A 57671-nucleotide genomic window follows, 5' to 3' on the forward strand; every position below is an offset into this window, starting at 1 on the left:
CGGGCTTTCCAGCCCGTCGCCTCCACCGCTTCGCCGCTTGCGCTGCGTCGCCGTCGTTGCGAGAGACGGAATATTAGACAGGTTCAGCGAACCGCGCAAGCCCTTTGTGAAACTTTTTTGAAAATGGTGTCATTGCCCGTGTTTTCACGCCCCTGCCTCACCGCGTGCGCGCCCTATCCATATCCAGACGCTATAGAGAAGAGAACCGGCGCCCGTCGCACCGCCTTTGGCACAATAGCGCCCATGAACACCGATTTTTCCCAAGACGCCTCCGGGCCCGCGCATCCCTTTTCCACCCTCCTGCCCGACACCGTCATTGCCGCCGTCGAGCAGCTTGGCTATTTCAGCGACGGGCGCCTGCTCGCCCTCAACAGTTATGAGAATCGCGTTTATCAAGTAGGGATCGAAGACGGCCCACCGCTCATCGCGAAGTTTTATCGCCCGCAACGATGGACCGACGACGCCATCCTGGAAGAGCACGCCTTCACGCAAGCGCTCGCCAACCAGGAAATCCCGGTCGTTGCCCCCCTCGAGACGCACGGCACGACCCTGCACCATTTCAACGGCTTCCGCTTCGCCATCTTCCCCCGGCGCGGCGGCCGTGCCCCCGAACTCCAGGATCCCGATACGCTCAACTGGCTCGGTCGCTTCCTCGGCCGCATCCACGCGGTCGGTGCCATCCAACCGTTCCGGCACCGCATTACCCTGGACGTCGACACCTACGGGCGCACCCCAGTCGACTATCTGTGGGCGAGCAACTTCATTCCGAACGACCTGCGCGACGCATGGCGCCGCATCGCCGATCTGGCGCTCGCGGGCGTCGGCCGCGCTTACGAGCGCGCCGGCGACGTGAAACTGCTGCGCGTACACGGCGACTGCCACGGCGGCAACGTCTTGTGGACCGACGCCGGCCCCCATTTTGTCGATTTCGACGATACGTGCATGGCCCCGGCGATGCAGGACCTGTGGATGCTGCTCTCGGGCACGCGCGCGGAGATGACGCTCCAGCTCGATGAAGTCCTCTCCGGCTACCAGGACTTTGCCGACTTCAACCCTCGCGAGCTGCATCTGACAGAAGCCTTGCGAACGCTGCGCTTGCTGCACTACAGCGCCTGGCTGGCCCGGCGCTGGGACGACCCCGCATTCCCCGCCGCCTTCCCTTGGTTCAACACACAACGCTACTGGCAGGACCGAATCCTCGAGCTTCGCGAACAGGTTGCCCTTATGGACGAGCCCCCGTTGCTCTGGCGCTGACCCACATCCCCCTCGGCCTGCCCGCGCTCACCACCATCGCCACATGGCAAAGGCGAGCGCGGCGGCCACGCACCACTCCGCCGCCGACCCGGTCGTCACGTAAAGCGGTGAACGGAAGCGCGTTCGCAACGGCCAACACAGCGGCACGCCGGACGGCGTGAGCCAATCGGCCAGCAGATGCGACAAGTACCCGGCGCTCAGCGCCAACATCCACACAGGCAAATGCCCCCAGTGGTAAACGCAGCCGACAACCGCCAGGATCGGCAGCAGCAGCGAATGCGTCACACCGCGATGACCAAAAAAACGGGAAATCAGGAGCGACACCGGTGCGACTCGGCGTCCCAACATGCTCTTCGGATGATCGATGTCGGGCAGCAATGCGCCGACGAGTGTCAAGGGCCAGGCATGGGCGCTGGCGGCCCACCCGGTGCGATGCATCAGCCACGTTGCGCCGATGCCGAATATGAGATGACTTCTGGCTTGCATGAAGGACCGGTCGCGATGCGCCGGGACGCCCCGCACCGCTAGAAAGGGGGGCGAAGTCTATCACCCAGTACGCGACGTGGGCAGCCCTGGTCCGCCCAGCGCCACCGGCTTTCGCCTCGAAACCCCATCAACGAGCAATATTCCCGGGACACGAATCTCGAATACGCCACATTCGGCCAGTTTCGGTTGACCGTGTCATATGTCCCCCGTACGATCCGCGCGACGGATTTCCTTCCAGACTTTCGCACCGGGACACACGAATCGCCCGCAGGAGTTTTCGATGAAGAAGTTTCTGACGCTTGCGGCAGCACTCGCGCCGCTTGCCGCCCACGCCGCCAACCCGCTTGTGACGGACGACACCGGAACACAGGACACCGGCAACTGGCAACTCGAGCTGAACAGCGAGTGGATGACGATGCCGACCGCGCGCCAGCAACAATGGAATAGCACGCTGACGTATGGCGTGATGCCCAATCTCGACGTCGCGATCCAGGCGCCCTACCAACGTACGCGACCGGATGGCGACGGCTGGACCAGCGGCGTCACCGACCTTCAGTTGCAAGCCAAATGGCGCTTTCTCGAAACCGAGCAATGGAGCCTCGGCCTGAAGCCCTTCGTCTCGCTGCCGACGGCCAGTCAGGATCGCGGTCTCGGCAACGGTCGCGCGACCACCGGCGCAAATCTCTTGATGCAATACACCCTCAATCGCTGGACGTTTCTCGCGAATGCGGGCTACACCTGGAACAACAACAGCATCGGCAACCGGCAGAGCCTGTGGAACGCATCCACGGCCTTGCTCTTCAGCGCGACGGACACGCTGCGCCTGGTCGCCGACATCGGTCTCGCGACCAACCCTGACGCCACGACCACGACAAAGCCCGCATACGCACTGGTCGGCGCGATCTACAGCCCGACGAAGGACCTCGATCTGGACGTCGGTTACAAACGCGGCCTGAACCCGGCTTCGCTCTCTCACTCGGTACAGGCGGGCGCCACGATCCGCTGGTGAGCCCCGCCTCGACGTTGGCTCCCGAACGAGGAGGCGTGCGCGCAAGCGGCAGCGAAAATGCACGCGTCGCGCATGTTTTTCGGGGGTCCACAAATTTAATGTCATAAATACTTGACATGATGCGCGGAATTCTCGTACTATTCTTCTTCTCAGACGCGGGGTGGAGCAGTCTGGCAGCTCGTCGGGCTCATAACCCGAAGGTCACAGGTTCAAATCCTGTCCCCGCAACCAAATTCAAAAGCCCGTCGGCCGCAAGGTCGACGGGCTTTTGTCATCTCTCGCGAGACGCCTCGCCGACGAGTACCATCGCGCCCTGGCTGCGGTCCGCCTAGAATGAAATGCTGGCGGGGCAACCCGGGCCCCGCGTCAATGCATTCAAGGGGCATCATGGCCGAGCCCGACAAGGTGTTTGCAGGGTCGATTCCGAAGTGTTACGACACGTTGATGGTCCCGTTGATTTTCGAGACCTACGCGGTCGATACGGCGACACTCGTTGCGGCCACCTCGCCCCAGTCGGTACTGGAGACGGCGGCCGGCAGCGGCGCGGTAACGCGAGCGCTCGCCCCGAAACTCGACGCTGGCGCGCGCTACGTGGTGACCGACCTCAACCAGCCGATGCTTGACTATGCCGCCAGCCGGCAACCCGCCGACGACCGGATCGAATGGAAGCAGGCCGACGCGCTTGCCCTGCCGTTCAACGATGCGTCATTCGATGTCGTCTTCTGCCAGTTTGGTGCGATGTTTTTCCCCGACCGGGCCGCTGGCTATGCCGAGGCGCGTCGCATGTTGAAGCCGGGCGGGCGCTTCGTCTTCAGCGTCTGGGATCGCATCGAAGAGAACGCCTTCGCCGACGACGTCACCGAGGCCGTCGGCGCATTGTTTCCGCATGATCCACCGAGATTCCTCGCTCGCACACCGCACGGCTATTACGACGTCGCGCGGATCCGGGACGATCTAAGCCGCGCCGGGTTCATCCACATTGAGATCGAGACTCGCGAGAAGATCAGTTATGCGGCATCGGCCCGCGACGCCGCCACCGCCTATTGCCTCGGAACGCCGCTGCGCAACGAAATCGAAGCGCGCGACGCCAGCTTGCTTCAACTCGCCACAGACCGGGCGACGCAGGCGATAGCCCAGCGCCACGGCGAAGGCCCGGTGGCAGGCAAGATTCAGGCGCACGTGATCGTGGCAGAGGGATAAAGGCGGCGGGATGGCCCCGGTATTCGATTGTGCGACGCCAGCCTAGGGAAGCGAGCGCTACGACGACGAAGCGCTACCCGCGCGACGGCAGAACCGTTGCTCGACGACTCGACTCCCCCATTGCTCGCCTTCGGACTCGTCGGTCAATGCAAAGCCGAACGACTCGTATAAATGCCGCGCCGCATCGAGTCCCTTGAACGTCCATAGGTACGTCTCGCGAAAGCGCGCATCGACATACGCCACGGCCTGCGCCATCAGGCGCCGCCCGACCCCGGACCCGCGCAACGAATCGTCGACGATGAACCATCGCAAATGCGCGACGCCGGTGTCATGGTCGCCGTCGATCGCGAGAGAGGCCAGCGTGCGCCCGTTCTCCACATGGCGCCACAGCGCTTTGCCGTCGACGGGCAACGCACTGGCGAATGCAGCGAGTTCCGTTGCCACCTTCTTCTCGAAGAACACGCCAAACCCCCAGTGTTCCGAGTAAAAACGAGCGTGCAGGCTGGCAATGTCGCCAATGCATCCGGGCTGATAGCCCTCGATCACCGGCGCGGATATATCTGCCTCGACGGCGCCCTGGGCAGCGTTGCCCTGCGCGAGCGCATCCGCGTACAGGGCAAGCGCCCGGACCAGGGCCGCCTGATCCGCAGGCACGATGCGTCGGAGCGCGCTGGACACCTGATCCGTCGCAAAGCGGTCGATCTTGCTTCGAAGCCGCTGCCCCGCGTCGGTCAGAAAAAGTTCGGATGCGCGCGCGTCACCACGCGCCGTCGTGCGCCTCACGAGCCCGCTGACCTCGAGCTTTGCCACTTGCCGGCTCGTGTTCGATTTATCCAGACGCAGGCGGTTGCCAAGGTCTTTGGCACTGATCCCGGGCGTCGCCCCAATTTCGATGATGGCGTGAACCGCCGACGGCGCGAGGTCGCTGCCGGCCAGCGTCGTTCGCATGAATCCGAGTTCCCGAACCAGTCTGCGGGAGAAGTCGCGGAGTTCCAGAATCTCCGCTTCGCGAGGCTTGCCAGGAAGGTCGACGATATCCATATCCCACCCCTATCAGTTGCGCATCGCAACCAATATAGTTGCGACGCGCAACCGATGCAAGCCCGTTATTGTGCGGGGCCGTGCTCGGTAAGGGAGAAAGACCGTCCTGCGTGACAGAACCCCGCCGTCATTGTCCGTCGCCCAGCAAATCGTGCGAATCCAGGATGGCGTAAGCGATGCTCGGACGACTATCGAGACATCGGCGAACCGCAGCCGGGATCGACGCCTGGATCTTCCGGCAAAGCCCCGGTCTTGCCGCCAAGCGAATACTGATGCCTCGGACCGTCCGGACTTCGTTCACACTCGGCGCGATCTGCAGTGAGATGCCGAGTTGCGCCTGCATCAGATCGGCGAGGCGCTGCAAATCAGCGTAACTGTTCACGGCTTCGATTCGCGCGATCAGCCGTTTCTCCTCCGCCTGCGTCAACCGCAGGATGCGGCGATCACCGTCGGGGTCTTGCATGAGGCTTTCCCGATCACAGGTGCAAGCCCCCGGGGGGCACTCCTTGCGGATAGGGAAGTGGGTCGCTTCGACCATAGCGTACGGACAGGGGGCGTTGGCGTGACTGACGTCGACATTGCATTATCGATCATTCAAGTGTCTGTCATCCGATGGCTTGCATCAATTAGGGATGACATTAAAGCCCGAGCGCGACCCGTGCGCCGGCCAACGGGCCATCGCTGCCCAGGCCAATCGTCCGACAGCGATATAATTTCGTGCTTTTAACGCCTTCATCGGCCTTACCGGATCCATCGACATGAGTACCTTGCCCGCTTGCCCGAAATGCAACTCCGAATTCACATACGAAGATGGGGGGGTCTACATTTGCCCCGAGTGCGCACATGAATGGTCGGCGCAGGCCGCCGCAGCGTCGGAACCCACCGAACGCGTTTACCGCGACGCCACGGGAACCCTTTTGCAGAATGGCGATACGGTGACCGTCATCAAGGACTTGAAGCCGAAGGGGTCGGGTGGCGTGATCAAGATGGGAACCAAGGTGAAGAACATTCGGCTGGTGGACAGCGACCACGATATCGATTGCAAGATCGATGGCTTTGGCGCCATGAGCCTGAAATCCGAATTCGTCAAGAAGGTCTGATCCGGTTCCAACGCCCGTCGACGTCGCGCTGGGCGGGCTGATACCGCACACCGGCCCAGCGGCGCGGCGTTCATTGCCTGGGCGTCGATGTGCCCCCGGTTCAGCACCTCGTCGGCGAACGCGCGTACGACGTCACGGCTATCGCTCATGCGAATGATGGCCGCCGGCCGATCGGGAGCGTCAGCGCCATCATCGCACCCGCCACCGCTGGGACGCCGCCATTCATTCCAGTCACGGCGAATCGAAATTACCGCGCCCGAATATCGAACCCGTCGACATAAGCGCGCAAATCGCCGATGCTGGCGCCATCCCACACCTTACCGTCGCAAAGCACCTCGCGCGCCGGCGAGGCCACTACCGGCACGGCCTCGGCACGTGCTGCCGCCTCGAACAACGCCGTCTGGCTCACCGCTGCCGCCGTCTGCGCGGCGCCGGCCACCGCCGCATCGCCCACCATCCCCCAGCGACGATACTGCGCGATGAACCACATGCCATCCGAAGGATGCGGGTAATTCACCACGCCCTTGTCGAAGAAGCTCACGCGTAGCAAGGCGTGCCGTCCCTGCAGGCGGCCGAAGTCGCCCAGCAGACGCGCCGCGATCAGATCGCGGGGCGCCCCGACCCACGCGGGCTCCGCCAGCCATCCTGCCGCTTCCGCCCGATGCCCCGGCATATCCAGCCAGCGGCACGCACTGAGCAGCGTGCGCACCAGCGCCTGCGCCGTTCTTGGATAGCGCGCGACGAAATCGCGACGGCAGGCCAGCACCTTCTCCGGATGATTGGGCCAGATGTCGCTCGACACCGTGACCGTGCGTCCCAGCCCGCGCGCCTGCGCGACCGCGTGCCAAGGCTCGCCACAGCAAAAGCCGTCGAGTCCGCCCTCTTCCATCGCGGCGACCATATGCGCCGGGGGAATCACGATGCTGGAAATCTCGGTGAGCGGATCGATACCCTGCGCGGCGAACCAGTAATTGAGAAACATCGCGTGCGTGCCCGTCGGGAACGTCTGCGCGAAAACCGGCTTGCGCCCGAGCGACGTCAGCGCCTCGCGCAAGTCGCCCGTGTGTGCCATCGCCTCGGCCAGCGATGGCGACACCGTGATCGCCTGCCCGTTGCGATTGAGCACCATGAGCACGGCCATGTCTTCACGCGGGCCGCCAATGCCCAACTGCACCCCGTACACGAGGCCGTACAGCGAATGCGCGGCATCCAGTTCGCCCGTGAGCAGCTTGTCGCGAACGGCCGCCCACGACGACTCGCGACTCAGCTCCAGGGTCAGCCCATGCTCGTGCCCCAGTTCCAGGCGTTTCGCGACGACCAGCGGCGCTGCATCGGACAGCGCGATGAACCCTACGCGCAGATGACGTTTTTCTGGCGCACCGTCCGGCGATTGCGCGTCAGAAACCAACCATGATGACGTCGACATGAGCAGTGTCTACCCTAGTAATTCGGCAATCGAGACGAGTTGGCGCGCCACTTCGACGAGCTTCTCACCCTGATCCATCGCCCGTTTGCGCAGGATGGCATAAGCCTCCTGCTCGGAAATCTTGCGTCGGTCCATGAGCAGCCGCTTGGCGCGGTCGATCAGCTTGCGGTCGGCCAGTTCGGTCTCGGCCTTCGCCAGTCGCGCGCGCAGCTTTTCCTCATGGGCGAAGCGCGCAAGCGCGACTTCGAGAATGGGTGCGAGCCGGTCCGCCGCCAGTCCTTCGACGGAGTATGCCGTCACGCCGGCATCAACGGCCGCGCGAATCAGCGCTTGATTGCCGTCGGCCGAGAACATCAGCACCGGACGCGGCGCCGCCGCATTCATCACCGCGAGTTGTTCGAGCGTGTCGCGCGACGGCGATTCGGTATCGATGATGACCACATCAGGGCGCTCGCTCTCCACCACCCGCGGCAACGCCTGCGGCTTGGCGACTTCCACCAGCATCTCGCACCCCAGACGCGCCAGCGCCGCCCGCAACTCGCCAATCGGCTTGTCGGTATCCGTGACGAGCAGTACGCGCAGCATGCCGTGTGCCCCTGGCGCCGCAACGGGGGCGCCAAGCGCAACAGCGGCACCCGCGACGGCGGGCTTGCGGGGCGTATCGGCCTGAGGATCGACGTCCCCGGCATCCGGTGTTTTCGGCAAGTTCGTGGGGGCCAACCTGGTTGGCCTGTCAGTGAAGATCCATCCACGACGCCGTCGCGCGGCGGCATCGGCAGCGCCCCGTCGACAACGTCTCGTGCGCTAATCGAACGCGCGCTGTTCAGTATAGATAGTGAAGATACAACGCATCAGGCCGCTCTGGCGATGACGTCGTGCACAACGTCCGCGGCGGCTTCCCCGACATCGACACCCACCGCCGCGCTCGGCTCGACTGCCGCGAGCGCGGCTTCACCGACCGCGCCGCCCACGAGCAGAATGGTCGGACTGGCAAACCCTGCCGCGCGCACGTCTGCCGCCAGCCGGCCCAGCGACGTGACCATACGCCGCTCTTGCGGCGAGCCGGCCCACTGGACCGCCCCTGCCGGCGTCGCCGCATCGAGATGCGCCAGCAGCGTCTCGCTCAGTTCTTCGACACGATGCAAGCCCATGTAGATCGCGAGCGTGGTGCCGGTCGCCGCGAGCGCCGCCCAATTGGGCGCACTGCCGTCCTGCCGGTGCGCGGTGACGAATGTCACGCCGGCACAGTGCTCGCGATGCGTGAGCGACATGCCCAGGCCGGCCGCCGCCGCGAACGCCGACGACACGCCGTTGATAATGTCCACCGGCACCCCCGCACGACGCAGCGCCGAGATTTCCTCGCCCGCTCGCCCGAACATCAGCGCGTCGCCGCCCTTCACCCGCACCACATGCGCGCCGCGGCGCGCGAAGCGGCACATCAGCCGTTCGATGAAAGCCTGCGGCGTCGAGCGACAGCCGCCACGCTTGCCCACGGCAATCACGCGGGCCTGCGGCGCGAGCGTGGCGATCTCCGGATTGGCCAGATCGTCGACGAGCAGCACATCGGCCTCGCCGAGCACGCGCGCCGCGCGCAACGTCAGCAGATCGAGCGCGCCGGGACCTGCGCTCAGCAGAGTGACTTTGCCGTTCTTCATAATCGTTCTCCCTCAATTCCTCGATGTTCTGCATGTCACCCAATCCATATCCTGTCGGAACGTTCGCGAGGCAACGCCTGCCCCCTGGGCTCAGGCAGCGTTCGTCGCGAACGGCTGCGTCGCCGCCTTGCCCGGCGCGGCGCACATGCGCTGCAACTCCGGCACGCACGAGCCACAGACCGTACCGCAGCCGAGCTTCGCCTTGAGCTGCGCCACGTCCGCCCCCGCGCCAATGGCCGCGTCGATGCTCGACGCCCTCACCGACTTGCACTGGCACACCGTGCGATCGCGCGGCGCGGCCGGCCCGCTGTCGGCCACGAAGACGGCGTGACGCGCGCGCGTCCATGGCGCCGTTTCGCGAACGCGCGCGAGGAGCGACGTCGACGCGGCGACGTCGGCCTCGCTGCCGGCCACCAGGACACCGTCGATCAGGGTGTCGCGCCATGCCACGCGCTTGGTCATCGAGCGGCGCGCATCGCGATACTCCAGCAGCGACTCGTCGCGCGGCAGGGCCAGCGCCGTGTGCAGGCGCTCCAGCCAATCGGCGTCAGGCTCGTCGTCGGCGGCCATGACCACGATCCGGTCATCGCCCTCCAGACGCACGGTCGCGAAGCGACGCTCAGCCAGCAGCGGCTGCACGGCCGCATGCAATTGCAGCGCATCGCCGCGCCGCACCGCCGCCACACGCCACGGCAGCGTGAGCGGGTCGACGCGCACGGCGGCGTGCTTCAGTTCCGGCTGCTTCGAGTACTTGTCGACGGCGCCGAGCGTTATGTCGTTCACGCCACCGCCGCCGAGAAATTGTCCGCTCCAGTGCATCGGCACGAACACCGAGCCCGAGACGACGTCATCGCTCACGGCCAGCGTCAACACCCGCTCGCCGCGACGGCTCGACAGCCGCACGAAATCGCCCGCGCGCAGGCCGCGGCGCGCAGCGTCTGACGCATGCATGGTGAGCGCCGGTTCCGGCGCGTGCTCGAACAACTGTCCCACACGCCCGGTGCGGCTCATGCCGTGCCACTGATCGCGCAAGCGTCCGGTAATCAGGCGTAGCGGATGACGGGCATTGATCGGCTCGGCCACCGGCCGATATTCGAAGGCGTGAAAACGTGCGCGGCCGTCGTCGGTGGCGAACACGCCATCCTCGTAGCGGCGCGCGGCCCCTTGCGCCGCGCCTGACGGGAACGGCCACTGTTGCGGACCGCGCTGCTCGAGCAACGCGTAATCGATGCCGCCAATATCGAGGTCGCGTCCCACGGTGAGGGCGCGATGCTCGTCGAAGATGGTCTCGATGGACGAGAACGCGAACGGCTCGGGCGGCACGTCGAGCCTGGGCGCAAGACGTCGGGCGACCTCGCTGGCAATCCACCAGTCGGCACGGGTCTCTCCGGGCGCCGCGACGGCCGCGCGCACGCGCGAAATGCGCCGCTCCGAGTTCGTGACGGTGCCCGCCTTCTCGCCCCAGCTCGTCGCGGGCAGCAGCACGTCGGCGTAGGGCACCGTGTCGGTCTGGTGAAACGCCTCCTGCACCACGACGAATTCCGCGGCGGCGAGCGCTTCACGCACGCGCTCACTGTCCGGCATCGAATGCACGGGGTTCGTGCACGCGATCCAGATCGCCTTGATACGGCCGTCGCGCACGGCGTCGAACATCTCCACGGCAGGCAGGCCCGGCTTGTCGGACAGGCGCTGCACGCCCCAAAGCCGCTCGACCTCGGCGCGATGGGCCGCGTTGCCGATATCGCGATGCGCCGCAAGCATGGTCGCCAGCCCACCGACTTCACGGCCGCCCATTGCATTGGGCTGGCCAGTGAGCGAGAACGGCCCGGCGCCCGGGCGTCCGATCTGCGCGGTGGCCAGATGCAGATGGATGAGGGCGAGATTCTTCTCGGTGCCGTGGCTCGACTGATTCAGTCCCATGCAATAAAGCGACAGCGCCGCGGGGCTTTCGCCAAACCAGTCAGCCGCCTGACGCAACGCCGACTCGTCGATGCCGCAGATGTCGGCCACGAGTTGCGGTGTGTAGCCGCGCAGCATCTGCTTGAGGGCGTCGAAGCCTTCGGTATGCGCGTCGATGTAGCGCCGGTCGATGCGTCCTTCCCAGATCAGGTGATGCAGCATGCCGTGAAAGAGCGCGACGTCGGTACCCGGCACGATGGCCAGATGCAGGTCGGCCATCGCCGCGGTGTCGGTGCGGCGCGGATCGACGACGATCCAGCGAATCGACGGATCGGCGGCCTTGGCCGCTTCGAGTCGACGGAACAGCACCGGGTGTGCGTAGGCCATATTGCTGCCGGCGAACAGCACGGTGCGGGCCGCTTCGAGATCGTCGTAGCAAGTGGGTGGGCCGTCCGCGCCGAGCGCCATCTTGTAGGCACTCACGGCGCTCGACATGCACAGCCGCGAATTCGTGTCGATGTTGTTGGTGCGCACCAGCCCCTTGGCGAGCTTGTTGAAGACGTAGTAGTCCTCGGTCAACAACTGCCCCGACACGTAGAACGCGACGGCGTCCGGGCCATGCCGACGGATGACGTCGGCAAAGCGCGACGCCACCGTCTCCAGCGCGTCGTCCCAACTGACAGGCGCGCGTGCGGCGTCGCGCGTGGTGCGCAGCTCGGGCGTCAGCACGCGTCCGGCAAGTGACTGCGCGGTGAGCGGCAACGTCATGCCTTTGCTGCACAGACGCCCGAAGTTCGCCGGATGCGCCGGGTCGCCCTGCACACCGACGATGCGCTCGCCGTCGCTCTCGACGAGCATGCCGCAACCGACGCCACAGTAGCAGCAGGTGGTTTGCGTGAGGGTTGTCATGGGGGGCTCCGGCAATCGCGAGGGGTCAGGGGGGCGGGAGACGCGGGTCAAGCGGCAGCCGTCGCTGCGCTCGCCGCGGTACCGATCGCCTCATCGAGCGACACATACACCTCGCCCGCGTCGATCCGCACGGCGAAACGCTCTGCGCAGCCCACATCGGGGGCACAGGCTTCGCCGGTCGTCAGGTCGATGTTCCAGGCGTGCAGCGGGCAGGTCACCTTCTCACCATGCACGATGCCCTGCGAGAGCGCGCCGCCCTTGTGCGGGCACTTGTCGCGCAACGCGAAGACCGTGTCGCTCTCGGAGCGAAAGAGCGCGATGTCGCCGCTCGGGTGGGCCAGCACGCGCGTGCCCAGGCGCGGAATCGCGCCCACATCGCAGACATGCAGCCAGATCGGTTTGGATTGCGTCATGGTGTTCTCCTCAGGCGGTCGCCGGCTCGGCGCTCGCCGGCACGATCGAGGTCAGCGGACGGTATTCATTGGCTTGTGCCCCGTTGATGCGCGCTTGCCACGGATCGGGCAGGCCATCGAGCGAAAAGAGCAGCCGCTCGTACAGCGCACGACGATTGGCGGCGTCGTTCACTACGCGTTGCTTCACGTAGTCGAGGCCAACCCGATCGAGGTAATGCACCGTGCGGTCCAGGTAATAGGCTTCCTCGCGATAGAGCTGGAGGAACGCGCCCGTGTACTCCTTGACCTCGTCGGCCGTCTTCACCTTCACGAGGAACTGCGCGACTTCGGTCTTGATGCCGCCGTTGCCGCCGACATACAGCTCCCAGCCCGAATCGACGGCGATCACGCCCACATCCTTGATCCCGGCCTCGGCGCAATTGCGCGGGCAGCCGGACACGGCCAGCTTGACCTTGTGGGGCGACCACATGTTCGCGAGCATGGTCTCGAGATCGATGCCCATCTGCGTGCTGTTCTGCGTGCCGAAGCGGCAGAATTCGCTGCCCACGCAAGTCTTCACCGTGCGGATCGACTTGCCGTAGGCGTGCCCCGACGGCATGCCGAGGTCGCGCCAGACGCTCACGAGATCTTCCTTCTTCACCCCAAGCAAATCGATACGCTGACCTCCCGTAACCTTGACCATCGGAATCTGGTACTTGTCCGCCACGTCGGCGATGCGGCGCAGCTCGCTCGGGTTGGTCACGCCGCCCTTCATCTGCGGGATGACGGAGAAGGTGTTGTCCTTCTGGATGTTGGCGTGCACTCGCTCGTTGACGAAACGACTTTGCGGATCGTCGACGGCTTCCTTCGGCCACGTGCTGAGCATGTAGTAGTTCAGCGCGGGACGGCACGTGGCGCACCCGTTGGGCGTGCGCCATTCGAGGAAGTCGAAGGCGGCACGATGGGTCGTGAGGCGATGCTCACGTACCGCGCGGCGCACGTCGGCATGCGACAGATCCGTGCAGCCGCACACGGCCTTCTCCTTCGGTGCCGCGTCGTAGGTCGAGCCCAGCGTGCTCATCAGGATCTGTTCGCACAGCCCGGCGCACGAGCCGCAAGAGCTGGCGGCCTTCGTATGCTTCTTGACTTCGTCGAGCGTGAACAGGCCCTTCTCGGTGATCGCCTTGACGATGGTGCCCTTGCACACGCCGTTGCATCCACACACCTCGTCGGTATCGGACATGGCCGATGCGCGGTTCTGCCCTTGCGTGCCCACATCGCCCACGCTCGATTCGCCGAACATGATGCGCTCGCGCAATTCACCCAGCGTGCGGCCTTCGCGCAGCAGCTTGAAGTACCAGGCACCGTCGGCCGTGTCGCCATACAGGCACGCGCCGACGAGTTTGTCGTCGCGAATCACCAGCTTCTTGTACACACCGCTCGCGGGGTCGGACAACACGATCTCCTCGGTGTCTTCGCCGCCGAGAAAATCGCCCGCCGAGAACAGGTCGATGCCGGTGACCTTGAGCTTTGTCGACAGCACCGAGCCGCGATAGCTGCCGATGCCCATGAGCGCGAGATGGTTGGCGCAGACCTTGGCCTGCTCGAACAGCGGTGCCACAAGACCATAGGCCACGCCACGATGGCTCACGCATTCGCCGACGGCGTAAATACGCGGATCGTAGGTTTGCAGCGTGTCGGACACGACAATGCCGCGTGCGCAATACAGGCCGGCCGCTTCGGCCAGCGTCGTGTTCGGCCGGATCCCCGCGGCCATCACGACGAGGTCGGCGGCAATCTCTTCGCCGTTGCTGAACTTCACGGCCCGCACGCTGCCGTTGCCATCGTCGAGAATCGCCGCCGTTTGATGCGACAGACGGAACGTCAAACCGCGCGCTTCGAGCGATTGTTGCAACAGCTTGCCCGCCGTGCTGTCGAGCTGGCGCTCGAGCAGCGTGTCGGCCAGGTGCACGACGGTGACGTCCATGCCACGCAGCTTGAGGCCGTTGGCCGCCTCCAGTCCGAGCAGGCCGCCGCCGATCACGACCGCATGGCGCTTCATGCCTGCCGTCTCGATCATGATCTCGGTGTCGCGAATGTCGCGGTAGCTGATCACGCCATCGAGATCCTTGCCAGGCACCGGCAGGATGAACGGGCTGGAGCCAGTGGCGATCAGCAGGCGGTCGTACGGCGCCTCGGTGCCGTCGGCGCAACGCACGACGCGGCGCGGTCGATCGATCTGCGTGACTTCCTTGCCCAGATGCAACGTGATGCCCTTCTCCGCGTACCAGTCCAGCGGATTGAGCACGATATCGGCAAACGACTGCTCGCCGGCGAGCACCGGCGAGAGCAGGATCCGGTTGTAGTTCGGATGCGGCTCGGCGCCGAACACGGTGATGTCGTACTGATGCGGCGCGATTTCCAGCAGCTCTTCGAGCGTGCGGATGCCGGCCATGCCGTTGCCGATGACGACCAGACGAGGTTTGCGCATGCTGTCTTCTCCTGTTGCAGCGCTTGCAGCGCCCGAAAAACAAAACGGCGTCCAACCATGCCGAAGCATGGAGGGACGCCGTTGTCCTGTGGGTACGTCGCAGGCGATCTCGCCTGACGCCGCACCGGAATTCATGGCCGGCGACGTCTTTGCCGCTGGCCCACACAGTTATGCAACAAGCGTGCCAGGTAGTGCGCGAGGATCAGCAAAGCGTTGTCAGGCAATGCAGAACGGGAGATTTGTCTATGGGAAACGCCCGAAAGCCAGACTGAATCTGCTGCACCGCAGCAGTGCAAGGCGGTGCAGCACCCGTGTCGCGCGCACCAGCATGATGCGCTGCGCGAGCGCCTCAGCGCACCGCCGAGGGTCGGCGCCGCCTCAATCGTCCTGCATCAGGGCACGCCCGATGATCAGTTGCTGAATTTGCGTGGTGCCTTCATAGAGACGCAGCAGACGCACATCGCGATAGAAGCGCTCGACCTTGTATTCGTTGATGTAGCCGGCGCCGCCATGCACCTGCACGCCGCGATCCGCCACGCGCCCAACCATCTCGGTACAGAACAGCTTGGCGCACGAGGCCCGCGTGCTGACATCGGCATCGCGCTTGCCCTCGGGCTTCGCGTCGTAACGTTGCGCGCAGTCCTGCACCATCGACCATCCGGCATACAGTTCCGCCTGGCTGTCCGCAAGCATCGCCTGCACGAGCTGGAAATCGCCGATGCGTTGCCCGAATTGCTTGCGTTCGCGCGCGTAGGCCACTGACTCGTCGAGAATGCGCTGCGCCATGCCGCACGCGAGCGCCGCCACATGCAAGCGCCCACGATCGAGGACCTTCATCGCCGTCTTGAACCCCCTGCCCGCCTCGCCGCCGATGATGTTCGCCGCCGGCACACGCGCGCCTTGCAGCACGACGTCGCAGGTCTTCGTTCCACGCTGCCCCATCTTCTTGTCGGGCTTGCCCAGCGACAGGCCCGGCGTGTCCGCCGGCACGATGAAGGCCGAGATGCCGCTCGCGCCCTCGCCGCCCGTGCGCGCCATCAGCGTGAACGCCCCGGCGCGCGGCGCGTTGGTGATGAAGCGCTTCACGCCATCGAGCACGTAGGTGTCGCCGTCGAGCACGGCGCGCGTCTTTAGGGCGGCCGGGTCCGATCCCACGTCCGGCTCCGTGAGTGCAAACGACATGATCAGGTCCCCACTCGCCACGCGCGGCAACAGGTCACGCTTTTGCGCCTCGGTGCCATCCATCAGGATGCCCTGCGAGCCGATACCCACGTTGGTGCCGAATACCGAGCGGAATGCCAGCGACGTCTGCCCGAACTCGTAGGCAACGCGCACTTCCTGCACCATCGACAAGCCGATGCCGCCGAACGCCTCGGGAATCGACAGGCCGAACAGGCCCATGTCCTTCATCTCGTTGACGAGCGTGGCCGGCACGTCATCGTTCGCTTCCACGTCATTCTCGGCAGGCACCAGCCGCTCGCGAATGAAACGTTGCACCGCCGCGAGCAACAGCTCGAACGATTCGCTATCCAGTCCCTTCGATGTCATCGACCTATCATCCTTGAAGAATGCCGCGCCGCATGCAGGCGTTCACTCGCCCGTCTGCAGCATCTCGCGCAATTTGAATTTCTGTATCTTACCCGTCGGGGTGGTCGGCAGCGCCGCGCGCACTTCGAGGCGTTCCGGCCAATACTGCCGGGCGACCTTGTGCGACGCCAGAAAGCCGGTGAGCGCCGGCAGATCGACCGAATGCCCCGGTCGTGGCACCACGACCGCACACGCACGCTCGCCGAGCCGCTCGTCCGGATACGCGACGATGGCCACCGTCGCGATCGCCGGATGCCGGTACAGCAGCGCCTCGATCTCGACGACGGGGATATTCTCTCCGCCCCGAATGATCACATCCTTGCTGCGCCCGGCGATGCGCACGTAGCCGGTGGCGTCGAGCCAGGCCATGTCGCCAGTGTCGAACCATCCCGCCTCGTCCGTCCCGTTCCATTGCGCGCGCTTGAGATAGCCGCCAAAATTCGAACACGAGCGCACGAGCAAGCGGCCGGTCTCCCCCGTCGGCAGGTCGCGATTGTCCGCATCGACCACCCGTAGCTCGACGCCCGGCAACGGGCAGCCGTCCGTTGTCGACGCGCGCGCATCGTCGTCCTCCAGACGCGTGAGCGTCACGGCGCCGTTCTCGGTCATGCCCCACGCCGACACGATCTTCGCACCGAGCACCTTGCGCGCCTGCTCCACCACCGGCCCCGGAATCGGCGCGCCCGCACACAGGAACGCACGCAAGCTCGGAACGGTCTCGCCGCTGGCGGCCACCGCCTTGGTCAGATCCGCGAGAAAGGGTGTGGACGCCATCGTAAACGTCACCCCATGCGCCTGAATCAGACGCACAGCGTTCGCCGGGTCCCAGACATCGAGCATGACTGCGCTCGCCCCGAGCAGGATCGGCATCATCAGGCCGTACATGAAGCCGGTCTGGTGCGCGAGCGGCGAGCCCATCAGAATCACGTCGTCGCGGCCGAGGCGCATGCGCTGCGCGTAGGCCTCGATGTTCGAGAACGTGGTGTTCGCGCTGTGCATCACGCCCTTCGGCTCGCCCGTGGTGCCGGACGTGTACATCAACTGCATCACGTCGTCCGGCCGCGCGCGCGAGGCCTGCATCAGCGCTCGCTCGGCATCCGCCGCCGCCGGCTCGCCAGCCATGAGAACAGCGTCGAAGCTCTCGCCTGTGGCAGCCTCCCCGACGACGATCACATGTCTGAGCGCGGCGAGCTCGCGCTGCAACCCGCGCGCCATCGCCGCGTGATCGAAGCCGCGAAACTGCTGCGGCACGATGAACACCTTGGCCTCGCCATGGCGCAGCATGAACGACAGTTCGCGCTCGCGGAAGATGTGCATGAGGGGATTGAGCACCGCGCCGATGCGGGCACAGGCCAGATAGGTCACCGCGAACGGCCAGCCGTTGGGTAGTTGGCACGCGACCACGTCGCCGCGTCCGACGCCGCGACGCAACAGGCCGAGTGCAAGACGCTCCGCCGCGTCAGCCAGCGCGGCGTAGGTCAGTTGCGTGGTCTGGCCAGTGGCGGTCGAGACCGCCGTGAGCGCGACCTTGTCGGGCCATGCCGCGAGCGCCGCGTCGAGCGCGTCGTTGATTGTGCGTTCGGGCCACCAGCCGCGCGCCACGCTGTGCTCACGCCGAGGGGGAAGCAATACCGCATCGAACTCCATCGCATCGTCTCCTGTGCTGTCGCGGATTTCACGCCGCTACGGTCTTGTCGTTGCCTTGCCTTTGCCCAACTCGCAGTCGCTGTCCGGTCAAACCGGCACCGCCTGCCGGCCTGCGCGGGCTCGCGCGATGATCGTCTTCATGATCTGCGCGGTGCCATCACCGATCTGGAAACCGAGCACGTCGCGCAAACGCTGCTCCATCACGCCCCGGTCGTAGCCGCCGTGGCCGAACATCAGCAGGCATTGATGGATGACGTCATAGGCGAGCTTCGGCCCCCACCATTTGCACATCGCCGCCTCGGCGCTGTGCGGCAGGCCGCGATCCTTGAGCCACAGCGTTTGAAGACAGAGCAGCCGCGCCGCCTCGACCTGTGTATCGAAGTCGGCCAGTGGGTGCGAGACGCCCTGAAACGCGGACAGCGGTTTGCCGAACGCTTCGCGCTGGGCCACGTATTCCCATGTCTCGTCGAGCGAGGCGCGGGCGACGGCCAGCACCTGCAAGCCAATAAGCGCGCGAGAGAAATCGAAGCCCTGCATCACTTGCACGAAGCCCTCCCCCGGCGCCCCCAGTACGTGGTCAGCCGGAATCTTCACGTTTTCGAAGAACAGAGAGCCCCGGCCGATGGCGCGCTGCCCGTGGCAATCGAAGCGTTGCCGTGTGATGCCCGGCAGGTCGAGCGGCACGAGGAACGCCGAGATACCGCGCGCGCCCGACGCCACATCGCCCGTGCGCGCGAACACGACGGCGGCATCCGCCTGGTCGGCGGCAGAGATCGACGTCTTTTCGCCATTGAGCAGATAATGCGTTCCATCGAATTCGGCGCGCATGCGCAGGTTGGCGGCGTCCGATCCGCCGCGCGGTTCGGTGAGCGCGATGGCGAGCAGCGTCTCGCCGCGCGTGAGCTTGCGCAACCAGGGCAAGACGACCTCAGGCTGCCCATGTGCCGCGAGAATCTGACCATTGAGCGAGGCCAGCAAGTTGACGTACGACAGGCTCAGGTCCGCGCACGCAATCGCTTCATGAATCACGCCCGCGGCGAGACGCCCCATGCCCTGCCCGCCAAAGGCTTCCGGCAACTCCGGCGCAATCAGGCCAAGCTCGCCCATCTCGCGCATGAGCGTGCGATCGAGCACGCGCGTCTTGTCGCGTTCGAGAAAGCCGGGGGCGACACGCGCCTGGGCGAAACGCCGCGTGTGCTCGGCGAGCGCGACGAGATCGTCGTCGAGATACGGATTTTGCATCGCGTTTGCCTCGCTTATTTGGCGTATTTGCGGAACTCGGGCTTGCGTTTCTCCTGGAACGCACGCACGCCTTCGCGCGACTCTTCCGTCTCGTAATAGAGCTTGAGCGCGTACATCCCCATGCCTGCGATGCCCGCCTGCTGCGCCGTGTCCATGTTGAACGAGCGTTTCGCGATCGCAATGGCCGTCGGGCTGCGTTCGAGAATTTCGTCGCACCACTTCTGGACTTCCGCATCGAGCTGATCGTGCGGCACGACCGTGTTCACAAGCCCCATCGCCAGCGCTTCCGCCGCCGGATATCGTCGGCACAGATACCAGATCTCACGCGCCTTCTTCTCACCGACGACACGCGCGAGAAACGCGGTGCCGAAGCCCGGATCGACCGAGCCGACCTTCGGGCCGACCTGTCCGAACACGGCTTTGTCCGACGCGATCGTGAAGTCGCACAAGGTGCAGATCACGTTGCCACCGCCGATGGCGTAGCCTTGCACGCGGGCGATGACGGGCTTTGGCACGTCGCGAATGGCGTTGTGCAGCTCTTCCATCGGCAGTCCGATGGTGCCGCGTCCGTCGTACTGCCCTTCGTGCGCCGACTGATCGCCCCCGGTGCAGAACGCTTTCTCGCCAGCGCCGGCAAGCACAATGCTGGCGATCTCGCGGTCGTAGCCGGCCTTGTTGATGGCGTGAATCAGTTCGTCGCAGGTGCGCCCTCGAAAGGCGTTCATCTTGTCCGGACGATTGATCGTGATCCACGCCGCGCCGTTGCGCACTTCGTACAGGATGTCTTCGTATTGCATCGTTTAGCTCCTTGCGTTTGCGTGTCGCTGAATCTCACCGGATGTCGTGACACGCGGCAGTCGTGATGTCGTTGAGAGAGATCGAGGAATGGCCGGCGTCAGCCGCACATCGTGAGGCCGCCGGAGACGCTCAGCACCTGGCCGGTGACGAACGCGGCGTCGTCGCTCGCGAAAAAGGCGATGGCGCCCGGCAAGTCATCTGGCTGGCCGATGCGCCCGAGCGGTATGGACTTGGTGAACGCCTCCACCAGCTTTTCCGGATTGCCCGCGCCTTCCTTGTAATCGGCGAAGAGCGCCGTGTCGGTCGGACCCGGGCAAACCACGTTGACGGTGATCCCGTGGCGAGCGTGCTCGCGGGCTAGCGTCTTCGAGAACGCGACGAGCCCGCCTTTGCAGGCGGCATACACCGCCTCGCCCGACGACCCGACGCGCGCCGCGTCCGACGCGATATTCACGATGCGGCCGCTGCGGCGCGCCACCATCTCGGGCAATACCGCGTGATGCATATGCAGCGCACCCACGAGATTGATGGCAATGAGCGACTCCCATTGCCCCGGGGTCGTCTTGGTGAAGGGCTTGAAGATGTCCCAACCGGCGTTGTTGACCAGGACGTCTACCGGCCCCAACGCCGTCGATACCGCTGCGACGGCGGCGTCAACCTGCTCGCGCACGGTGATGTCGCAAGCGAACGCCTGCGCCCGCCCGCCCGCGTTCAGTATCTCGCTCGCCGTGCGCTCGGCCGCCGCCAGGTTGCGGTCGAATACCGCCACCGCCGCCCCCTCGCTGGCGAGGCGGCGGCACGTCGCCCCGCCGATCCCGCCCCCACCGCCCGTCACGATAACGGTCTTGCCCTCGAATCGCTGCATGTTTCGCCTCCAGAGTCACAGATGGGCGCGGTATCCTTGCTGACCTCGGAGATTCCGGCCCGCCGATCAAATTACGTCAATATGTTGACGTATACTAGACGCGAGATTGGCGATGCGCAAGCAGGCAGAAGCGGAGAAATTGATATGGAAAACCCTAGCAATAATACGGAAATCACGCGCATGGAGCTGGCTAACCGGTTGTTCTTCCGGCTCTATCAATGCGCAAACATGTTGCATAAAACTGGGACGCGAGCAGTGGAGACGCTAGGTCTGACGACGCAGCAATGGGCCGTACTCGGTGCGCTCTCTCGCCCGGAGGTGCCCGAGGGCATGAGCGTGGGCGATCTCGCGCGCTATCTGATGGTGAGTCGTCAGAACCTGTCGGGCCTGATCGGCCGCATGGAGCGCGACGGCCATATCAGGAGCGCGCCGGACGGGCGTGACCGGCGATCGCGCCGCATCACCATGACCGAGCACGGGCACGCGGTCTGGCACCGTGAGGCGGTGCCGCGCATCCATGGTTATTACGCGCAGGCGCTCGACGAATTCTCGACCCGCGACATGACCCACACGCTGCACTATCTGCTCAAGCTGCTCGACAATATGAAGCGAATCGACGAGGCGGCCGGCACCCCTGCCGAGGGAGACAACGAGGGGGAAAACGTCTGAGAGCGCGACAAGCACGGGAACACCCGAGGCCCCCGAGTCAAAAATAAAACAGGCAAACGGCGCCGAAAACCCCCGCCAACGCACCGCCATGCGGCGCAACGATTTCCGGGAAAGCCAATACCGGCTTGGGTTCCCGATGACCACTCCGGCTGACGCAATACCGCATTAACTAGCATCCTAATAATTAGTTAACATATAATCTTTCCCATGACTTCCCTAGAATCGCTCCGCTTTGTCTTCACCAGCCATTTGCTGCTGGCCGGCAAACAGTGGCGCCAGTTATCGCAGGGCGCAATCGCCGAATATGGCATTTCGGCGGCGAGCGCCGGCCCGCTGCTGTTCATCCGCCGGCTCGGCCAGGGCGTGCGGCAGGTCGAGCTTGCCGAATACGTCGGACTCGAAGGTGCGTCCCTGGTGCGACTGCTCGATCAGTTGTGCGGGGCCGGTCTCGTGCTGCGCGAAGTCGACGCAAGCGACCGGCGCGCCAACGCACTGCGTCTGACGCAGGCTGGCGAAGCGCTCGCCGAAAAACTTGAAATCGAACTCAGCGAATTGCGCGCGAAAGTGTTCGCCGACATTCCGCGCGAGGATTTCGAAGCGGTATTGCGCGTGTTCGAAGTGCTCTCTCGCGCAGCGGGCCCCGATGGGTCCATCCTCGCGCTGGCTCCCCCAAAGAAGTAAACCGTGCTCACCTGGCCTTCCTCCCGCGACTGGATCTTCTCGATCAAGGCGTTCCTCTCCTCAATGCTGGCGCTCTACATTGCGCTCGCACTCGGCCTGCCGCGTCCGTACTGGGCGATGGCCACCGTGTATATCGTGTCGCACCCCCTCACGGGCGCCACGCGCTCCAAGGCGCTGTATCGCGTGTTCGGCACGCTGCTCGGCGCCACGGCATCCGTCGTCTTCGTGCCTGCGCTCGTCAACACGCCCGAACTGCTGATGGCGGCCGTCGGGCTGTGGACCGGCACGCTGCTCTATATTTCGCTGCTGCATCGCTCACCTCGCAGCTATGTGTTCCTGCTTGCCTCGTACACGCTGCCGCTGATCGCCCTGCCGGCCGTCAATACGCCTGGCGTCATCTTCGATATCGCCGTGGCACGCGCCGAGGAGATCATCCTCGGCATCGTCTGCGCGAGCGTGGTCGGTGCGGTAGTCCTGCCCACGAGCGTGGCCAAGGTCCTGCACGACCGCTCGGCACGCTGGCTGACCGACGCCGCGCGCTGGACGACCGACATGCTCTCGACAGACCCCGACGGCAAGGCAACGCGCCACATGAGCCGTCACCGCATGGCGGCCGACATTCTGGCGCTCGACCAGTTGATCAGCCAGCTCTCGTATGACGCCGACACGTCCGAGCGCGTACGCGACGCGCAGGAATTGCGCGGGCGCATGACGATGATGATGCCCGTGCTCTCGACGGTAGCGTCGCTCGTGCACGCCCTGCGCGAGCACCCGACCGGCGCGCCCGAGGCGCTCGAGGCCAAGATGGCGGACGTGGTCGCCTGGCTGCGGCGCGGTGCGCCGATACCCGCCCCGGCGCATTTGCTGAGCCCGGCACCATCGGCCGGCGAGGCCTCGGACTGGTACGGCGCGCTGGTCGCGGCGACTGAGGACCGGTTGCGCTCGCTCGTTCAGCTCTGGCAGGATTGCGCGGCGCTGCAACGCCGCTTCGGTCAGCGCGAGCATGACGAAGGCGGGCGCGAATGGACACCCGCCTTCCGGTACTGGGAACTTGGCGGCGCGCGCCACTACGACCACGGCCTGCTCCTGTTCTCGACTGTTTCGGCCGCGATGTGCACGTTCCTCATGGGCATGGCGTGGATTTACACCGGCTGGAACGACGGCGCCGCCGGCGTCTCGCTCGGCGCCGTGGCCTGCTGCTTCTTCGCTGCGATGGACGAACCCGCGCCGTTCATCCGCTCGTTCTTCTGGGCGACTGCCGTCTGCGTGGTGTTCGCAGCCGTGTACGTGTTCTTCATCCTCACGAATGCGCACGACTTCGGTTTGCTCGTCGCGCTCTTCGCCATCCCGTACCTGCTGCTGGGCACACTCATTGCGCAACCGCGCTTCACGATGGTGGCCATGCTCGTCGCGGTGAATACGGCGAGCTTCGTGGGCATTCAGGGCGGATACAGCGCTGACTTCCAGGCGTTCTTCAACGGCAATCTCGCCGGGCTGGCTGGCGTGCTGTTCGCCTTGCTCTGGACCTTGCAGACGCGCCCCTTCGGCACGCGCGTGGCCATGCGCCGACTGATTCACTCGAGCTGGCGCGACATCGCGCGCAACGCGCTCGGACGCTCCGTTGCCGAACATAACCGTCTGCGCACGCGTCTGCTCGATCGGCTCGGCCAGCTCGTGCCGCGACTGGCCGCAAGCGAGAGTGAAACGTCGAGCGACGGCTTTACCGAAGTGCGCATCGAACTCTCGGCGCTGGCGTTACAACGCGAGCTGCCCCATCTCAACGCATCGCAGCGCGACGCCGTCGAGGCCGTGCTCGCCGACGTCGCGCGCTTTTACCAGGCGCGACTCGACGAACAGGTGAGCACCCCCGATACCACGCTGCACGACAAACTGCTGGGCGCCGTGCGCTCGTTGGTGGCCCATACCGATCAGGCGTCGCGCAGTGCGCGCGCGTCGCTCATGGACATCCACGTCGCGCTGTTCCCCGCCGCACAACCCGGGAGCGCCAAATGAGCGGAGAGATCGACATCTACGGTGTGTTCGTGCCGACGCTGCTGGTGCTGATGGTCGTGGCGTTCGTGCTGACCGGTGCACTGCGCTTCGCGCTCGCGCGCCTGGGCTTTTACAGGCTCGTCTGGCACCGCTCCCTGTTCAACCTTGCTGTGTACATCATCGCGCTGGGCGGCATTGTCGCCATCGCGAACGCTTGCCAACCATGAAACTGAAATTTCGCTCCATCGGCCCCGTCGCGCTGACGCTCGCGGTATCTTGCGTCGCGGTGTTCGTTCTGCTGCATTTGTGGGATTACTACACCGTCGCCCCCTGGACGCGTGACGGCCGCATTCGCGCCGACATCGTGCAGGTCGCCCCCGACGTCTCCGGCCTCATCACCGAGGTCGAGGTCAAGGACAATCAGCCGGTGCACCGCGGCGACCTGCTCTTCGTGATCGACCGCGACCGCTACACGCTGGCGGTGCAGCAGGCCGAGGCCAATGCCGCGGCGCTGCGCGCCACACTTGCACAGGCGCGGCGCGAAAACGCGCGTAACCATCAGTTGACGGAGGTCGTCGCCAGGGAAGTGGTCGAAGCCGGCCAGGCCAAGGTCGAATCCGGCGAAGCGGCGGTGGCGCAGGCTGAAGCCGCCGTGCGACTGGCGAAACTCAACCTCGAGCGCACCCGGGTGCTCGCGCCTGCCGACGGCTATCTGAACGATCGCCTGCCGCGGGTCGGCGACTACGTCAGCACCGGCCGCCCGGTGCTCTCGATGGTCGATGCCAACTCGTTGCACGTGGAAGGCTATTTCGAAGAGACGAAGATGCGTGGCATCCACATCGGCGACAAGGTCGAAGTGCGCCTGATGGGCGAGCGCCAGGTGCTGCACGGTCATGTCCAGAGCATTGTCGCCGGGATCGAGGATCGCGACCGGACGAGCGGCGCATCGATGCTGCCCAACATCAACCCGACCTTCAACTGGGTACGCCTCGCCCAACGCATTCCGGTGCGCATTGCGCTCGACGATGTGCCCAGCGACATGCGCCTGGTTGCCGGGCGGACTGCAACCGTGACGGTCGTGGAGGGTCGGCAGGACACCGCCGGCCAATCGCAACCGTCGACTTTGTCGGCCGAATCGATCAAGTCGGCCCAACCGGGAGCCCAACGGTGAAACCACGCTTACGCCTGATGAGCGCCGTGGCCGCCGCCGCCGCGCTCGTTACCGGATGCACGACCGTCGGCCCCGACTATCATTTGCCGGAAAACGCCGTGATGCGCTCGCCCGAGGCCAACGGCCCCATCGCGAACGCCGCGCAACGCGGTGTCTCGATCGGCGCCGTGCCCGACGACTGGTGGCAACTCTATGACGACCCCAAGCTCGACGCGCTCGTGAAAGCGGCGCTGGCCGCCAACACCGACGTTCGCGTGGCGGCCGCCAACGTGCAGCGCGCGATCGCGATGTACCACGAAGTCGAATCCGAGAATCTGCCGCAAGGCGGCGTGCAAGCCGAAGCGGCCCGCGCCCAGATCTCCGGCGAGAGTTTCCTGAAGGAAGAAAAATTGCCGGTGGTCAATCTGGCCGCCGCCGCCCTGTCCATCTCCTATCAGATCGACTTCTTCGGCAAACTGGCGCGCGCGGATGAAGCGGCACTGGCTGCCGCCGAAGCCAGTCAGGCGGCCCTCGACGTCACGCGCGTGAGCGTGGCCGCCGAAACCGTGCGCGCCTATGTGCAAGGCTGCGCAGCCAACCACGAGTTCGACATCGCCAACGCGCAATTGAAGTTGCAGGAAAAGAGCGTCGCGATTACGCGCAAGCTCGTCGATGCCGGACGCGATCAGCCGACCGATCTGCTGCGCGCGCAAGCGCAGGCCGACACGTTGCGCGCCGCGCTGCCGCATTTCCAGGCGCAGCACGACGCGGCGACCTACCGACTGGCCGTCATGCTCGGCAAGGTGCCGGGCACGCTCGACCCGAGCGCCGCGCAATGCCGGCGCATTCCTCAGCTCGCCCAAGCGCTGCCGGTCGGCGACGGCACGGCGCTGCTCAAGCGCCGGCCCGACGTGCGTCAAGCCGAGCGCGAACTCGCCTCCGCCACGGCAAAGATCGGTGTTGCCACGGCAGACCTCTATCCGTCGATCCGCATTGGCGCGTCGATCGGGGCAAGCGGCGTCCTGGAACACTTCGGACAAGGCCGCACCGAGCAGTGGAGCGTGGGACCGATGATCACGTGGTCACTGCCGACCAACGGCGTGCGGTCGCACATCAAGGGCATGGAAGCCGGGGCTGACGCGGCGCTCGCGCATTTCGACGGCGTCGTGCTCAAGGCCCTGCAAGAAGCGCAGACGTCGCTCTCCGCTTACACGCGTGAATTGCAGCGCGACGACGCCCTGCGCGACGCCCGCGACAAGTCACGCGCCGCCGCCGAGCAGAACCACAAGCTCTATCAGGCCGGCCGCGCGCCGTATCTGACAAGTCTTGACGCCGATCGCACGCATGCCAGTGCCGAGGCCGCGCTGGCCGCCGCAGAGACACAAGTCGCACTGGATCAGGTCAATCTATTCCTGGCGTTGGGCGGCGGCTGGCAATCCAGCGCGGCGAACGACAAGACATCGCCGGTGGCATCCCGTGCGAAGGCCGACCGCCATAACGTGCCGACAATTTCCGCCGCAACTTCCGCGGCATCCTCGACATCCACTCGTTGAGATGAGGCAGGCGGCGTCTTCGTGATGCCGCGCCTTCAGAAGCACACAAGCCCCGTCGGGAACGAATCCTCTGGCGGGGCTGTGGAATGACGCGCCACGGCGTCGGTGCGGTAACTCGCGCGGCGCAGGCGGGACTCGGTGGCGAGTCAGGCGGGCCGTCGGCGAATCCGGGAACTGCCATCGATAACCGGTTGACGGTTATCGCATCACCTTCAGTTGGCGACCGGTGCGGCTGCCTGATTGCGCGCTTCGATCTTGGCCGTCAGATTCTGCAACTGAACCGACTGCTCGTAGGTGTACGGGAAGTTGAATTCCGTCACCGGCGAGAGACCCAGTTCACGGGCCGCCTGGAGTTCTGCGCGCACATGGGCGCGGGTTACACCGCTCGTTTGCGCTTGATCTTCGGCGAATACCGAGCCGGCAGCCATCGTCAAGCCAACAAGGGCGACGGCGGTCAACAGGTTCTTTTTCATGGAAAACTCCTTTTATTGTTCATCGGTTACGCATGGACACGAAAACCGCTGCCTGATCAGTTTTCGCCATGAGTAAATTATAGTTTTCCCTCATTAATGAACCAGCCCTAAAGCGACAACACACTGTTTCACATACACGCAGGAATCCGTGCAATCCGACGGCGAAATCACGCGAGAGTGAAACAAAACCGAGGTGCAAACGGAAGGCGAAGCGGCCGCGCGAGCGTCAACCCTAGGCCGCTCACGGGAAATGGAGGCAACAGGGACACCTCAGGGAGAGATCACCCCGCTACTGATTGCGGCGGCAATGGCCTGGTGCCGATTGACCGCACCGAGCTTGCGCTTGGCGTTATTGAGGTGAAACGTCACCGTGTGCTCGGAGATACTCAGGATCGAGCCAATCTCCCACGCCGTTTTGCCGCGCGCCGCCCACAGCAGACTTTCGATCTCGCGCGGGCTGAGCTTGCCGGTGCTGCGACTCGCTACCCATTGCATGTCGAGCTGCCGAATCGCCTGATGAAAGTACAACGCCGTCAGATAAACGTCTCCGAGCATGCGCGCTTCATGCGCGGCCGATGCTTCCGGCGATGCGGCCGTGGCAGCGCTGAAGATCGCGCGCTCGCCGGTGGCGCCGTAGATGGGAATCGATAGCCCGGAAGCGAGACCGTGTGCGCGAGCGTCTGCGAAGATGGGATGCGGCGGGTCCTGTGAGAGAAAGGTTCGCCAGAGGATTGGGAGTGGCGATAAGTTCGCGGCGATCAGTACCGGATCGACCTCCGCATATCCGACGCTTTGATATCGCTCGATCCACGCAGCCGGGAATGTCGTGAAAATGTGACGGCTCGGCATGCCCTGCGCGGTAATACGCTGGTCGTCAAACTGAAATGCGGCCGCTTCCCGTTCCCGACGTGGCGACAGCGGCGCATAGAACAGCGCTTCATAACCCAGGAATTGCGTGAGCTTCTGAAACTCGGCGTCGAGCGCATCGACCGAGCGGGCACCGAGCAGCCCCTCATATCGATAAAGATGATGATGCATTGCGAGTTGCGCGTTTCTCAATGATTGCCGGTGAATTACCGGTATTCTCGCATGGTAGTCCTATCTTTACCGGTTCCCGCTGGCAATTCTACGTTACAAGGCGGAAGACCGATTTAACATGGATTACCGATCATTTCCGCACCGCCGTCAGACGGCATGCCGCAATGCGTCAAGTGCCGACATGACCTTTCGCAAACCCGGGGTCAGCGGTTTGTCCTGGCGCACGACGATCGCAAGCGTTCTCGTCAAATCCGGCGTGAGCGTGGAGACGCGCAATCCCCGTCGGTAATGCGCCGCGTTGACGGATAGTCGGGGCACGATGCTGTAGCCCAATCCGGCCGCCACCATTTCCTTGATGGCTTCGATGCTGCCCAGCGCCATGACCGGACGCACACGCAATCCCGCTTGCAGGAACCATTCGTCGATCAATAACCGGGTGCTGCTTCCCTGTTCGAACGCAACCATCGGTGCCGCGGCGAGCCCATGCGGCGTGACCGATTGCGCCCAGTGCGCGTCGCCCGCTGGCGCGATGGCGACGAACGCGTCGCGCAACACCGGGGTGACGTGCAGGCTGCGCCCCGCGGTCGGTAACGTGACAAGGCCGATATCGAGCCGGTTTTCGGTCACGGCGGCGACCACCTCGTCGGTGTTCCCGGTGCTCACACGGATGTCGAGCATCGGATAGCGCTTGCGCATCGCACGCAATATCGGCGGCAGCAAATGAATGCAGGCCGTCGCGCCGGTGCCGATCGCCACTTCGCCCACTTCGCCGCTCGCGTGGCTCGAGAGCGCGTGCATGGCGTCTTCGACAACGGCATCGATACGCCGGGCATGGTCGAGCAACGTCAGCCCGGCGCACGTCGGTTTGAGTCGCTTGCCAACCCGCTCGATCAGCATGACGCCCAGTCGCTGTTCCAACTGGCGAACCTGCAAGCTCACGGCGGGCTGTGACAGATCGAGGCGGGCGGCGGCTGCGGAGAAACTTCCGGCGTCGACGACTACGGAAAACGTGTGAAGCTGATCCAGGTTCAGGCGGCGCATCTCAAGGTTTTCCTTATGGATCGGAGGGCATACCAAGACTTTACCAAGAGAAGGGATCAATGCCCCCTGCCGACGCCATCCTCGCCATCCGATTCCCCACCTCAGGACGCGCCGCCCTCCGGCTGCCATCCCCCGCCCAACGCGCGGTACAGTGCCACATGATTGACGAGCACCCGCTGCTTCACGTCGATCAACTGCTGCGCGGCGTGAAACGCGCTGCGCCGCGCGTCGAGCAACTCGAGGTAGCTCGCCACCCCATTGGTGTAGCGATGGTGGGCCAGGCGGAGCCGCTCGCGCTCGCCGTCCGACACGCGCTTTTGTGCCTGGAACTGGCGCGACAGCAGGTCCTGCGCGGTCAGCGCGTCATCCACTTCGGCAAATGCCGTCTGAATCGCCCGCTCATAGGACACGACGGCCATCTCCTTACGTACGTTCGCCAGCGTCAGCCCCTGGCGATTGCGGCCGCCTTCGAAGATCGGCACGGTAATCTGCGGCAAGAATGACCACACGCCGGTGCCCGCGCCGAAAAGATCCGCAAAGCCTGCGCTGGCGGTGCCGATGTCCGTCGTCAACTTGATCGACGGGAAAAATGCCGCGCGGGCCGCGCCGATGTTCGCGTTGGCCGCACGCAACTGCGCTTCCGCCTGCCGAATATCCGGTCGACGCATCAGCAACGACGATGGCAATCCCGCAGCCACGGGCACGACGAATGCGTCGTCGAGCGACGCCACCGCGACCGGCTTCGCACTCACATCGCCGGTCAGGACCTGCAACGCATGCACGATCTCGCTGCGTCGCCGCTCGCGCACGGCAAGCGCTGCCCGCGCCACTTCGACCTGCGTGGTCTCGGTATTGAGGTCGAGATCGTCGACGAGTCCACGCTCCGCGCGCAGGCGAACCACGCGAATGCCCTCCTCGCGCGCCGCCAGCACCTCGCGCGCATAGGCGATCTGTTCGTTGACGGCCACCAGCCCGATGTAGGACGTGGCCACTTCCGCCACGAGACTCACCTGCGCCGCCCGTTGCGCTTCCTCACTTGCCAGATACGATTGCAGGGCCGCATCGCGCAGGCTGCGCACACGTCCAAAAAAGTCGAGTTCGAAAGCGCTCACGCCGAGCGTCGCCCGCCATTCGTTGGTGACATCACCTCCGATCGCGGCCCCCCCCTTGGGCAATCCGACCGCCGCCGCATTGCGCTGACGGGAAAACGCGCCGCCCGCCTGCACGCTCGGCAATAGATTGGCCGCCTCGATGCCATACAGCGCGCGCGCTTCCTGGACACGCAGGGACGCCAGGCGCAAGTCGCGATTCTGCGCGAGCGAGCGGCGAATCAGCGCCTGCAAGCCGGGATCGTTGAACACCTCCGCCCAATCCGCGTCGGCCGCGAGCGGCTCGGCGAGCGCCAGGCGCGCGCCGCTGCCCGACGGCGCGGCCTCGTATGTCGTCGGCACCGGCGCTGCCGGACGCTCATAGGTCGGCGCCAGCGTGCATCCGCCAAGCAACGCCAGCAAGCACACGCAGGGGGCCGCCATCCCGCGCAAGCGGGGTCGAAACGTCGTCATACCTTCCCCTCGATCGCCGGTGCGGCATCGCCCGACGCATTCGTCTCAGGCCGGCGCACGAAGCGACCGACCCACAGGAAAAACAGCGGCACCAGGAAGATCGCCAGCACCGTGGCCGTCAGGATCCCGCCAAGCACCGCCACACCGATGGCGCGCTGTGCGCCGGACGCCGGGCCGGAGGCGATGGCCAGCGGCACCACCCCGAAACCGAACGCCAGCGACGTCATCACGATCGGCCGCAGGCGCAGACGTGCGGCTTCGACGGCCGCCTCGCCCCAGGCCATGCCCTGCTTTGTCATATCGTTGGCCACCTCCACGATCAGGATCGCGTTCTTCGCCGACAGGCCGATGGTCGCGATCAGACCCACTTTGAAGTAGATGTCGTTGGGCATGCCCAGCAGGCTCACGGCACCGAGCGCGCCGATCACGCCGAGCGGCACCACCATGATGACGGCCGCCGGAATCGCCCAACTTTCATACAGTGCCGCTAGTGCGAGGAACACGACCAGCACCGACAGCGCGAACAGCAGCGGCGCCTGCGCGCCCGAGACGCGCTCTTCGAGCGACTGGCCGCTCCACTCGTAGCCGATGCCCTGGGGCAGGTCGTCCATCAGTCGCTCCATGCGCGCCATCGCCTCGCCACTGCTCTTGCCAGGCGCCGATTCGCCCTGGATCGTGAACGACGGGTAGCCATTGAAGCGCCGGAGCTGCGGCGACCCGAGCTTCCACTTGAGCGAAACGAACGCCGAAAGCGGCACCATCTCGCCACTCGCGTTGCGCACGCGCAGATTGCCGATATCCTCAGGCGATACGCGCTGACGTCCGTCCGCCTGCACGATCACACGGCGATTTTCCGCGCCCAGCATGAAGTCGCCCACATAGTCGGAGCCGAACATCGTCGCGAGTGTCGTGTTGACATCGTTCATATTGACGCCGAGCGCTTCCATCTTGTGCCGGTCGATGGCGACATCGATCTGCGGCACGTCGCCCTGACCGGCAAAAATCACATTCCTGAGCACCGGATCTTGCGCAGCCCTCTGGAGCAGCGCGTCGCGAGCGGCGGTGAGCGTGTTCTTGCCTACGCCGGCCCTGTCCTGCAACCGAAGATTGAAACCGTTCGACGAACCCAGTTCCGGCAACGCCGGGCTGTTCATCGCCATCACCATGCGGTCGGGCTGGCCGGAAAACTTGTCGTTGACGCGCTCGACAATGGCATGCACCTCGTCGCGCGCGGACGTGCGCTCTCGCCAGTCCTTCAGCGCGACAAACAGCATGCCGCCGCCCGGACCTGAGCCGAACTCGTTCCATCCGCCGAGCGCAAAGACGTGCTTGACTGGCTCATGCTGCATGAGGTAGCGCTCGATGCGTTCGAGCGCCGTCATCGCCTCCGGCAGCGTGGCACCCTGCGGCTCCGAAGCCATCACCATGAAGCTGCCTGAGTCCTCTTCGGGAATGAACGACGACGGCAGACGCATGAACGCGAGTGGCACGGCGATCAACACCGCGGCATAAACGAGCATTGCCCGCCACGGACGACGCAGCGTCTTGCTGACGGTTCGCGTGTAACGCTCGGTGCCCAGCGCGAAGGTACGATTGAACGCGCCGAAAAAGCCGCGCTTATTGTGATGACCGGCCGCGATCGGACGCAGCAGCGTGGCGCACAGCGCGGGCGTGAGCGAGAGGGCAAGGAACGCCGAGAACGCAATCGACACCGCGAGCGTGACTGCGAACTGACGGTAGATGTTGCCCACGGCGCCGGGGAAGAACGCCATCGGCACGAACACCGCTACCAGCACCACCGTGATCCCTACGATGGCACCGCTGATCTGCTTCATCGCCTTGACCGTCGCGGCATAGGGCGAAAGACCCTCGTCCACCATGATTCGCTCCGTGTTCTCGACGACGACAATCGCATCGTCAACGAGAATGCCGATCGCCAGCACCATGCCGAACATCGTGAGTGTGTTGATCGAGTAGCCGAGCCCCAGCAGCACGCCGAAGGTACCGAGCAACGCGACCGGCACCACGAGCGTGGGAATGAGCGTGGCACGCAGGTTCTGCATGAACAGGTACATCACCAGGAACACCAGCACCACAGCTTCGAGCAGCGTCGTCACGACCTTCTGGATCGACACCTTGACGAACGACGCGGTCTCGTAGGGGATCTGGTACGACACGCCGGCCGGAAACAGCGCCGCTTGATCGTCCATCACCTGGCGCACCGCCTTCATCACCGCGACGGCGTTCGAGCCGGCCGCCAGCTTGATGCCCATCGCCGTTGCCGGCATGCCATCCACGCGCGACGAATACGCGTAATCGGCCGCCCCCAATTCCACTCGGGCGACATCGCGCAGCCGGATCGCGGAGCCGTCGGCGCGCACACGCAGCGGAATATTGGCGAACGCTTCAGGCGAGGCAAGCGCCCCGTCAGACACTACGTTGGCGTTGATCGGCGCCGACGCGGGCGTCGAGCCCGCGCCGATATCGCCGATGGTCACGCGCGCATTGTAGGCACGGATCTTCGAGGCGACGTCCGCCGCACTCAGGTCGAGCGCGACGAGCTTCGCCATGTCGGGCCAGATGCGAATCGCCTTCTCCGTGCCCCAGAACTGCACCTGTCCGACGCCCGGCACTCGCTTGAGCTGGTTGATGACCTGCGCCGCGGCGATTTCCCCGAGATCGAATTGGCCAATCGCGGGATTGGCCGACGCCAGCGTAACCACCATATGAATATTGTCGGCGGCGCGCTCGACGACGACGCCGTCGCGACGCACCACTTCCGGCAGACGGGATTCGACGGTCTTCAGGCGGTTCTGCACCTCGACAGCGGCCAGATCGAGATTGGTGCCCTGCCGGAAAGTGAGATTGACCGACGAACGGCCGTTGCCGCTGGACGCCGACGTGTACATGAGCCCCGGCGCGCCGTTCATCTGGCGCTCGATGATCGCCGTCACGGAATCTTCGACCACCTTGGCCGACGCGCCCGGATAGCTGCTCCAGACGCTGACCGTCGGCGGCGCAATGTCGGGGTACTGCGCAACGGGCAGCGCCCGGATCGCGAGCACGCCGACGAGCGTAATCAACAGGGCGATCACCCAGGCAAAGACCGGGCGATCGATGAAGAAGCGAGCCATGGTTATTGGACCTCCGCCAGGGAGGCCGGACCGGCGCGCGCAGGCTCGACCGGTCCGCCATTGTCTTGCGGCTTCGCGTCACGCGACGTTGCCTGCATCGCCGTGGTGCCAGCGGTGTCCGTGGGCTCGGCCTTGACCTTGACGTGCATGCCATCGGAGAACTTCGCGACGTTCTGCACGATGACCGCCTCACCGCCCGCAAGCCCCTCCGTCACGAGCCAATCGCGGCCATCGATCGTATCGGCACGCACTTTCGTGTCGCGCACCGTCCCCTGTGCGTCGACCACGCGCACCACGGCGCCATCGACCGTGCGTGTGAGCGCTTCGCGGGGCACGCGCACGATGTTCGGATTCACGGCCCCCTGCAGGCGCACCTGCACGAACGCGCCGGGCAGCAGCACGCCGTCGGGGTTTGGCAGCACGGCGCGCATGGCGATGGTGTCCGTGCCCGGATCGACCGCCAGATCGGTGAAGAGCAGTTTGCCGGGCAACGTGTATTCACGGCCGTCGGGCAGCGTCACGTGTACCGGTGGCGCGGCCGACGCGTCGCCGTGTCGCAGCTTGCCGGCCCGCAGATCTCGCGTCATGGCATACACCTCGGCGGCCGGTTGCGAGAAGTTCACGTAGATCGGATCGATCTGCTCCACGCGCGTGAGCAGCGTGGCGGCGTTCAGGCCGACCATCGCCCCTTCGGTGACTTCGGCACGACGCACACGCCCCGCGATGGGCGCGACGGCGTGCGTATAACCGAGATTGAGTTCCGCCTTGCGCACGTCTGCGCGGGCGGCCAGCACCTCGGCACGCGCGCGCGCTTCGGCCGTGCGGGACTCGGCGTCTTCCCGCGCGCTGATGGCACGCGCCTCGAGCAGGCCACGATATCGCTCAAGCTTGTCACGGGCCGAGTCGTGCTCGGCCTGCGCCTTGGCAAGTGCACCGCGCGCAGCGTCCAGCGCGGCCGACAACGGCTTCGGGTCGATGCGGAACAGCACGTCGCCCTTGGCGACGGTCTGGCCTTCCTGATATCGGCGCTCGATGACGACGCCGGCTGCGCGCGCGCGCACGTCGGCGCTGCGATAGGCGGCCAGGCGCCCCGGCTGCTGGGTCGTGAGGGTCTGCGCACGGCGCTCGACGGTGCGCACGACCGCCTCCGGCGTCGCCTCGGCGTCGTCCTTCGGGTCTCGGTCGGCGCAGGCGGCGAGGGCGAGAACGCTGGCAATCAGGCTGGCTGACACACTGGTTAGCCGTCCGAAGCGAGTTCGGCAATTGATTTTCGATGACATGTAAGCACGTTGGATTGACGACATCCGGTCGGGGTGTCGAGACCGCGTTCAGCACGCGGCGTCGACCCATGGCTGAGCCAGGGATGGGGAACCGGGGGCCCGCATCTCTCCAGGGGCGCCGTGGGTAGCAGGTGCGCGTTGCGCCAGGGGGTCGGTGCCCGAGACCACCGGACCGGGAAATCCGGTCGTCTGCCGCCTCGCCGATATTGGCGATTCAGTCTGGCGTCCTACCTTGGAGAAGTGCGATTCTGCCGCGAAACTTCTGTTAGAAAAAGTTGGAACCTATCGATAAAATGGATGAATGAACTGGACAATAGAACAATTGCGCTACTTTGTGGCGGCAGCGGAGGAAGGATCGATATCCGCTGCTGCCCGAAGACTCGGCAAAGCCCAGTCGGCGTTGAGTACGGCGATTTCGCTGCTCGAAGCCGATTTGGGATTTGAACTATTCGATCGGAGCCGTCGCAACGCGAGACTCACCGCCCAGGGCGAGGTGATGTTGCTCGAGGCCAAGGAGTTGTTGCGCCAGGCCGAGGGCTTGAACCATCGCGCGAATGCGCTGGCGTTCGGCGAGCAGCCGCGGTTGTCGCTGGCGATCGACGAAGCGTTGCCGTATCAGGCGGTGAGCGAACTGGTGCGCGATCTGGCGTACCAGTTCGCGTATCTGGAGCTGACGTTGCTCAACGGCACGTCGACCGAGGTGGCCGAGTATGTGGAGAACCAGCGCGCGGACATCGGCTTTCACGTGGATCGCGGCGCGATCTCATCGGCGCTCGGGCATAAATATGTGGGGTCGGCCGTGCAGGGGGTGTTCGTCGCTGGCGACCATCCGCTCGCCTACCGCGACCAGGTCACGCGCAGCGATCTGGCGAAATACCGGCAGATTCTGCTGCAAATGGAAGATTTCACACCGTGGCAACTGAGCCCGTCGATCTGGCGGGCAGACAGTTCATATGTGATCGCCGGCATGGTGGTCGATAAACTCGGCTGGGCCGTGCTGCCCATCGATATTGCGGAGTACGAGGATCTTCACGAACTGCGCTGCGACGATCTCGGCCTGCCGCAATTGCCGGTGCGCATGCTCTGGCGTTTTGGCCGAGCGCCCAACGACGTCATGCAATGGTGCGACGCCCGGTTTGCCGAACTGTTGCGCTCGAGTTCAGAGGCGATTTAAGCGCGCTTTTGCGTGACGTCGGACTTGAAGCTTACTGCGTTGACGGCGTGGCGAATGGTCACCCGTTTCGCGCGGAAGGGCGATGGTGCCGGTCGTTCCCGACGGCCGGCATGTCGAGCCCGTCCGGGGCGAACCGCCTACCGGGACGACGCGCGATGCCGGGCGAGGAAACGATCGAGTTGCCCGGCGAACGATTGGCTGTCGCGCGCGCTGAAGGGGGCCGGGCCGCCAGTCTCGATGCCCGCGTTGCGCAGTTGATCCATCATGTCGCGAACGCTCAGGCGTTCCTCGATGTTTTCACCCGTGAACCAATTCCCGCGCGGATCGAGCGCCATCCCCCCCTTCTCGAGCACCGAAGCGGCAAGCGGGATGTCCGCCGTAATCACGAGATCGCCGGCGACGACAAGCTCGACGATGCGGGCATCCGCTACGTCGAAGCCTGCCGGCACCTGAATCGCCTTGATGAACGGTGACGGCGGCGTGCGCAGGAACTGGTTCGCGACCAGCGTTAGCCGCACCTCCTCGCGTCGCGCAGCCCGGAACAATATCTCCTTGATGGCGAAGGGACAGGCGTCAGCGTCGACGAAAACTTGCATGGGAAGGTCATTCCAGAGGCGTCAAAGGCCTTCCATCATATGCCAATCGCCGGCCTTCCCATGCGCAACGTCGCGTTGGTTGCCACCAGACACGACCTCGGCGCACCTCGCACCTCGCAGCAACGGCCACGGCAGTGGCCGATCGTGTCGTCTGCTACCCGGCCAGGCGCTCGGCGCGGCGCGCCTCGTGCAAAGGCCGCAGTCCAATGATCTCGCGCGCCTCGCTCGGCGTCGCCGGCTCGTACCCCATCTCGCGTACCAGGCGAACCAGCCGCTCGACCAGTTGCACGTTGGTGGCCAACTCCCCGTGTCGGTAATACAGGTTGTCTTCGAGTCCCACGCGCACGTGCCCGCCCAGCAACAGCGAGTTCATTGCGGCGGGCAACTGCGCCGCGCCGATCGCGCTGACGTTGAAGACGGTATTGCGCGGCAGATGGTCGACCATCGTCTGCAACAGGCGAGGCGTGTAGGGCAAGGCCCCCTGGAACGCATTCGCGCCAATGACGATATTGATGAAGTGCGGCGCGTCGTCGAGGCCGTCGTTGATCGCGCGCTGTACGTCCTGAACGATGTCGGCCAGACCGAACACTTCCCACTCGGGCTTGATGCCCCGGTCCTTCATCATCGTCGCGATCTGCCGGATGCGCGACGGTGGCGTCGCCACCAGGATCTCCTTGCCGGCGAAGCTGGCGATCACGGTCTGGGCGTCGAGCGTGCACATCTCGACGCCGTCCCCCTGCATTCCCTTGAGCCGTTCTTCCCACTGGATTTCCCACAGGCCGTTGTCAAGCTCACGCACCATGTCGCCGTTGATGCCGCCGCCGGTCGAGTTGTTGAGAATGATGTCGCACTTGTCGCGAATCAGTCGATTGATACGGCTATAGATGGCCGGATCACAGGTGGCCTCGTCGTCGGGACGTCGCGCATGCACGGCGACGACACTGGCGCCCGCGTTGTAGCACCGGTAAGTGTCGTCGGCAATCTCCTGCGGCTGTGTCGGCAGGTGCGGATTCATGCTCTTGCTGGCCATGCCGCCCGTCGGGGCAACGGTCACGATGACTTTGGGCTTGCTCATGAGGTCTTCTCCAGAGAAGAGAGTGTGCTAAACGAATCGAAGGGCGGTGGCTGTTGGCGATTACGCGCCCGCGCCGTCGCCGGGCCCCACTCGGAGCGCGCGCCTGGGCAGCCCCAGCAGGATCGTGATTCCGCCGCCGATGACGAGGGCCGTCAAGGCCAGGAGTCCCATCTGAAGGCTGCCGGTCGCGCCCTTGATTGCGCCGATCAGCGTCGGGCTGACGAAGCCGCCGAGGATGCCCAGTGAGCTGATCACGGCGATGCCGGCCGCCGCGGCGTTCCGGTCGAGATAGGTCGGGGGAATCGACCAGAACAGCGAGCCGCCGCCAAAGATGAAGAACGACGCCGCGCAAAGCAGGGCCATGACCGGCACCACCGCCGTACCAAGGAAAGAGGTTGACGCCAGCGCCACGGCACCGAGCACCAGCGTGCCCCCCACATGCCAGCGACGCTCCTTGAAACGGTCCGAACTACGGCTGATGACGAGCACGCCGAGCGCGCCGAAGCCATACGGCACGGCCGTGTACCAACCGATCGTGGCGATCGGTGCGATGCCCAGCCCCTTGATCATGGTCGGCAGCCAGAACGTGAGCGTGTAGACGGCGCACGCGCAGCAGAAGTAGATGAAGGCAAGCACGTAGGTCTTCGGGTCCGAGAGCGCCGCCGCGAGCCGGCCACGATGTCCGGCCTTCGTCTCGCCCGGGTGATCGGCGTCCAGGATCGACTGCACCCGCGCCTTTTCGGCGTCGGTAAGCCAGGGGGCGCGCGCGGGCCGATCCGGCAGCATGCGATACAGCACGTACCCCAGCACAACCGTCGGCAAGCCTTCGACGAGGAACAGCCATTGCCACCCGTGCATGCCGCCCAGCCCTTCCATACCGCTCATGATGGCGCCGGACAGCGGGCCGCCCAGCACGCCCGTGATCGGCATGCCGAAGAGGAACAAGCCCGTTACACGGCCGCGGCGCTGGCTCGGATACCAGTACGTCAGATACAGGATGATGCCGGGGAAGAAGCCGGCTTCGAAGATGCCGAGCAGTAGGCGGATGCCATAGAATTGCCACGGCGTCGAGACGAACGCGGTCGCCGCGGAGGTCAGGCCCCACAGCACCATGATCCGCAAAAAGGTGAGCCGCGCGCCAATCTTCTCCAGCAGCAGATTGCTGGGGACTTCGAACAGCAGGTAGGTCACGAAGAAGATGCCCGCGCCGAATCCATAAGCCGCGTCGGAGAACGCCAGGTCGTGCTTCATCTGCAACTGCGCGTAGCCGATGTTGATACGGTCGAGGAATGCGCAGATGTAGGCGATCAGGATGATCGGCATCACCCGCCAACTGATTTTTCGAAAGACGGCGTCTTCCGCGATGTAGCCCGACGATGTCTCGACGGGCGCGACTGCGGGGGGCAGCGAACTGGCGCGATTCATTGCGTGTCTCCTTGTCTTGTATGACACGCATTATTTCGGGCGGCCGCTCACAGGACTGTCGATGGCGCGACAGTTGCGGTCAGCGTAAACACCAAGTCATGCGGAAGCGCGATGCCCCCGGCGGCGCGCGAAGCGATGACGATGTTATCGGACCAGGGCGAGTAGCCCGGGCAAGTCCAGCACGACGATGCCACCGTACTCGGTGCGCACGAGGCCCGCGTTCTTGAAGCGGGTCATCGCCTTGTTGCACGTTTGCCGCGACACGGCCGCCAGGTTGGCCAGTTCCTCCTGGGAGAGCAGCAGATGCCCTTCCCCACCCGGGTTGGACAACGGTTGCACCATGCCCACCAGCGCCCTGGCCACAAGACTGTCAGTGTCGAGCAGGCCGTGTGCGGCGACGGCCCCCATGAACCAGTGCAGGCGCTCGTTGACCCGCAGCAGCAAAAATTCGTTGAACGACGGCTCGTGCTCGCGAAGCCAATCGAACGTCGCGCGGGGGATCTGCGCGACGCGGCTGTCGCGCAACGCGATGAGATCCGACTCACGCGGGGCGTTGCGAATCAGCGTGCCTTCTCCGAACCAACTGCCGACCGATTGACCGCCAAGCGTTACCGTTTGTCCGCCGCGGGCGGTGATCGACCACTTGATCAGCCCTTCGAGCATGCCGAACCAGGCGTATTGCCGCTCGCCATGGTGCCCGAGCGCCTGCCCCGCCGCCACGGCGCGCTCCGACGCCGCTGCGCGCACGCGGGCCTTCGCGGGTTCCGCCAGCCGGACGAACCACGGCGACCGATCGAGCAGTTCGTGGAGCGTGAGCGACACCGTGGCTGTCCGCTTCTGCCGCGTCATTGCCGCCCCCCGGTGACGCGCCCACTGCGCTTGACGCGAAGTGTCGCCCCACCGACAGTGTCGCGCGGCCAATACACGCACAATGGCTGAACTGGAAGCTCTAGCATGGACTCATGAATCAAGAAACCGTCTATCGTATCGACGTGCAATTCGGTGATTGCGACCCGGCCGGCATCGTCTTCTTTCCGAACTTCTCCCGATGGATGGACGCTGCCTCGCACGACTATTTCATCCAGCGCGGCCTGCCGCCGTGGCGGGAGATGCCAATGCTACCTCATTGCGTCGGCGCGCCGCTGCTGGAGATCCATACGCGTTTCCACACCTCGGCCACCTACGGCGAACGCCTGACGGCATACACGTGCATTGACGAATGGAAAGGTAAGGTTTTTATTCAACGCCATCGCATCATGCGCGGCGATACGCTGATTTGCGAGGGTCGCGAGACGCGTGCATTGTGTGTCAAGCAGTCCGACGGACGGCTGAAGGCCGTCGTCGTCCCTGAATTTATCCGCGCTGCGTGCGACGGCGCGGCGAGTCTTGCCCCATCCGAAAGGAGCCTTTCATGACGACACAAAAAGCCCTGCGTGTACTGGTGACAGCCGGCGCCGGGGGGATCGGGCGCGCCATCACGGAAGCCTTCGTTTCGGCGGGCGCGAATGTCTTCGTCTGCGACATCGACGAAGCGGGTCTGCAACAGATGCAGGCACAATTGCCGCGCGTGACGACATCGGTGTGCGACATCGCCGATCGCGCGGCCGCGTCGCGCATGGTGGCGGACGCCGCCTCCGCGCTGGGTGGACTGGACGTGCTGATCAACAACGCGGGCATTGCGGGGCCGACGGCGAGTGTCGCCGACGTGGATCCGGATGCCTGGGACGCGGTAATGCGCCTGAACCTCACCGGCACATTCACGGTGACGCAACAAGCGATCCCACACCTGAAGCAATCGGGCTCGGGCGTCATTCTGATCATGTCGTCGCTGGCCGGCCGCTTTGGCTATCCGAACCGAAGTCCTTACGCGACGACCAAATGGGGGCTCATCGGCTTCACCAAAACGTTGTCGCGCGAGCTGGGCGAATTCGGCGTTCGCGTCAACGCGATCCTGCCAGGCGCGGTGGACGGTCCCCGTATTCAGCAGGTGCTGACGGGACGGGCCTCAGCCAGCGGCCGCTCCTTCGAACAGGAAACGGCCGCCGCGCTCGCCAATCAGTCGATCAAGCATTTCGTCGATCCGGCAGACATCGCGGCGCTGGCCGTCTTCCTGGCCTCCGACGCCGGACGTTCCATTTCGGGGCAAATGATCCCGATCGATGGAGATTCGCAAAGCGCTTCCTGAGGGAGCGCTGCGCGTGCTGCCCACGCAGGGCTGCAACCTCCGCCTCATCGACCATTGCGACATCAATCTCCCCGAGCGCATTGCCGGAAGCCGTTTCAAGTACCGCGCTCATGTGCACCCAGGCAAGGCGGATCTCGCAGCGTCCGGCATCAGCCCGTATCGCCGCCGGCGACCGGCAACACGGTACCGGTGATGTATCCGGCGTCGTCGGAGGCCAGGAAAAGAATGGGGGCGACTTGTTCGTCGAGGGTGCCGTAACGCTTGAAGAACGTCGATTCGGTCACCTGTGCAACCGCCTCGTTCATCCAGGCGACCTCTTGTTCGCTGTCGCCCGCAGCGTTGCGCGCGATCCTGCGCGGCGGCGCCGTGGTGCCCCCCGGCGCCGTCGCCGCGACGCGGATATTGTGTTCGGCGTACTCCATCGCCAGCGATTGCGTGATGGCGTTCACCCCGCCTTTCGCGGCGGAATATGGCACGCGGCGAATGCCTCGCGTCGCATTCGAGGAGACGTTGACGATCGTGCCGCCGCCGCGCTTGAGCAGGTACGGCAGCACCGCGTGGCAGGTATAGAGCGTTGGCATCAGCGAACGACGAATCTCCGCGTCGATCTGCGCCGGCTCGAACTCGGCGAACGGCCGCATGCGAATCGCCCCGCCCACGCCGTTGACCAGGATGTCGATGCCGCCGAAGCGTTCGCTGGCGAACGCCATGGCGGCGGCAGCGCCCTCGTACGTTTCGAGATCGGCGATGAATCCGGCCGACTCGCCGGCCGACTCGGCCGCAACCTCGGCGACGAAGTCGGCACGATCCACGAAGACCACACGCGCCCCTTCGGCCGCCGCACGCAGCGCAACGCCGCGACCGATGCCTTGCGCCGCACCGGTCACGACCATGACCTTGCCGGCAAATCGTTGCGTCGTCATGCGTCCACCGTTACCGCGTTGGGCGTGAATTTCTCGTAATGGAAACTGTTGGGTTTCACGCCGTTGTCGTCAAAGTATTTGCGCACGGCGTCGACCATCGGCGGCGGCCCGCACAAATACACGTCGACGTCGCCGTCGTTGAGCGCATCCGCCGGGATATGTTGCGTCACCCAGCCCGTGCGCGGATGCTTCGATTCGGCGTCCGCCACCACCGTGGCATAGGTAAAATTCGGCAGCTTGGCCGTGTAAGCCCCGATCGCCTCGACCTGGACCAGATCGAGATCGCGCGTCACGCCGTAGATCAGATGCACACGCTGCTGCGACTGCGCGCGCGCGAGGACTTCGAGCATCGACAGGAAGGGGGCCAGCCCCGTGCCGCCCGCGAGGAACAGCAATGGGCGCTCGACCGCGCGCAGGTAGAAGCTGCCGAGCGGGCCGGTCATCTCGACCGGATCGCCGGGTTGTGCGCCATCGATCCACGAACTCATGACCCCGCCCGGGATCTTCTTGATGAGAAAGCCGATACGCGATTCTCCCGGGGCGGACGAGAACGAATACGAGCGACGCATACCGCTGCCGGGCACATCGATGTTGACGTACTGGCCAGGCAGGAACACCGGCGCTGCGGCGCCCACATCGAGTTCCAGCACGACCGCGGCGTCGTTATGCGCCTCGACCCTGGTGACGACCGCGGCAAATCGACTCTGCTCGGTCTTGCATGCGGTGGACGAGGCCGGCACCGCAATCACGCAATCGCTCTGCGGCACCATCTGGCAGGTCAGGACCAGGCCGCGGTCCTTCTCGTCTGCGCTCAAGGCGTCTTCGATGTAATCGTCGCCCAAGTCGTAACGGCCGCTCTCGGCGCGGCACTTGCACGTACCGCAGACACCGTCGGAGCAGTCCATCGGCAAATTGATCTTGGCGCGAAAGGCCGCGTCGAGCACTTTCTCGCCGGCCTTGCATTCAACGAAGCGGGTCACCCCGTCTTCGAAATTGAGCGCTACGTTGTAGCTGGACATATAGCCTCCTCGACTTCCAGTCCTGATGCGATAGACGACGTCAAACGTGATAGACGTCGAGTACCTGGCGGATATAGTCGTTCTTCAAAACGATCTTCTTGCTGGCGATCAACAGCGCGTCGCCGGTCTTGCGCAGCGTGACGAACATCGTGCCGAAGTATTGATCGGTCACCTTGTAGCGATGGCTTAGCGTGTTGAAGTTGTAGCGCACGTCAACTTCGTCGTCGCGCTGGGCCAGCACTTCCACATTCGCGACGGTGTGCGCGGTGCGGGGCTCAGGCATCGAGGCACTGCTGCGCTCGGTCTTGATGCGGAACACGCGATCCTCCAGCCCCCCGCGGTCCGGGTAGTACATCAGCGAGATCTGGGTCTGGGGGTCGTCGGTCAGGCGATCGTCGTCGTCCCATGCCGGCATCCAGTACGTGACGTCGGTGGCGTAGCACGCCAGCCACTCGTCCCACTGACGGTCGTCGACCAGACGAGCTTCGCGATACAGCGTGGCGCAAATCGTTGCGTAATCGAAGTTCATGCCATGGCCTCCGCCTGGTCTTTCTTCAGGGCGTCGCGCATGACCTCGACCCAGTATTCGTGCTGGCAGACGAACAACCCTTCGTCTTCGCTGCGTTCGCCGGACAGGCGCGGTGTCAGGCCCATCTTTCGCGCGTTGTCGTCCGGCCCGTCAATCCAAAGCGGCGCGCCGCGCGACAGGTCGTTCCACAGCGCCGTGGTGCCGGCATAACCGGCCTGGCAGGCACGGAATTCTTCGAGATCGTCCGCCGTGCCCATGCCCGTGACGTTGAAGAAATCCTCGTACTGGCGGATGCGGTGGGCGCGCACTTCGGCGCTTTCCCCCTTCGGGGCGAAGCAGAAAATCGAGACTTCCGTCTTGTCGACGCTGATCGGACGCACGACACGAATCTGCGTGCTGAACTGATCCATCAGGAACACGTTCGGGTAAAGGCAGAGGTTGCGGGTCTGGTTGACGATGAAATCGGCCTTGACATCGCCCACGCGCGCCTTGATTTCGTCGCGGTGCTCATAGACTGGGCGAACCTCCGGGTTCATCGTGTTGGTCCACAACAGGATGTGACCATGATCGAAGCCGTAGACGCCTGCCACCGATTTGCTCCAGCTGTTGGCGTCGACGGCCTTCGTGCCCTCGACCTTGCGCCGGCCCATGGTCGCGGCGTAGTTCCAGTGAACGGTGCTGACGTGATAGCCGTCGCAGCCGTTTTCCATCTGCATCTTCCAGTTGCCGTCATAGACGTACGAGGAATTGCCGCGCACGACTTCCAGCCCGTCCGGCGCCTGGTCGACGATTTGGTCGATGATCACGCGGGTCTCGCCGAGGTAGTCCGCGAGTGCCATCGAATCGGGATTGAGGCTGCCGAACAGAAAGCCGCGATAGCTCTCGAAGCGCGCGACCTTGCGCAGGTCATGCGAGCCGTGCGTATTGAATTGCACCGGGTACTGCGTGGTCTTCTCCTCCTTCACCTTGAGCAACTTGCCGGTGTTGGAAAACGTCCAGCCGTGGAACGGGCATGTGAAGCTGCCCTTGTTGCCGTGCTTGCGACGACACAGCATGGCCCCCTTGTGCGCGCAGGCATTGATGACCGCGTGCAGCTCACCGTTCTTGTCGCGCGTGACAACCACGGGCTGACGGCCGATCCACGTCGTGTAGTAGTCGTTGTTGTTCGGGATCTGGCTTTCATGCGCCAGATAGACCCAGTTGCTCTCGAAGATGTGCTTCATCTCGAGGTCGAACAACGCGGCGTTGGTAAAGATGTCGCGACGGCAGCGGAATACGCCGGCCTGCTTGTCGTCCTGGACGGCCGTATCAAGCAACGTGTCCAGCTGCGAATGAGTTTGGGTGATGGAGGACATGGGGGCTCTCCCCGCGCGCACTCCCGCCAGGGAGCCTTCGCGTCGGTATCAAAGAAAGAACGATGAGAGAGGCGGCGGCGCGCTGGCGCCGCCGCCGTGGCGGGCGGTTATGCCGCAGCCGAGACGCGCGGGCGATTGACGACCTGGTTGTCCTTGCCTTGCGTGAGCGGGATCAACTGGATATCGAATTCGATTGCCTTGTACTCATCCGCTTTCAGGCCGAGGCTGGCGCCGCCGGTCTTCTCGACCACGTGTGGGATCAGGTCCTCGCGCGTGGCATAGGCGAAGTCGTCCCAGATCAGCGGATCGCCCTCGATGTTGATCTGCGTCGTGAGCTTGCGATGCTGCTCGCTGGTCACGAAGAAGTGCACGTGCGCCGGACGGTTGCCGTGCCGGGCCAACGCGTCGAGCAACTGCTGCGTGGCGCCTTGCGGCGGGCAACCGTAGCCCACCGGCATCAGCGTGCGGAATTCGTACTTGCCTTGCGCATCGGTACGCACGGCACCGCGCAAATTGAACGGCGATTGCGCGCCGGTCGGGTCGAAGTGCGAATAGAAGCCCTTCGAGTTGGCATGCCAGCACTCGATAACGGCGCCCGCCACCGGCTGTCCGTCAGGGCCGGTCACCGTGCCGTGAATCACCAGCGGGCCCGCGTCGGCATCCGCATCGAGGTCGATCTTCGACACGCCGTCGCGCAGCGGCGCACCGGCGACGTAGAGCGGGCCTTCGATCGTGCGCGGCGTGCCGCCTTCAATCTCGGCGGCCCGGTCTTCGGCGTCCATGCGCACGTCGAGATACTTCTCCAGGCCGAGGCCGGCGGCCAGCAGCGCCGCCTCGCCGTCCTGGCCCAGTTTGTTGAAATAGTTGACGCCGGCCCAGATCTCATCCGGCGTGATGGCGAGGTCGTCGATCGCCTTGAAGAGATCGCTCAGCAAGCGATGGACGATTTGCTTGGCGCGCGCATCGCCAGCCGGGCTTCCGAGATTGGCAGCGGCGCTTAACAGCGCTTGCACTTCGCTCGTGTCGAATACTTTCACGCTCATGTCTTCTCCTACCTCTATGCGAATTTCGCTGGGGTTAACCCTCGCACCAAGCATTCATCGTCCATACGCGATAGGTATAATCGAGCACTGATGCAGAGCATGAAGTCAGGATAATGACGGCGTATAACACCGTCCAACACTGATTTAGTATCGGCGCGATATCTGAAAGGTATGAAATGAATATTGAGTTGCGTCATATGCGCTACTTCGTGGCGGTTGCCGAAGAACGCAACTTCACGCGTGCCGCCGCACGGCTGCACATCGCGCAGCCGCCGCTCAGTCGCCAGATCCAGCAACTCGAGGCGCTGCTCGGCGTTCAACTGTTCGAGCGCGACTCGCGTCCGCTCAAGCTGACCGACACCGGGCGCTTCTTCTATTCGCACGCGGTGCAGTTGCTCGCGCAGACCTCCGAACTCGAATCGATGACGCGGCGCGTGGGCAAGATCGATCGCAGCCTCTCCGTCGGTTTTGTCGGCTCGACGCTCTACGGCATGCTGCCGAAGATCATCCGGCGTTTTCGCGAAGAGAACAGCACGGTCGCGTTGAGTCTGCACGAGATGTCGACGATGGATCAGATCCAGGCCCTCAAGGAAGGCCGCATCGATGTCGGCTTCGGCCGCATTCGTCACGAAGATCCGAGCATTCGTCGGGTGGTGTTGCGCGAGGAACGCATGATCGTCGCGCTGCCGCTCGGTCACCCATTGATCGACAGCAAACCCGTGCTATCGCTGCACGACCTCGTGCCCGAGACGCTGATCATCTTTCCCCAGGCGCCTCGTCCAAGCTTTGCCGATCAGGTACTCGCGGTCTTCCATGATCGCGCACTCAAGCCCGAGCATGTCTACGAGACGCGGGAACTGCAGATTGCCCTCGGGCTGGTCGCCGCCGGCGAAGGCATCGCGCTCGTGCCGCGCAGCGTCAATGGCCTCAAGCGCGACGATGTCGCCTATAAGGAGCTCGACGATCCCAACCTCGTGTCGCCGATCATCCTGAGCATGCGCTTGCTCGACGAGTCGCCGGATATTCGCGCCATGCTCGAGTTGATCTACGACCTTTACATCGAGGGAAACATGGAACATCTCCCCCCTTCGGACCTCGGCACACCCTAGACGACGCCATACCCGGCAGGTATTGAACGAGACGCCATCGGTCTTGGACACGCACGTAATGCGGCTCGCATACTGTGAATCACTGTCCAACTGTATCTCCCGGGTATGAAACCAACCGTCAGCTCCATCGAGGCCATTCTGGTCGACCTGCCGACGATTCGCGCGCATCAGCTCGCGATGACGACGATGCAGAAGCAAACGCTGGTGATCGTCAAGCTGCGTTGCAGCGACGGCATCGAAGGCATTGGCGAGGCCACCACCATCGGTGGGCTGTCCTACGGCGAGGAAAGCCCGGAGGGCATCAAGCTCGCGATCGACACGTATCTCGCCCCCGCCTTGAGCGAGGTCGACGCGACCAATGTGCACGCGGCCATGGTGCGCCTGGACAAAGTGGCCCGCGGCAATCGCTTCGCCAAGTGCGCGCTGGAGACGGCCCTGCTCGATGCGCAGGCGAAGCGTCTTGGCGTGCCGCTCGTCACACTCCTCGGTGGCGCGGTGCGCGAGACGCTCCCGACACTGTGGACGCTCGCCAGTGGCGATACCGCACGCGACATCGACGAAGCCGAGCGCCTGCTGGCCGAGCGTCGTCACAACACCTTCAAGCTCAAGATCGGGCGGCGCGCGGTGAGCGACGACGTGGCCCACGTGGCCGCGATCAAGCGCGCCCTCGGCGACCGCGCGCGCGTCACGGTGGACGTCAACCAGGCATGGAACGAAGCGGAGGCCGCCACGGGCATTGCCGCGCTCGAAGCCGCCGGCGTCGACCTGATCGAGCAGCCGATTCCGCGCGACCAGCGCGCCGGCCTGGCACGCCTGGCTGCACGCTTTGTCGTGCCGATCATGGCCGACGAGGCCATTCTTGGTGCGGAGGATGCCGTTGAACTCGTGCGAGGCGGTTGTGCCGACGTGTTCGCGTTGAAGATCGCCAAGGCCGGCGGCCTTTACGGCACGCTGCGTGCCGCCGCCGTGGGTGACGCCGCAGGTGTCGCGCTCTATGGCGGCACGATGCTCGAGGGCACGATCGGCTCGATCGCGGCGGCGCATTGCTTCTGCACGCTTCGTCAACTCGCCTGGGGAACCGAACTGTTCGGTCCGCTGTTGCTCAAGGACGATATCGTCGTCGAGCGGCCGACCTACCGCGAGTTCGCCCTGCATCTGCCCACGGGCGTGGGCCTGGGCGTCACGATCGACGAAGACAAGCTCGCCCACTACCGTCGCGACGCGCAGCGCGTCGTCATCGGCGCGCGATAAGTCGGGTTCCGCGAGCGACCTGCGCACCGCGGGCCGTCAGGTTTTGCGCCGAACGACACGGGTGCGCGCCAACCGATTCCCATCCAAACCCTACGGCGCATCGAATGGCGGCACGCGCCTGCCGTCATTCTCGCCGCCCTGAGAGAGACACCGTATGTCCGCCATCCTCGACACGGCAACCGAAACGCCTGGCGACACGCATATCGAAACGAGAAACGGCCGCTTTCGCGTCGCGATTTCCGGCCCGGCCTCGGCGCCGGTGCTGGTGTTGAGCAACTCACTCGGCACGACACTGGAAATGTGGGACGCGCAGGTGCCGGGTCTGGCGCGCGACTTCCGTGTCGTGCGATATGACACGAGAGGGCATGGCGGCAGCGTTGTCACGCAGGGACCTTATACGTTTGACCAGTTGGGCGATGACGTCGTGGCGCTGCTCGACGCGCTGGACGTGCCGCGCGCGAGCTTCTGCGGCGTGTCGATGGGCGGACATACGGGCTTGTGGCTGGGTCTGCACGCAGCGGCGCGCTTCAACGCGATTGCCGTGTGCAACAGCGCAGCCAGGATCGGCACGACCGAGGGGTGGACAACCCGCGCCACGCAAGTCCGTGCGCACGGGAAGGCCGCGATGGCGGCGTTGGCGGCGTCCTCGCCGTCGCGCTGGTTTACCGAGGACTTCATCGCTCGCGAGCCGGCGCGCGTGGCGCTCGCGCAGGCCGGGGTTGCGGCGCTTGCGCCGGAAGGCTACGCGTCGTGCTGCGACGCCCTGGCGAGCTCGGACCTCAGGGACAAGATCGCCGCCATCGAGGTGCCGACGCTGCTGATCGCCGGCGAGTTCGACCCGGTGACGACGGTGGCCGATGCACAAGCCATGCAACGCGCCATCGCCGGATCGACGGTGGTGTCGGTGCCGGCCTCGCATCTGTCGAACATCGAGGCGCCGGTGCAGTTTGAAGCTGCGCTGAGTGAGTTCCTTGCCAAGTCGCTCGCCTGACGCAAGGCACACCAGCGGTCACACCGACGTTGGCGCGGACCGTCGAAAACGACAAGGCGGCCGCCAGCGCCGACAGGCCCCGTCATAACACCCAGAGGCACACGTCATGACAAGAATCACGGTCATCGTGGCGTGGCCCCACGTGTAACTGTCAAGGGCGCTACGCCCGCGTTTCAAGGAGAGTGAAATGCTGTACCTGGTTCATATGGTCGTTCGGATTCCCGACACGGTGCCGGCTGAAGAGGCTGCGCGCATCAAGGCGGAAGAAAAAGCGTATTCGCAATCGCTGCAACGCTCTGGAAAGTGGCCCAGCATCTGGCGCGTGGTCGGGGAGTATGCCAACTACAGCGTCTTCGACGTCGAGAGCAACGACGAACTGCATACCTTGCTGAGCCAGTTGCCCTTATTCCCGTACATGGACATCTCGGTGACACCGCTGGCGCGCCATCCGTCGGCGATTTGAGTTCTGGGTGGGGGCAGCGCGCCTGTCCCCGCCTTCGAACACGCCAGGGGAAATCCCGGCACTAGGCGCGTTCCCCCAGGACCGTGGCTCGCGTGAACGCCTCGATATTGTCCAACAGCGCGTCGAGTGCGTCGCCGGCGTGCTTCACTTCACCCGCGGCGATCGCTTCAGCGACTTCGGCATGCAGACGTGCCATCGTGGGCAGATCGGCCGCTTCCTTGTAGTGGTAGTACCAGAACCGGCGCGCCAGTCCGTGCAACAACCGCATCGCGCCCTCGGCGAACTCGTTGCGCGCAGCCACCAGACACAATTCGTTGAATTCGCGGTCGGCGCGGACGAACTCCACATCCTTCCCGCTGCGGGCCGAACTCTTGAATTCCTTTGCCAGACGCGTGAAATGCGCGCGTTGTTCGGCAGTGGCTTTCCTTGCAGCACTTCTCGCAATCAAGCGCTCCACCTCACGTCGCGTCTCCAGCAGGCGCAGTTGCTTGGCGACGTCCATCGGCGGGATGAGTAACCCGCGTTGCGGCAACACCACGATCAAGTGCTCACGGGCCAGTCGCTGGACGGCTTCCCGGATCGGCGTTCGGCCAAAGCCTGTCATCTCGCTCAGATGCAGCTCCGACAAGGTCGAACCCGGCGCGAGCCGCAACGTCACGATCGCCTCTTCAATCCACTCGTAAGCCATGTCGACCATGCGACCTCGCGGAATGGACTCCCGCGCGTCGTCCGGTATGTTGGTTGCTGGCTTCCCCGTGCGTTGTGTCGCTTTTTTTGTCGCCATTTGGTCAGTGCGTCAGAGCAAATATTAATTGTATATCACCTGCTCTCAACGCTCCGACGGCGCAAAGCGCTCAGCGCGCCCTTTCCCCATCCCCGCGTTTTCCCTCAGTACCGACAACTTGTTTTAACAATCTGACATGCTATTATTAACCAACTAATATATTACTCATAAAGGGGTACGCGATGGATATTCGCCGGATAGGAAAGCCCGATGGCTTCCCGGTTGTCGCCCTGCACGGAATTCAAGGCACGAGTGACGCCTGGATCCCGGTCGCCACGGCATTGGGAGACGCATTCCGCTTTGTCTTGCCCAACATGCCGGGTCGCGGCGACGCCGAGTCCCCAAGCGATCCGGGGGCATATGGCATCGACAATTTCGCGCGGATTGCCAGCGTGTCGATTGAACAGGAGGTCGGCGCTTGCCCCTATGCGCTGGCCGGTTGGAGCATGGGCGTCTCGGTCATCCTCGAATTGATGACGCAGTTGGCGAACGGCACGGCACGTTGCCACCCGCCGGCGGCCATCGTACTGCTGTCCGGCACGGCGCAGTTGAACGAGGTTGCCTGGTTCAGGGCTTCCGACGCCACGGCCCTCCTTGACGAAATCCGGCTCAGACAGATCCGTTTGGGCATGAAGCACGCGGCTGACCCGCTCACGGTTTCATGGACATGGAACGCGATGAAACGGGTTTCCCATCTGCCGAATCTGGCGCACGTGGCCGTGCCCACGCTGATCATCCATGGGAGCGACGACGAAGACTGTCCCATCGATCACGCCCACCGAATGCGCGACGGACTTCGCCACGCGGCGCTGCAGGTGATTCCGGGCGCGCGCCACTCGATCCTGACGCAGAACACACGAGAGGTCTGCGTCGCCATGCGTCGATTTCTAACGCAACACAGCACGGCATCCCGATGCCCGAGCACCCCGGAGAAGACTTCATGAGGCTTGACGATTGCATCCACTTTTGCGCCCCCTCCCGATTGATCATCGAACGTGGCTACCGTCAAAAGCTTCCCCATCTTTTGCAGAGCCTCGGGTATCGGCGGGGATTGCTCGTCACCGATCGCTTCTTTGCCGAGCAAACCCCGTGGGTGACAGACCATGTGACGGCTTGCGAACGCCTTGGCATTCACGTCGATGTCTTTGCCGGCGGTCAGCCTGACCCCACCACCGACCTGTGTGACCGTGCGACGGCGGAACTGCGCGTCACGCTGGATGGCCACCTTCCCGACCACATCGTTTCCCTGGGCGGCGGCAGTAACATCGACCTGGCCAAGGCGCTTTGCGTCACGCTGGTTGCGGGGCGGCCCGTTCGCGATTTCGGTGCCGGCATCACGAGTGATACACCGGTCGTCGACCACATATCGATGCCTACGACGGCCGGCACAGGCTCCGAGCTGACGCCCGGCACGATTCTGTTCGACCCGAACACAGGGATCAAGACTGCCGTGATGGACAACCGGCTTCGCCCGGTCATCGCCGCCGTCGACCCCGAGCTCACCTTCACGTGCCCGCCCAAAGTCACGGCGGAATCCGGCATCGACGCCCTGACGCACGCCCTCGAGTCGTTCGTCACACTCGACTCGAACCGATTCGAGCGCGGGGGCAGCGTCGACCCGGGCTATAGCGGCCGCAGCGGACTGACCATGCTGTTCGCGCGAGAGTCCATCCGTCTTTGCGCGCAGTATCTCCTTCGTTGCTATCAGGACGGCAATGACGTCGAGGCGCGGGTGGGCATGTGCTACGCCAGCGTATACGCGGCGATGTCCTATGGCAGCGCGGGTCTGAACGCGGTACATGGCATTGCCTACGGGGTGGCCGCCCTGACCCACCAATCCCACGGCGCGACGAATGCCGTCGTCTTGCCCTACGTTATCGACGCCCTAAGCGAGTCGCGACACGCCGAACTTCTGGAGGTTGCCCGAATGTTCGGCATTCAGACGACCGACGAAGTCCGCGCGGTGCGCGAGTTGCCGCGCGCATTACGCGACCTGGTCGGCAAGCTCGGCATTCCCACCGATCTCAACGCGTTTGGGATCTCGCGGACGTCCTTACAGGATTTGGTCACCGACTCGCTTAGCGTGACTCGGCTGGCAAAAGCGTTCCCGGTTGGGAATATCGAAGAAAGCTATGCGCACATCATCAATAACGCGTGGCATAGCCGTCTTCAAGACGAGACGACAGAGAGACTCGCGACAGACTGAGCGTTTCAGCCCGGTGCCGTAGCGACGCGAAGATACCACTAGAAATTCTAGCCGCGCATAGCGGCCTCTTTGCGCCTCGATGTCTAACATGTTAGTTGATTATCAGCTACATACATTGGAGGAGACACAAGCATGGATATGTCCACCGCTGCTTCGCGGCTGGGAGTTGGGGTTGCTGCGCGTCTAGAGCGGCTACCGATGACCCGCTACCAGAGAACCCTGTTCTCGATCATTGCCACCGCCTGGTTCTTCGACTCCATGGATCTGGGTCTGATGACCTTTGTTCTGGGGTCGATAAAGGTTGAATTCGGCCTGTCGGCAGCGCAGGCGGGGCTGCTGGCCAGCGCCAGCTTCCTTGGGATGTTCGCGGGCGCCGCAATCGCAGGCCTGCTGGCCGACAAGTTCGGTCGAAAGCCGGTCTTCCAGGTCAGCATGATTTTCTGGGGCGTCGGTAGTCTGATGTGCGGCTTCGCACACAACGTCGATTCGCTGATGCTGTACCGCGTGCTACTGGGCTTCGGCATGGGCATGGAGTTCCCTATCGGCCTGTCGATGGTCTCGGAGATCGTGCCGGCCAAGAGCCGCGGCAAGTACGTCGCGATCCTGGAAGGTTTTTGGCCGATCGGGTTCATCGTTGCCGGCGCCTTCGCATACTTCACGCTTCCGGTCATCGGTTGGCGCGGCATTTTCATCGCGTTGTCGATTCCGGCCATGTTTGTGTTCGTCATCCGGCGCATGGTGCCCGAGTCGCCTCGGTGGCTCGAAGACACCGGGCGCATGAAGGAAGCCTCGGACGTGATGAACAGCATCGAAGCCAAGGTGGAAAATGCCTATGGACGCAAGTTGCCAGCGCCCACACCCACGCAGAGCACGCCTCGCGCCGAATCCGGCAGGAAGGCGCTTTTCTCAGCGCTTTGGACCGGCATCTACGCCAAACGGACCATCATGCTCTGGACCACCTGGTTCTTCGCCTTGCTCGGCTACTACGGGCTGACGACGTGGCTGGGGGCGCTGCTTCAACAGGCGGGCTACGCGTTGACCAAATCGGTCCTCTATACGGTCTACATCTCGCTGGCAGGGATTCCCGGGTTCATCTTCTCGGCATGGCTGCTGGAGAAATGGGGCCGTAAGCCAACGTGCGCGCTGATGCTGCTCGGCAGTGCGGCTGCCGCTTATCTCTACGGCCAGGCGGCTGGCACCAAGGCCCCTGTCGAAGTGTTGATTGCCGCAGGGCTGATGATGCAGTTCTTCCTGTTCGGCATGTGGTCGGTACTGTATGCCTACACGCCGGAGCTTTACCCGACCCGCACGCGTGCGACGGGTTCCGGCTTTGCATCGTCCATCGGACGCATTGGTTCTCTGGTAGGCCCCTCTGCCATTGGCGTACTGCTTCCCTCATGGGGACAGGCAGGCGTCTTCACGATGGGAGCGCTCTCCTTCGTGATTGCGGCGCTCGCCGTGTTGCTGCTGGGCGTGGAAACCAAAGGCCGATCGCTTGAAGACGTTTCGCATTAACCCGCGTTGATCGGCGGGCAATCGTTCCCGCCGATCCGCCTTGGCGCCGCATGACCGGCGGCAAGCCGACGCAGGCCGCCGAGCCGTCTCGCGCATCGTCTGGCGCATGGCGGCTCGCTGGCAATCCTTTCACAGATTCGATTGCCATCCCGAACCATGCGCGCAATCCGGTTGACTTTTGCGTCACGTCAACTAATATGTTAGTTGTTTATTTGTAAATTTGCTTTCGCTCAAACGCAGGAGACAAGCCATGATTACCGAACGCCAACTAAAATTTCGAGCGCAGTACAAGTCTGACATCAGCCCGATGTACAACGGCCTTTTGCACATCGTCGTGATGTATATCGTGGCGATCGGCGCGGTCGTCTACGCGGTTAGCCGATTGCAGCACCCGACCTGGGAATGGGTGTTGATGATTCCTGTCTTCCTGGCAGGCAATTTCGTGGAGTGGTTCATGCATCGTTTCGTGATGCATCGCCGCGTGAACGTCTGGGGCTTGCGCGAGATCTACAATCGCCACACTCGCCAGCATCACCAATACTTCAGTGACCAGTTGTCGACGATCGACACGACCCGCGAGTTTCGCATCGTCTTCTTTCCGTGGCGCGTTCTGATGACGCTGGGCGTTGGCGGCGGTGCCCTGGGCTACGTGACCTCACTGATCCTGGGGGCGAATGCCGGCTGGATGGTCTTTCTCACGATGGTCGGCCAATATGTGATCTACGAGACGTTCCACTACTGCTGCCACTGCCATGAGAATTGGTTCGTGCGCAACATGCCGTTCATCAATACGATTCGCCGGCATCACACCGCCCACCACAACATGGGCATCATGATGAAATACAACATGAACCTGACGTTCCCGATTGCCGACTGGTACATGGGAAGCAGCGACTTGCGCCGAGGTCTGCTCGGCCATCTGTTCAACGGCTACAGCGAAAAGCACATCAAGAGTGAGCTGAAGCCGATCATCGCGAAGTTCAGGGACGACCACTCGCAAGTCACCCTGGATGGCCCCATCCTCACGGAGGAAGAGCGACGCGCGATGACTGCAATCTGAGGTTTTGACACGTACAGGGTCTTCCAGCGAGGTGGTTCGTCGGCATCGTGCTCGCTCGCGAACCGGTTCTTGACGCGTTGCTCAGGGCGCCCGGTTCATCGGAGGGAGGTCAATCGGCGCGCATTGGCAGGCGGAACCCGGCCTTCAGGCCAAGCAACGCCGGGATCACTGCGTCGCTATAGCGGCGCGGCTTTCCTGTGGCCGTACTGCACCATTCGGAACTCGGGCCGACGTACCGAATCGACAGCAGCCCAATAGCCGTCAATGACACCGCACCCACCTACAACATTGGCGAGTGGAGGTGATCGGGATGGTCGAGCATGTCGGCCACAATCTGCAGCGACTCCTCCATGGCCAATGCATCTCCTGGACCTCCCAGGCAAATGCGTACGGCGTTGGGCGGATCACCGTCAGTAGAAAAGGCCGCCCCGGACACCACACCGATCTGTTTAGTGCGTAAATGTGAAGCCAACTCAGAGGCGCTCCAGCCTGTGCTGCCCGGCACGGTCAGCCAGAAATGGAAGCAATCCTTCGACGCCTCGAACTGTCGTCCGAAAAATACACGTTCGGCCAAGTGCTGTCGCACCGCGCATTCAGTTCGGATGGCAAGTAGCATGTCTCGCGCTAACCCGCTTTCTATCCAACGTGCCGTCAGGTGCGACATATAAGGGCTGGCCATCACCGTAGTGGCCCGCATTGCACCGGCGAGCCGCTCCGCGTGACGCGCATTCGGGGCAATCACGAACGCGATGCGCAACCCCGCGCCGAAACATTTCGACATGCCCGTGACGTAATACGTAAGCTCCGGCGCGAGTGTCGCCAGCGCGACCGGTGGCTTTTCGGGCAGCATGCCGTACGCGTCGTCCTCGATAATCGGCACGTTGTAGCGCAAGGCAATATCGGCAATGTGCTCCCGGCGGTTCTGCGAAAGCGTTCGTGTCGTCGGATTCTGCAGCGTCGGATTGGTATAGAGCACACCTGGCTTGCGCGTCTTGCAGAGGACTTCGAATGCGTTGGCGTCGAGTCCCTCGTCGTCGCGCGGCAGCGGTGCCAGGCGCATGCCGAGTTGATTAACAATCACCTTCAGACCCGGATAAGCCACGCTGTCGGTGCAGATCGTCTCGCCCGGCTTCACCAGCCGGAGCAGTAAGGCGACGAGCGCGCTATGGATGCTCGGGCAGACCAGCAACGCGTCCGAGCGATGTTGCGGCACCGTGTGCCGTAGCCACTGACTGGCCATCGCACGCTCGTACTGCGAGCCACCGAAATCTTGGTAGCGGAGTAGTGAATATGGATCTGCGCTACCAATGATTTCCGCAGACGATGCCGCCATTCGCTCCGCGATACCCGGTGGCTCTGGCGGCATGTTCATCGTCATCTCCAGCGCCGTCCCC

General features: G+C 64.3%; 52 protein-coding genes and 1 tRNA gene (1 of these 53 running past the window's edge). 22 read left to right on the plus strand and 31 right to left on the minus strand.

Annotation, left to right across the window (positions count from 1 at the left end; all coding sequences use genetic code 11):
• Positions 1-243 precede the first annotated feature (243 nt).
• Complete coding sequence (locus PTE31013_RS04300) at positions 244-1254, plus strand: serine/threonine protein kinase (protein WP_150611617.1); 1011 nt, start codon at positions 244-246, stop codon at positions 1252-1254.
• A gap of 27 nt (positions 1255-1281) precedes the next feature.
• On the opposite strand, the gene PTE31013_RS04305 is transcribed toward PTE31013_RS04300, so the two are convergent.
• Positions 1282-1740, minus strand: coding sequence for a metal-dependent hydrolase (locus PTE31013_RS04305; protein WP_150611618.1), 459 nt, complete (start codon positions 1738-1740; stop codon positions 1282-1284).
• 280 nt (positions 1741-2020) lie between these two features.
• Here PTE31013_RS04305 and PTE31013_RS04310 point away from each other — a divergent pair, with 280 nt between their 5' ends.
• From PTE31013_RS04310 to PTE31013_RS04320, 3 genes are all read left to right on the plus strand, one after another.
• A complete protein-coding gene (locus PTE31013_RS04310) occupies positions 2021-2749 on the plus strand; it encodes a transporter (RefSeq protein WP_150611619.1) in 729 nt (242 codons plus the stop codon).
• A 154-nt stretch (positions 2750-2903) separates the two neighbouring features.
• Positions 2904-2980, plus strand: a tRNA-Met gene (locus PTE31013_RS04315).
• Positions 2981-3136: 156 nt separating this feature from the next.
• Positions 3137-3949 (plus strand): class I SAM-dependent methyltransferase, encoded by an 813-nt coding sequence (locus PTE31013_RS04320; RefSeq protein WP_150611620.1) that lies wholly within the window; start codon positions 3137-3139, stop codon positions 3947-3949.
• Positions 3950-4006: 57 nt separating this feature from the next.
• On the opposite strand, the gene PTE31013_RS04325 is transcribed toward PTE31013_RS04320, so the two are convergent.
• Together PTE31013_RS04325 and PTE31013_RS04330 are read right to left on the minus strand one after the other, a co-directional pair.
• Positions 4007-4990, minus strand: coding sequence for a bifunctional helix-turn-helix transcriptional regulator/GNAT family N-acetyltransferase (locus PTE31013_RS04325; RefSeq protein WP_150611621.1), 984 nt, complete (start codon positions 4988-4990; stop codon positions 4007-4009).
• Between the two features lie 127 nt (positions 4991-5117).
• A complete protein-coding gene (locus PTE31013_RS04330; protein WP_246173892.1) occupies positions 5118-5453 on the minus strand; it encodes a hypothetical protein in 336 nt (111 codons plus the stop codon).
• Between the two features lie 295 nt (positions 5454-5748).
• Between PTE31013_RS04330 and PTE31013_RS04335 the strand changes: the two genes are divergently transcribed.
• Complete coding sequence (locus tag PTE31013_RS04335; RefSeq protein WP_150611623.1) at positions 5749-6090, plus strand: zinc ribbon domain-containing protein YjdM; 342 nt, start codon at positions 5749-5751, stop codon at positions 6088-6090.
• A 247-nt stretch (positions 6091-6337) separates the two neighbouring features.
• On the opposite strand, the gene PTE31013_RS04340 is transcribed toward PTE31013_RS04335, so the two are convergent.
• The 11 genes from PTE31013_RS04340 to badH all read right to left on the minus strand — a co-directional run bounded on the left by PTE31013_RS04340 (position 6338) and on the right by badH (position 21001).
• On the minus strand, positions 6338-7516 hold the full coding sequence (locus PTE31013_RS04340) for a CmpA/NrtA family ABC transporter substrate-binding protein (RefSeq protein WP_150611624.1): 1179 nt from the start codon (positions 7514-7516) through the stop codon (positions 6338-6340).
• A gap of 9 nt (positions 7517-7525) precedes the next feature.
• A complete protein-coding gene (locus PTE31013_RS04345) occupies positions 7526-8101 on the minus strand; it encodes an ANTAR domain-containing response regulator (protein WP_150588000.1) in 576 nt (191 codons plus the stop codon).
• A 266-nt stretch (positions 8102-8367) separates the two neighbouring features.
• A complete protein-coding gene (cobA, locus tag PTE31013_RS04350; protein ID WP_150611625.1) occupies positions 8368-9171 on the minus strand; it encodes a uroporphyrinogen-III C-methyltransferase in 804 nt (267 codons plus the stop codon).
• 90 nt (positions 9172-9261) lie between these two features.
• Complete coding sequence (locus PTE31013_RS04355; protein WP_150611626.1) at positions 9262-11979, minus strand: nitrate reductase; 2718 nt, start codon at positions 11977-11979, stop codon at positions 9262-9264.
• Positions 11980-12026: 47 nt separating this feature from the next.
• The gene (gene nirD, locus PTE31013_RS04360) at positions 12027-12392 is read right to left on the minus strand and encodes a nitrite reductase small subunit NirD (RefSeq protein ID WP_150611627.1); all 366 of its coding nucleotides are present in this window, start codon (positions 12390-12392) and stop codon (positions 12027-12029) included.
• Positions 12393-12402: 10 nt separating this feature from the next.
• A complete protein-coding gene (gene nirB / locus PTE31013_RS04365) occupies positions 12403-14862 on the minus strand; it encodes a nitrite reductase large subunit NirB (protein ID WP_150611628.1) in 2460 nt (819 codons plus the stop codon).
• 378 nt (positions 14863-15240) lie between these two features.
• Positions 15241-16410 carry an acyl-CoA dehydrogenase family protein gene (locus PTE31013_RS04370; RefSeq protein WP_150611629.1) on the minus strand — a complete coding sequence of 390 codons (1170 nt, stop codon included), beginning with the start codon at positions 16408-16410 and terminating at the stop codon, positions 15241-15243.
• A 42-nt stretch (positions 16411-16452) separates the two neighbouring features.
• A complete protein-coding gene (gene aliA / locus PTE31013_RS04375; RefSeq protein ID WP_150611630.1) occupies positions 16453-18096 on the minus strand; it encodes a cyclohexanecarboxylate-CoA ligase in 1644 nt (547 codons plus the stop codon).
• A gap of 87 nt (positions 18097-18183) precedes the next feature.
• A complete protein-coding gene (gene aliB / locus PTE31013_RS04380; protein WP_150611631.1) occupies positions 18184-19338 on the minus strand; it encodes a cyclohexanecarboxyl-CoA dehydrogenase in 1155 nt (384 codons plus the stop codon).
• A gap of 14 nt (positions 19339-19352) precedes the next feature.
• Positions 19353-20135 (minus strand): 2-ketocyclohexanecarboxyl-CoA hydrolase, encoded by a 783-nt coding sequence (badI, locus tag PTE31013_RS04385; RefSeq protein WP_150611632.1) that lies wholly within the window; start codon positions 20133-20135, stop codon positions 19353-19355.
• Between the two features lie 98 nt (positions 20136-20233).
• Positions 20234-21001, minus strand: coding sequence for a 2-hydroxycyclohexanecarboxyl-CoA dehydrogenase (gene badH / locus PTE31013_RS04390; protein ID WP_150611633.1), 768 nt, complete (start codon positions 20999-21001; stop codon positions 20234-20236).
• A gap of 144 nt (positions 21002-21145) precedes the next feature.
• On the opposite strand from badH, the gene PTE31013_RS04395 reads away from it, so the two are divergent.
• From PTE31013_RS04395 to PTE31013_RS04420, 6 genes are all read left to right on the plus strand, one after another.
• Positions 21146-21670 carry a MarR family winged helix-turn-helix transcriptional regulator gene (locus PTE31013_RS04395; RefSeq protein ID WP_150612168.1) on the plus strand — a complete coding sequence of 175 codons (525 nt, stop codon included), beginning with the start codon at positions 21146-21148 and terminating at the stop codon, positions 21668-21670.
• Positions 21671-21877: 207 nt separating this feature from the next.
• A complete protein-coding gene (locus tag PTE31013_RS04400) occupies positions 21878-22351 on the plus strand; it encodes a MarR family winged helix-turn-helix transcriptional regulator (protein ID WP_150611634.1) in 474 nt (157 codons plus the stop codon).
• A gap of 3 nt (positions 22352-22354) precedes the next feature.
• Positions 22355-24364 carry an FUSC family protein gene (locus PTE31013_RS04405; RefSeq protein ID WP_150611635.1) on the plus strand — a complete coding sequence of 670 codons (2010 nt, stop codon included), beginning with the start codon at positions 22355-22357 and terminating at the stop codon, positions 24362-24364.
• The gene (locus PTE31013_RS04410; RefSeq protein WP_150611636.1) at positions 24361-24570 is read left to right on the plus strand and encodes a DUF1656 domain-containing protein; all 210 of its coding nucleotides are present in this window, start codon (positions 24361-24363) and stop codon (positions 24568-24570) included. Before PTE31013_RS04405 ends, PTE31013_RS04410 begins: the two co-directional genes overlap by 4 nt.
• Positions 24567-25514: an efflux RND transporter periplasmic adaptor subunit gene (locus tag PTE31013_RS04415; protein ID WP_150611637.1), complete on the plus strand. Its 948-nt coding sequence runs from the start codon at positions 24567-24569 to the stop codon at positions 25512-25514. Before PTE31013_RS04410 ends, PTE31013_RS04415 begins: the two co-directional genes overlap by 4 nt.
• 17 nt (positions 25515-25531) lie before the next feature.
• Positions 25532-27046 carry an efflux transporter outer membrane subunit gene (locus PTE31013_RS04420; protein ID WP_150612169.1) on the plus strand — a complete coding sequence of 505 codons (1515 nt, stop codon included), beginning with the start codon at positions 25532-25534 and terminating at the stop codon, positions 27044-27046.
• 212 nt (positions 27047-27258) lie between these two features.
• Here PTE31013_RS04420 and PTE31013_RS04425 read toward each other — a convergent pair whose 3' ends face one another.
• From PTE31013_RS04425 to PTE31013_RS04450, 6 genes are all read right to left on the minus strand, one after another.
• Entirely contained in the window at positions 27259-27519 is a 261-nt protein-coding gene (locus PTE31013_RS04425) for a DUF4148 domain-containing protein (protein ID WP_150611638.1), read from the minus strand.
• A 270-nt stretch (positions 27520-27789) separates the two neighbouring features.
• Positions 27790-28557, minus strand: a complete 768-nt coding sequence (locus PTE31013_RS04430; RefSeq protein ID WP_150611639.1) for an autoinducer binding domain-containing protein — start codon at positions 28555-28557, stop codon at positions 27790-27792.
• A gap of 147 nt (positions 28558-28704) precedes the next feature.
• The gene (locus tag PTE31013_RS04435) at positions 28705-29598 is read right to left on the minus strand and encodes a LysR family transcriptional regulator (RefSeq protein ID WP_150611640.1); all 894 of its coding nucleotides are present in this window, start codon (positions 29596-29598) and stop codon (positions 28705-28707) included.
• Between the two features lie 101 nt (positions 29599-29699).
• A complete protein-coding gene (locus tag PTE31013_RS04440) occupies positions 29700-31160 on the minus strand; it encodes an efflux transporter outer membrane subunit (protein ID WP_150611641.1) in 1461 nt (486 codons plus the stop codon).
• On the minus strand, positions 31157-34294 hold the full coding sequence (locus PTE31013_RS04445; protein ID WP_150611642.1) for a multidrug efflux RND transporter permease subunit: 3138 nt from the start codon (positions 34292-34294) through the stop codon (positions 31157-31159). Before PTE31013_RS04445 ends, PTE31013_RS04440 begins: the two co-directional genes overlap by 4 nt.
• Before the next feature lie 2 nt (positions 34295-34296).
• Positions 34297-35574, minus strand: coding sequence for an efflux RND transporter periplasmic adaptor subunit (locus PTE31013_RS04450; RefSeq protein WP_150611643.1), 1278 nt, complete (start codon positions 35572-35574; stop codon positions 34297-34299).
• Positions 35575-35875: 301 nt separating this feature from the next.
• On the opposite strand from PTE31013_RS04450, the gene PTE31013_RS04455 reads away from it, so the two are divergent.
• Positions 35876-36748: a LysR family transcriptional regulator gene (locus PTE31013_RS04455; RefSeq protein WP_174978431.1), complete on the plus strand. Its 873-nt coding sequence runs from the start codon at positions 35876-35878 to the stop codon at positions 36746-36748.
• A gap of 137 nt (positions 36749-36885) precedes the next feature.
• On the opposite strand, the gene PTE31013_RS04460 is transcribed toward PTE31013_RS04455, so the two are convergent.
• The 4 genes from PTE31013_RS04460 to PTE31013_RS04475 all read right to left on the minus strand — a co-directional run bounded on the left by PTE31013_RS04460 (position 36886) and on the right by PTE31013_RS04475 (position 40693).
• On the minus strand, positions 36886-37344 hold the full coding sequence (locus PTE31013_RS04460; protein WP_150611644.1) for a YaiI/YqxD family protein: 459 nt from the start codon (positions 37342-37344) through the stop codon (positions 36886-36888).
• Between the two features lie 154 nt (positions 37345-37498).
• Complete coding sequence (locus tag PTE31013_RS04465) at positions 37499-38419, minus strand: beta-keto acid cleavage family enzyme (RefSeq protein ID WP_150611645.1); 921 nt, start codon at positions 38417-38419, stop codon at positions 37499-37501.
• A 60-nt stretch (positions 38420-38479) separates the two neighbouring features.
• Entirely contained in the window at positions 38480-39844 is a 1365-nt protein-coding gene (locus PTE31013_RS04470) for an MFS transporter (protein WP_150611646.1), read from the minus strand.
• Between the two features lie 144 nt (positions 39845-39988).
• Positions 39989-40693, minus strand: coding sequence for a Crp/Fnr family transcriptional regulator (locus PTE31013_RS04475; RefSeq protein WP_150611647.1), 705 nt, complete (start codon positions 40691-40693; stop codon positions 39989-39991).
• A gap of 113 nt (positions 40694-40806) precedes the next feature.
• On the opposite strand from PTE31013_RS04475, the gene PTE31013_RS04480 reads away from it, so the two are divergent.
• Positions 40807-41259, plus strand: coding sequence for an acyl-CoA thioesterase (locus PTE31013_RS04480; RefSeq protein WP_150611648.1), 453 nt, complete (start codon positions 40807-40809; stop codon positions 41257-41259).
• Positions 41256-42029: an SDR family oxidoreductase gene (locus tag PTE31013_RS04485; protein ID WP_150611649.1), complete on the plus strand. Its 774-nt coding sequence runs from the start codon at positions 41256-41258 to the stop codon at positions 42027-42029. Before PTE31013_RS04480 ends, PTE31013_RS04485 begins: the two co-directional genes overlap by 4 nt.
• Before the next feature lie 149 nt (positions 42030-42178).
• Here PTE31013_RS04485 and benD read toward each other — a convergent pair whose 3' ends face one another.
• From benD to catA, 5 genes are all read right to left on the minus strand, one after another.
• On the minus strand, positions 42179-42952 hold the full coding sequence (benD, locus tag PTE31013_RS04490; RefSeq protein WP_150611650.1) for a benzoate diol dehydrogenase BenD: 774 nt from the start codon (positions 42950-42952) through the stop codon (positions 42179-42181).
• Entirely contained in the window at positions 42949-43971 is a 1023-nt protein-coding gene (gene benC, locus PTE31013_RS04495) for a benzoate 1,2-dioxygenase electron transfer component BenC (protein WP_150611651.1), read from the minus strand. The genes benD and benC overlap by 4 nt, the downstream gene beginning before the upstream one ends.
• 40 nt (positions 43972-44011) lie before the next feature.
• On the minus strand, positions 44012-44500 hold the full coding sequence (benB, locus tag PTE31013_RS04500) for a benzoate 1,2-dioxygenase small subunit (protein WP_150611652.1): 489 nt from the start codon (positions 44498-44500) through the stop codon (positions 44012-44014).
• Complete coding sequence (locus PTE31013_RS04505; protein WP_150611653.1) at positions 44497-45855, minus strand: Rieske 2Fe-2S domain-containing protein; 1359 nt, start codon at positions 45853-45855, stop codon at positions 44497-44499. The genes benB and PTE31013_RS04505 overlap by 4 nt, the downstream gene beginning before the upstream one ends.
• 107 nt (positions 45856-45962) lie before the next feature.
• Positions 45963-46898, minus strand: coding sequence for a catechol 1,2-dioxygenase (gene catA / locus PTE31013_RS04510; protein WP_150611654.1), 936 nt, complete (start codon positions 46896-46898; stop codon positions 45963-45965).
• 182 nt (positions 46899-47080) lie between these two features.
• Between catA and PTE31013_RS04515 the strand changes: the two genes are divergently transcribed.
• From PTE31013_RS04515 to catC, 4 genes are all read left to right on the plus strand, one after another.
• Positions 47081-48007, plus strand: coding sequence for a LysR family transcriptional regulator (locus tag PTE31013_RS04515; protein ID WP_150612171.1), 927 nt, complete (start codon positions 47081-47083; stop codon positions 48005-48007).
• Positions 48008-48112: 105 nt separating this feature from the next.
• Complete coding sequence (locus tag PTE31013_RS04520) at positions 48113-49258, plus strand: muconate/chloromuconate family cycloisomerase (protein WP_150611655.1); 1146 nt, start codon at positions 48113-48115, stop codon at positions 49256-49258.
• Positions 49259-49412: 154 nt separating this feature from the next.
• Positions 49413-50249, plus strand: coding sequence for a 3-oxoadipate enol-lactonase (gene pcaD, locus PTE31013_RS04525; protein ID WP_150611656.1), 837 nt, complete (start codon positions 49413-49415; stop codon positions 50247-50249).
• A 187-nt stretch (positions 50250-50436) separates the two neighbouring features.
• Positions 50437-50712 carry a muconolactone Delta-isomerase gene (gene catC / locus PTE31013_RS04530; RefSeq protein ID WP_150611657.1) on the plus strand — a complete coding sequence of 92 codons (276 nt, stop codon included), beginning with the start codon at positions 50437-50439 and terminating at the stop codon, positions 50710-50712.
• A gap of 61 nt (positions 50713-50773) precedes the next feature.
• Here catC and PTE31013_RS04535 read toward each other — a convergent pair whose 3' ends face one another.
• Positions 50774-51496, minus strand: a complete 723-nt coding sequence (locus PTE31013_RS04535) for a GntR family transcriptional regulator (protein WP_425495535.1) — start codon at positions 51494-51496, stop codon at positions 50774-50776.
• Between the two features lie 182 nt (positions 51497-51678).
• Here PTE31013_RS04535 and PTE31013_RS04540 point away from each other — a divergent pair, with 182 nt between their 5' ends.
• From PTE31013_RS04540 to PTE31013_RS04555, 4 genes are all read left to right on the plus strand, one after another.
• Positions 51679-52440: an alpha/beta fold hydrolase gene (locus tag PTE31013_RS04540; protein ID WP_150611659.1), complete on the plus strand. Its 762-nt coding sequence runs from the start codon at positions 51679-51681 to the stop codon at positions 52438-52440.
• On the plus strand, positions 52437-53702 hold the full coding sequence (locus tag PTE31013_RS04545) for an iron-containing alcohol dehydrogenase (protein WP_150611660.1): 1266 nt from the start codon (positions 52437-52439) through the stop codon (positions 53700-53702). The genes PTE31013_RS04540 and PTE31013_RS04545 overlap by 4 nt, the downstream gene beginning before the upstream one ends.
• Before the next feature lie 132 nt (positions 53703-53834).
• Positions 53835-55217 (plus strand): MFS transporter, encoded by a 1383-nt coding sequence (locus PTE31013_RS04550; protein ID WP_150611661.1) that lies wholly within the window; start codon positions 53835-53837, stop codon positions 55215-55217.
• Between the two features lie 250 nt (positions 55218-55467).
• Positions 55468-56277 (plus strand): sterol desaturase family protein, encoded by an 810-nt coding sequence (locus PTE31013_RS04555; protein ID WP_150611662.1) that lies wholly within the window; start codon positions 55468-55470, stop codon positions 56275-56277.
• A 280-nt stretch (positions 56278-56557) separates the two neighbouring features.
• Here PTE31013_RS04555 and PTE31013_RS04560 read toward each other — a convergent pair whose 3' ends face one another.
• Positions 56558-57671, minus strand: the 3' portion of a protein-coding gene (locus tag PTE31013_RS04560; protein ID WP_150611663.1) for an aminotransferase-like domain-containing protein. Its footprint extends 278 nt past the window's final position; only the last 1114 of its 1392 coding nucleotides appear in the window; its start codon lies beyond the right edge, outside the window; its stop codon occupies positions 56558-56560.

It is taken from the genome of Pandoraea terrigena, assembly GCF_902459705.1.
GTDB classification, from domain to species: Bacteria; Pseudomonadota; Gammaproteobacteria; order Burkholderiales; family Burkholderiaceae; genus Pandoraea; species Pandoraea terrigena.

Bases quoted from the DNA above. Each gene is read 5' to 3' on its own strand.
- aliA (WP_150611630.1), bottom strand. From the start codon at position 18,096: ATGGAGTTCGATGCGGTATTGCTTCCCCCTCGGCGTGAGCACAGCGTG.
- badH (WP_150611633.1), bottom strand. From the start codon at position 21,001: ATGCAGCGATTCGAGGGCAAGACCGTTATCGTGACGGGCGGTGGGGGC.
- PTE31013_RS04330 (WP_246173892.1), bottom strand. From the start codon at position 5,453: ATGCAAGACCCCGACGGTGATCGCCGCATCCTGCGGTTGACGCAGGCG.
- nirD (WP_150611627.1), bottom strand. From the start codon at position 12,392: ATGACGCAATCCAAACCGATCTGGCTGCATGTCTGCGATGTGGGCGCG.
- PTE31013_RS04485 (WP_150611649.1), top strand. From the start codon at position 41,256: ATGACGACACAAAAAGCCCTGCGTGTACTGGTGACAGCCGGCGCCGGG.
- PTE31013_RS04335 (WP_150611623.1), top strand. From the start codon at position 5,749: ATGAGTACCTTGCCCGCTTGCCCGAAATGCAACTCCGAATTCACATAC.
- PTE31013_RS04370 (WP_150611629.1), bottom strand. From the start codon at position 16,410: ATGACATCGAAGGGACTGGATAGCGAATCGTTCGAGCTGTTGCTCGCG.
- PTE31013_RS04455 (WP_174978431.1), top strand. From the start codon at position 35,876: ATGAACTGGACAATAGAACAATTGCGCTACTTTGTGGCGGCAGCGGAG.
- PTE31013_RS04555 (WP_150611662.1), top strand. From the start codon at position 55,468: ATGATTACCGAACGCCAACTAAAATTTCGAGCGCAGTACAAGTCTGAC.
- PTE31013_RS04305 (WP_150611618.1), bottom strand. From the start codon at position 1,740: ATGCAAGCCAGAAGTCATCTCATATTCGGCATCGGCGCAACGTGGCTG.
- PTE31013_RS04340 (WP_150611624.1), bottom strand. From the start codon at position 7,516: ATGTCGACGTCATCATGGTTGGTTTCTGACGCGCAATCGCCGGACGGT.
- PTE31013_RS04475 (WP_150611647.1), bottom strand. From the start codon at position 40,693: ATGACGCGGCAGAAGCGGACAGCCACGGTGTCGCTCACGCTCCACGAA.
- PTE31013_RS04320 (WP_150611620.1), top strand. From the start codon at position 3,137: ATGGCCGAGCCCGACAAGGTGTTTGCAGGGTCGATTCCGAAGTGTTAC.
- PTE31013_RS04395 (WP_150612168.1), top strand. From the start codon at position 21,146: ATGGAAAACCCTAGCAATAATACGGAAATCACGCGCATGGAGCTGGCT.
- PTE31013_RS04440 (WP_150611641.1), bottom strand. From the start codon at position 31,160: ATGACGACGTTTCGACCCCGCTTGCGCGGGATGGCGGCCCCCTGCGTG.
- PTE31013_RS04425 (WP_150611638.1), bottom strand. From the start codon at position 27,519: ATGAAAAAGAACCTGTTGACCGCCGTCGCCCTTGTTGGCTTGACGATG.
- PTE31013_RS04420 (WP_150612169.1), top strand. From the start codon at position 25,532: ATGAGCGCCGTGGCCGCCGCCGCCGCGCTCGTTACCGGATGCACGACC.
- PTE31013_RS04415 (WP_150611637.1), top strand. From the start codon at position 24,567: ATGAAACTGAAATTTCGCTCCATCGGCCCCGTCGCGCTGACGCTCGCG.
- aliB (WP_150611631.1), bottom strand. From the start codon at position 19,338: ATGCAAAATCCGTATCTCGACGACGATCTCGTCGCGCTCGCCGAGCAC.
- PTE31013_RS04430 (WP_150611639.1), bottom strand. From the start codon at position 28,557: ATGCATCATCATCTTTATCGATATGAGGGGCTGCTCGGTGCCCGCTCG.
- PTE31013_RS04540 (WP_150611659.1), top strand. From the start codon at position 51,679: ATGGATATTCGCCGGATAGGAAAGCCCGATGGCTTCCCGGTTGTCGCC.
- PTE31013_RS04355 (WP_150611626.1), bottom strand. From the start codon at position 11,979: ATGACAACCCTCACGCAAACCACCTGCTGCTACTGTGGCGTCGGTTGC.
- badI (WP_150611632.1), bottom strand. From the start codon at position 20,135: ATGCAATACGAAGACATCCTGTACGAAGTGCGCAACGGCGCGGCGTGG.
- PTE31013_RS04460 (WP_150611644.1), bottom strand. From the start codon at position 37,344: ATGCAAGTTTTCGTCGACGCTGACGCCTGTCCCTTCGCCATCAAGGAG.
- PTE31013_RS04545 (WP_150611660.1), top strand. From the start codon at position 52,437: ATGAGGCTTGACGATTGCATCCACTTTTGCGCCCCCTCCCGATTGATC.
- PTE31013_RS04480 (WP_150611648.1), top strand. From the start codon at position 40,807: ATGAATCAAGAAACCGTCTATCGTATCGACGTGCAATTCGGTGATTGC.
- PTE31013_RS04505 (WP_150611653.1), bottom strand. From the start codon at position 45,855: ATGTCCTCCATCACCCAAACTCATTCGCAGCTGGACACGTTGCTTGAT.
- benC (WP_150611651.1), bottom strand. From the start codon at position 43,971: ATGTCCAGCTACAACGTAGCGCTCAATTTCGAAGACGGGGTGACCCGC.
- PTE31013_RS04435 (WP_150611640.1), bottom strand. From the start codon at position 29,598: ATGCGCCGCCTGAACCTGGATCAGCTTCACACGTTTTCCGTAGTCGTC.
- catC (WP_150611657.1), top strand. From the start codon at position 50,437: ATGCTGTACCTGGTTCATATGGTCGTTCGGATTCCCGACACGGTGCCG.
- PTE31013_RS04470 (WP_150611646.1), bottom strand. From the start codon at position 39,844: ATGAATCGCGCCAGTTCGCTGCCCCCCGCAGTCGCGCCCGTCGAGACA.
- benB (WP_150611652.1), bottom strand. From the start codon at position 44,500: ATGAACTTCGATTACGCAACGATTTGCGCCACGCTGTATCGCGAAGCT.
- PTE31013_RS04465 (WP_150611645.1), bottom strand. From the start codon at position 38,419: ATGAGCAAGCCCAAAGTCATCGTGACCGTTGCCCCGACGGGCGGCATG.
- nirB (WP_150611628.1), bottom strand. From the start codon at position 14,862: ATGCGCAAACCTCGTCTGGTCGTCATCGGCAACGGCATGGCCGGCATC.
- PTE31013_RS04300 (WP_150611617.1), top strand. From the start codon at position 244: ATGAACACCGATTTTTCCCAAGACGCCTCCGGGCCCGCGCATCCCTTT.
- PTE31013_RS04445 (WP_150611642.1), bottom strand. From the start codon at position 34,294: ATGGCTCGCTTCTTCATCGATCGCCCGGTCTTTGCCTGGGTGATCGCC.
- catA (WP_150611654.1), bottom strand. From the start codon at position 46,898: ATGAGCGTGAAAGTATTCGACACGAGCGAAGTGCAAGCGCTGTTAAGC.
- PTE31013_RS04400 (WP_150611634.1), top strand. From the start codon at position 21,878: ATGACTTCCCTAGAATCGCTCCGCTTTGTCTTCACCAGCCATTTGCTG.
- PTE31013_RS04310 (WP_150611619.1), top strand. From the start codon at position 2,021: ATGAAGAAGTTTCTGACGCTTGCGGCAGCACTCGCGCCGCTTGCCGCC.
- PTE31013_RS04535 (WP_425495535.1), bottom strand. From the start codon at position 51,496: ATGGCGACAAAAAAAGCGACACAACGCACGGGGAAGCCAGCAACCAAC.
- PTE31013_RS04410 (WP_150611636.1), top strand. From the start codon at position 24,361: ATGAGCGGAGAGATCGACATCTACGGTGTGTTCGTGCCGACGCTGCTG.
- PTE31013_RS04345 (WP_150588000.1), bottom strand. From the start codon at position 8,101: ATGCTGCGCGTACTGCTCGTCACGGATACCGACAAGCCGATTGGCGAG.
- pcaD (WP_150611656.1), top strand. From the start codon at position 49,413: ATGTCCGCCATCCTCGACACGGCAACCGAAACGCCTGGCGACACGCAT.
- PTE31013_RS04450 (WP_150611643.1), bottom strand. From the start codon at position 35,574: ATGTCATCGAAAATCAATTGCCGAACTCGCTTCGGACGGCTAACCAGT.
- PTE31013_RS04550 (WP_150611661.1), top strand. From the start codon at position 53,835: ATGGATATGTCCACCGCTGCTTCGCGGCTGGGAGTTGGGGTTGCTGCG.
- benD (WP_150611650.1), bottom strand. From the start codon at position 42,952: ATGACGACGCAACGATTTGCCGGCAAGGTCATGGTCGTGACCGGTGCG.
- cobA (WP_150611625.1), bottom strand. From the start codon at position 9,171: ATGAAGAACGGCAAAGTCACTCTGCTGAGCGCAGGTCCCGGCGCGCTC.
- PTE31013_RS04520 (WP_150611655.1), top strand. From the start codon at position 48,113: ATGAAACCAACCGTCAGCTCCATCGAGGCCATTCTGGTCGACCTGCCG.
- PTE31013_RS04325 (WP_150611621.1), bottom strand. From the start codon at position 4,990: ATGGATATCGTCGACCTTCCTGGCAAGCCTCGCGAAGCGGAGATTCTG.